The organism is Pseudomonas fluorescens HK44 (assembly GCF_000217955.3).
GTDB lineage: Bacteria > Pseudomonadota > Gammaproteobacteria > Pseudomonadales > Pseudomonadaceae > Aquipseudomonas > Aquipseudomonas fluorescens_AQ.
Genome location: NZ_AFOY02000029.1, coordinates 57672 through 114609, shown reverse-complemented (window position 1 = coordinate 114609; position 56938 = coordinate 57672). Strand labels below are relative to the sequence as shown.

Here is a 56938-nt window from a genome sequence, read left to right as displayed (position 1 = left end):
GTTGCACTGGCCCATAGAGGGCACGAACTGCCTGCCGGTGTCGGCGTCTTAGGCAAGTGACTCGCCCCAATCCCCGTTAACCAGGTACCTGCCGTGGGCAGGTGCAAAGAGGTCTCCCAATGAGCAACCAATTCAACGGTAAGAAACTGCTGGTCGTCGGTGGCACCAGTGGCATGGGTCTGGAAACTGCACGCCAGTTTCTCTCTGAAGGCGGCAGCGTAGTCATCATCGGTAACCGTCCTGAAAAAACCGAAGAGGCTCGTAAAGACCTCTCCGCTCAGGGAAACGTGACTGCTCTTACTGCAGATCTGACCAGCGACGAAGGCCTGGCCAAACTGATCAAGACCATCAGCCAGCAGCACTCGGATATCGACATGCTAGTGAACGCTGCCGGTGTGTTCTTCCCGAAACCTTTCCTGGAACACCAGGATGCGGACTACGACCAGTACATGAAGCTGAACAAGGCGTTCTTCTTTATCACCCAAAAGGTTACCGCCAACCTGGTTGAGCAAAACCGTCCAGGCGCCATCGTGAACATCGGCTCGATGTGGGCCAAGCAAGCGATCGCCGCCACCCCGTCATCTGCCTACTCCATGGCTAAGGCCGGCCTGCATTCCCTGACTCAGCACCTAGCGATGGAACTAGCTTCGAAGAACATCCGCGTGAATGCCGTTTCCCCGGCAGTTGTGCAAACCCCGATCTACGAAGGCTTCATCCCGAAAGCGGAAGTGCATAGCGCGCTGCAGGGCTTCAACAGTTTCCACCCGATAGGCCGTGTTGGCACTCCGCAGGACGTGGCTGGTATAGTTGTCTTCCTCCTCTCCGAGCAAGCCAGCTGGGTTACCGGCGCAATCTGGGACGTCGATGGTGGTGTTATGGCTGGTCGCAACTAAGACCTGGGCCCAGTTGCCAAGGATCGGGACAGGAAATGCGGAACCACTCACTTCGTAAATCTGGAGATCCAACATGGTCTATCTACAGATCACGCTGATGATCGAGCGCACTAATCGTGCTGCTGCCTGCATTTACCAACAGTACAAGGAGACGTTCCTGGAGAAGATCCAAGGCGCAAAGTCCAAGACACAGCTGGTACGCGACGAAGAAGTGTAGGTGCTGCATTGCTTCGACACGCTGGAGAACGCCAACGCCTACCTGCAAAGCGAGTTGTTCGCCGCTGACGTAGTCGGCGGCCTCAAGCCCCTGCTGGCTGCCGAACCCGACGTACATACCTACACCGCCATCTGAGGAGCTCGTGATTACAACTGCTTTGCTCAACGGCATTTATCTGAACGCTCTGGTGGAGGCAGGCAACGCCAGTCGAGCAAATCGGGAAACTACCAAGTTCACTCTGTCTTTGAACGGGACGTGGGACGGCGGCAGCAAAATGACTGCAAGCACTGGAGCTGCATTCATGGGTGGGCAGCGTGATGAGGCGCGAGCCGGCCGCTTCACACTCGTCAGCGATGAGCCTGTACCATTGGGTACGGACACTGGTGCCAGCCTTCTCGAGTACGAGCTGCAAGCACTCGCCTCCTGCTACACAGTCACCATTGCTATGGCTGCTGCACGGCGCGGGATCGAGCTGGAGAGCGTTCAGCTAGAGCTCTCGGCCATGCCGTTGCTCTGCGGGCTACGCACCGGCGTGGTCAGCGGTTGCAAGCCGATCTGTCGGGCAAACTGGCGTGTCTGTTCAGCGATGTAGGCCGAGCCATTGTCGCTCAGCCATTGCACCGGGGTGGCAGGCGCCTCTTCACCGAAGCGTTTTTCCACCGCCTCCAGCATCAGATCACGGATATCGTCGCCGCTGTACCCGGTCGGGCTGGCCACCCAACCGATGGCTTCGCGGTCGCAGCAGTCCAGGGCAAAGGTCACGCTCAGCTTGGCGTTATCATCACAGCGAAACTCAAACCCGTCCGAGCACCACCGGGTATCGCTGGTGGCCACGGCAATTCGGCCTTCGTGACGGCGTGCCACACCCGGTTGTTTAATCCGTCGCTCCAGCAGCAACTGATGATCGCGCATGACGCGATAAACCCGCTTGACGTTGATCGGCGCCTGACTCTGCTTTTCACGCCGACGACGCAGCAACCCCCACACACGGCGGTACCCGTAGCTGGGCAGTTCACTCACTTCAGCCTGAATTTCTTCGACCAGTGCGGCATCGTCCAGTGCAGGGCGACGCCGCTCGACCTGAGCATTTGGGTTGAGTCGAACCGTCAATTGCGAGCGCGCTACACCGAGACTTTCACTGATCAGCTTCACTGGTCGTCCCCCGGCAACAAGGGTGAGTGCGCAATCCATTTTCGCGACCGAGCAATCTCCACAGCTTCCTGAAGGATCTCGACCTGCATGGTTTTCTTGCCAAGCATGCGCTGTAGCTCGCGGATCTGCTTGAGCGCATCGGCCAGCTCGGAAGCGGGCACCACGCTCTCCCCAGCACTGACAGCCGAGAGACTGCCGCTCTGATAGAGCTTGCGCCACTGAAACAACTGGTTGGCATTCACGCCATTCTGTCGAGCCACCACCGAGACGCTTTGCCCCGGTTGCAGGCTCTCGCGAACCATGGCCAGTTTTTGCTCCGGGCTCCAGCGGCGACGCCGCTCCTGACCCAAAAGCTCCCCACCCTTATCGTTTCTATTAGTCATATACACAGTCGTTTGCCTATCCCTTATGTTAAGGGGGAAACGGTGTCCTGTCTTTCAGGGGGCTCGTCCATGCCCCGTCATCAGCCGGTCTTCGATCTCCGGCGGGCGCACATGAATACTGACCATCTCGGGGATCTGCCCGCGGCGATCGACGCCGCCAGAACGCGGTCGGTGCGTCGTCTTGCTTTGGCGCAGGCAGATGATCTGCTCCTTGTGCAGCTCACCGACCGGCAAGGCATAGATGGCGTTGTAGATCGTCTCGCGACAGACGTAGGCATCTCTTAGGTGGGGTATGTTCATGCTGCGCAGCTTGTCGGCAATCTGTTCGGGAGACAAACGCTCACTCAGTATATGAGCCACCAACTCGAAGCGCTCACTCCCCGGAAACAGCTTTCGCATCGGTCTACAAACCTGGCGGCGGGCCTGCGTCTGCTACTGGGCCACACGGGCCGATTAACCGCCACAGGCATCTCGATTGCGGCGCAGTTCCCGGCTGATGGTCGAAGGGGATCGGGGGATCAAGCAGGCAATCCGACGCAGACTGCCTTGGGCATGACCGATTTGAATGGTGGCGCGCTCTTCAACGCTGAGTTCGGAATAAGACATAGGGACAGCACCGTACCGGAAATGTCATGTGTTGCACTCAGTTTTTGCCGCCGCCCTGCCTCCCAGTGCACCGATCAACGGTGTGCAACTGGAAAACCTTCTTGGCACTCTCCACTTTGGCACCTTGATACCGGGTCAGCGAGGATCCTCCATTCATGCAGAGGTACTGCGTCCGACCCGCTGCCCGGGGGAGGAGTCCATATAAGCGCCCCCCTAGGGGCTACATATTAAAGCGATTGACCAGATTATTAAGATTTGCGGCCAAGCGCGCCAGCTCTTCACTGGCCTTGGCGGTCTGCCGAACGCTGGCGGTACTCTGTTCAGAAATGTCACTGATAGTAACCAGGTTCCGATCTACTTCTCGCGCCACCTGGGCTTGTTCTTCTGCTGCGCTGGCAATCACTAAATTCATACCATTTATTTCCGTGATCCGCTCGGCGATCAGGGTCAGTGTCTGATCAGCTTCACTAGCCATTTTCTGACTGCCTGCAGCAAACTCGCAGCTCTGCTGCACGTCACGAACCCCCTCTTGCGTCACACTCTGAATGGAAAAAATCATTCGTTCTATTTCTTGAGTAGAGGTCTGGGTGCGTTGTGCCAAATTGCGAACTTCGTCAGCGACTACCGCAAAACCACGGCCTGCCTCACCAGCATGGGCGGCCTCAATCGCAGCATTGAGTGCAAGCAATTTGGTTTGCTCGGCAATGGCACGGATCACGTCCAATACACGACCGATGTTCGATGCTTCCTCAGCCAGGCGGAAGACGGTTCCGGTGGTTTCATTAAGCTTGCCGCTGAGCCGATCGATAGTCTCGCAGGTTAGCATAACCTGTTTGCGCCCCCCGTCTGCCAGGTCCATCGCTTCGTGTGATGCATTGGATGTGCGGTTGGCATTGTCTGAGACTTCATCCACTGCAGCGGACATTTCGGTTACTGCCGTGGCCGCCATTTGCATCTCATCATTTTGCCGGTGGATACCCTGGGCTGTGCTCTCAGTTACCGTCTGAAGTTCTTCAGCAGCAGCTGCCAATTGAGTCGCCGAGCCCTGGATATCCTGCAAGGTATTGCGAAGATTAGCCTGCATCGCCTGCACAGACAGCTGCACGTCGGTAACCTCATTGCGACCGCTCACCTGAATTGACTGGCTAAGATCGCCAAGTGCTACACGAGCCGCTGCATCCTTAAGTGTCGTTAAAGGATGGATGATGCTACGTATAAGCCGCGTGGCGAAGACACCACCGCAAATCAGTATTCCCAAGAGCAGCAGCGCTAACATGGTGCGTGAAGAGTCATACAGGACAACAGCGGCGTCATAGGTACGCTTTGATTCCTCCACTTGGATTTGGGTCAGATGGCTGAGCCCTTCCGAAAGCGGATCAATCAACGGGTACATTTCATTTTCGACAAAGGTGTCGAGTGCCACCTTGTCGCCACGTTCCAAAATTCCTTTCAAGCGTTCAATGGGGTCTTGAGCTTCCTCAATAAGCTTGGCTAGTGCGTCCACTGAACGTTGCTCTTCATCGATCTTTTTAGTCTTTTGGTAGGAGTGCCATAGCATATCGATCTGCCGACCGGCGTCTTTCACCTCTTGCTCGGCTTGGGCGTAGGTCATGCGGCCACTGCGAGCCTTGTGGCTGCTATCGACGATTTTCACTGCATACAGGTCGGCGATGGTTTTCAGGTCACGTAGCGAAACGACTCGATCTAGATAAACTGTATTAAGGCTTGCCACGCCTCTCTCAAGAGCACTGAATCCCATCAACTCGATAGTTATGAAGCCGGTAAACATAGCGCCGACCAGCATTAAAAGTCGGGTTCGGATAGTGAATTTTTGCATTAGTGTGATTCAATTCCGTACGGCTGTTAGGGCAGATGTGTGATCCGGCAAGCACTTATTGGTCCTGATTGCGGGCTCGGGCGGACTCAGCCGAGCATCGCCCGCAGACACGCCTCTGCTCAGGTTTCGTCCTGCTCTCCAGAGCCGCCGGAAACGCCAATTCCGCCGATGCACAGGCCCGCAGGGCTGCTTGCCAGACGAGGTTAGTTTCGAGGGGCGAGATGATCAGAGCAGCCTCAGCGATTGAGCTTACTCGCCGGTTCGCCGCCGATGCCGAAGTGGTTCTTCGGCATCTCGGTGATGATCACCCGGACTCGTTCGATCGGCGCGTCCAGCGAGCGCGACATGGCCTCACTGACTTCGCGGATCAGGGTTTCCTTCTGCTCGTTGCTGCGACCGTCGAGAATGTACAACTGGGCGATGGGCATGGCCTCGTCCTCCAACAATAGGGGCGGCCGACCGTGCAGGCCGACCGCGGGGGTTCAGATGAAGCGCGCGGACACCGAGCCGAGGCCCTGGTAGCGCACGCTGATGTTGTCGCCCGGCGCCACCGGCACGGCGGCGGTGATCCCGCCGGTCATGATAAAGGTGCCGGCCGGGATGTGTTCGCCGCGCTCGGCCAGCAGGTTGGCCAGCATCGCCACGCTGGACAGCGGATGGCCGAGCACCGCCGCGCCGGCGCCGAGTTCGACCACTTCGCCGTTCTTCTCCATGACCACGCCGAGGGTGCGCAAATCGACCTCCTCCAGGCTGGCCATGCGCCCACCAGTGATGAAGCGGGTCGAGGAGGCGTTGTCGGCGACCACGCTGATCAGGTCGAACTTGAAATTCTCATAACGCGAGTCGATCACCTCTACGGTTGGGATCACGTAGTCGATCGCCGCGATCACGTCACCCAGGTGGCAACCCGGACCGTGCAGCGGCGCCTTGGTCACCACCGAGATTTCCGCCTCGATCTTTGGATGGATCAGCTGGGAGCAATCCACCACGCCTCCGTCCGGCACGCTGAAGTAGTCGGCGAGGAAGCCGTAGATCGGCGTTTCCACGCCCATCTGCGCCATCTTCGCCCAGGAGGTCAGGCCCATCTTCAGGCCGACGATCTTGTTGCCGCGGGCCTCCTTGCGCCGGCGGATTTCCCACTGCACGTCGTAGGCGTCGGCGAAGGTCATCTCGGGAAAATCGTTGGTCACCTTGCCGATGTCGTGGACATTCAGCTCGGCGTTTTCGATGTGCTCGGCCAGGGCCAGCACCTGTTCGCGGGTCAGGGTACGGTTCATGCGCTCACCTTCTGCTGCTGACGGGCCCGGGCCATGTCCAGGGCGAGGTCTTCGATCATGTCTTCCTGGCCACCGACGGTGCCGCGCCGGCCCAGTTCGACCAGGATGTCGCGGGCCGACACGCCATATTTCTTCTCGGCGCGCTGGGCGAACAGCAGGAACGAGCTGTACACCCCGGCGTAGCCCAGGGTCAGGGCGTCGCGGTCGACGCGGATCGGCTGATCCATCATCGGCACCACCAGGTCCTCGGCCACGTCCATGATCTTGTACAGGTCGATGCCGGTCTCCACGCCCATGCGTTTGCACACTGCGACGAACACTTCCAGCGGGGTGTTGCCGGCACCGGCGCCGAGGCCGGCGACCGAGCCGTCGATGCGCGCGGCACCGGCTTCGATGGCGGCCAGCGAGTTGGCGATAGCCATGCCCATGTTGTGGTGGCCGTGGAAGCCGACTTCGGTGGCCGGGTTCAGCTCGGCGCGCAGGAGGCCGATTTTCTCGCTGACTTCATCAGGCAGCATGTAGCCGGCCGAGTCGGTGCAGTAGATGCAGTTGGCACCATAGCTTTCCATCAGCTTGGCCTGCTCCAGGACTTTCTCGGCGCTGATCATGTGCGCCATCATCAGGAAGCCGACGGTGTCGACCCCCAGCTTGCGCGCCATGCCGATGTGCTGCTCGGAGACATCCGCCTCGGTACAGTGGGTGGCCACGCGAATAGTCGAGACGCCGCAGTCCAGGGCCATCTTCAGGTGGTCGACGGTGCCGATGCCGGGCAGCAGCAGCGCCGAGACTTTGGCCTGCTTGAGCTGCGGGATCACCGCGCGCAGGTACTCCTCGTCACTGTGGGCCGGGAAGCCGTAGTTGATCGAACGACCGCCGAGGCCGTCGCCGTGGGTGATCTCGATCAGCGGCATACCGGCTTGATCGAGGCCGGTGGCGACCGCGACCATCTGCTCCAGGCTGATCTGGTGGCGCTTGGCGTGCATGCCGTCGCGCAGGCTCATGTCGTGCAGGATGACGCTCTTGCCGTGCAAATTCATGGTGCTACTCCTCAAGCCAGCGCGATGTCGCGACGCGGCAGTTGAATGGTGCCGGCGGCGATTTCCTCGGCGAACATCTCGCCGGTACGCAGCGCGGCGGCGGTCATGATGTCGAGGTTGCCGGCGTACTTGGGCAGGTAGTCGCCCAGGCCTTCGACTTCCATGAAGATCGACACGCGGTTGCCGTCGAACACCGGGCCGTTCTTCAGGCGGTAGCCGGGCACGTATTTCTGCACCTCGGCGATCATCGCGTGAACCGAAGCGGTGATCGCAGCCTGGTCCGGCTCGCTGTCGGTCAGGCAGTGGATGGTGTCGCGCATCATCAGCGGCGGCTCGGCCGGGTTGATGACGATGATCGCCTTGCCTTCCCTGGCGCCGCCGACCTGCTCGATGGCGCCGGCGGTGGTGCGGGTGAACTCGTCGATGTTCTTGCGCGTGCCCGGGCCGACCGAGCGCGAGGAGACGGTGGCGACGATCTCGGCGTAGGCCACCGGCTGCACGCGGGACACCGCGGCGACCATGGGGATGGTGGCCTGGCCGCCGCAGGTGACCATGTTGACGTTCATTTCCAGGCGGCCGACATGCTGCTTGAGGTTGACCGGCGGCACGCAGTAGGGGCCGATGGCCGCCGGGGTCAGGTCGACCATCAGCACGCCAAGCGCGTTGAGCTTGCGGCTATTCTCGGCATGCACATAGGCCGAGGTGGCGTCGAAGGCGATGCGGATGTCGTCGTCCAGCACGTGCGGGAGCAGGCCGTCGACGCCTTCGGCTGTGGTCTTCATGCCGAAATCGCGGGCGCGTTTGAGGCCGTCGGAGTTGGGGTCGATGCCGACCATCCACACCGGCTCAATCCACTCGGAACGGAGCATCTTCATCACCAGATCGGTACCGATATTGCCGGGGCCTATGATGGCCGCCTTGAGTTTCTTGCTCATGGGTTTGTCCTCTGTTCGATCAGGTGAAGCGCACGGAGGCGCTGCCGATGCCGCCGATCTCGACGCGCATGAAGTCGCCGGCCTTGACCGGCTCCAGGGGTACCAGCGAGCCGGAGAGGATCACTTCGCCAGCCTTCAGCGGGATACCGAAGCGGCCCAAGGTGTTGGCCAGCCAGGCCACGCAGTTGACCGGCGAACCCAGGGCCGCGGCACCGGCGCCGGTGCTGAGCAACTGGCCGTTCTTCTCCACCAGCATGCCGCAGGTAACCAGGTCGACCTGGCGTGGCGACACTGCCGTGTCGCCGAGCACGAACAGGCCGCAGGATGCATTGTCCGCTACTGTGTCTTCGATCTTGATTTTCCAGTCGCGGATGCGCGAATCGACGATCTCGAAACAGGGCATCACGCACTCGGTGGCGGCCAGCACGTCGGCGTTGGTCACGCCGGGGCCGATCAGGTCCTTCTTGAGGATGAAGGCGATTTCGCCCTCGGCCTTGGGCTGCATCAGCCGCTGGCTGATCGGCACGGCCTCGCCGCTGTTGAACACCATGGCATCGGTCAGGTAGCCGAAGTCTGGCTGATACACGCCGAGCATGTTCTGCACCGCCTTGCTGGTGACGCCGATCTTCTTGCCGATGATCTTCTCGCCGGCGGCCAGCCGGCGTTCGAGCATGCGCAGGGAAATGTGGTAGGCGTCGTCGATGCCGATGGCGAAACCGCGCTCGGTCAGCGGGCTGACCGCTTCACGGTTGAGCATCGCCTGATACAGCTCGTCGCCGAGCTCGTTGATCAATATCTGGTCCATGCTTGTCTCTCTCAGGAAAGGGGGGCGGCCTCGGCGAGGAAATCCTCGACCAGGCGGGCGAAACGCTCGGCGTGTTCGATCTGGGTCCAGTGGCCACACTGGTCGAAGACGTGTAGCTGGGCGTTGGGAATCCACTGCGCTAGGGTCAGCGAAGCCTGCAGCGGGATGATCTGGTCTTCGCGGCCATGCACCACCAGGGTCGGGTGGGGCAACGCGCGGATCGCCCGCTCGTCGCTGCACAGCTCCTCGATCCATCGCTGGCGCGGGGCCGGGAACATGGCGGCGAAGGATTCCTGGAAGCCCGGGCGTATGCTGGCCTGGTAACGCAGTTCGGCCAGGTCTTCGCTGACCAGGCCGCGATCGAAGGCGAACAGGTCGAGCAGCGCGCGCATATTAGCTAGCGATGGCCTGTAGCCCCAGGCTGCGTCCAGCCCCGACGTGAGCTCGAAGGGCACGCCGACGCTGCCCATCAGCACCAGCCGGCGCACCCGCTCGGGGTGACGCACGGCCAGGGCCAAGGCGATGGCGCCGCCGAAGGAATTGCCGACCAGGTCGGCCTGGGCGATGCCCTGGGCATCCAGCACGCCGAGGGCATGCAGCACCCAGGTGTCGAGGCTGTAGTGAGCATCTGCCGGGCGCTCGCTGTAACCGAAGCCGAGCATGTCCGGGGCGAGCACCCGGTGATTCTGGGCCAGCTGCGGCATGACCAGGCGCCAGTTGGCCCAGGCGGTGACGCCAGGGCCGGAGCCGTGGATCAGCAGCAGCGGAAAGCCGCTGCCCTGCTCCAGCAAGTTGGTGCGCCAGCCTGCGGCGAGGATCTCGCGACCCAGCTCGGGGCTAGGTTCCGGAGCCTGCTCCGCTGCTTGCGGGGGTGCCTTCAGGGATGCAGTCATGGCCGCCTCAGAGTTTCACGCAGATGTTTTTCAGCTCGGTGTAGAACTCCAGCGAGTGCACACCCCCTTCGCGGCCGATGCCCGACTGCTTGCTGCCGCCGAAGGCGGTGCGTAGATCGCGGAGGAACCAGCTGTTGACCCAGACGATGCCGGCCTCGATCTGCCCGGCGACGCGGTGGGCGCGCGAGCTGCTCTCGGTCCAGATCGCCGACGCCAGGCCATAGGGCAGGCTGTTGGCCAGTTCGATGGCCTCCTCTTCCGTATCGAACGGGCGGATATGGCAGCAGGGGCCGAAGATTTCCTCGGTGACCACCGCCGAATTGTCGGAGAGGCCAGTCCAGATAGTCGGCTGCACCCAGGCGCCGCCGGCCAGGTGCGCCGGCATCTCCGGCACGCCGCCGCCGGTGACAACGGTGGCGCCGTCATCGACTGCCTGCTGGTAATAGCTGAGGACTTTTTCGCGGTGCTTGAGGCTGACCAGCGGGCCGAAGTTGCTGCTGGCGTCGTCCGGCGGCCCGATCACCAGGCTTTCGGCACCGGCCTTGAGTCGGGCGACGAACGCGTCGAAGATCGGCCGCTCGATATACAGTCGCTCGGTACCGAGGCAGACCTGGCCGCAGTTGGCGAAGGCCGAGCGCAGGGTGCCCTCGATGGCCTTGTCCATATCGCAGTCGGCGAACACGATGCCGGCGTTCTTCCCGCCCAGTTCCAGCGACACCTGGCGCACGCCCTTGGCCGCAGCGCGCATGATGGTTTCGCCGGTGCCGGTCTCACCGGTGAAGGTGTAGGCGTCGACGTCCGAGTGCTCGGTGAGGAAGGCCCCGGCCGAATCGCCGCCGAAGCCATGCACCACGTTGTACACGCCCGCCGGTACGCCGGCGGCCTGCATCACCTCGCCGAGCAGGGTGGCGGTCAGCGGAGTTTCCTCGGATGGCTTGACCACCACGCAGTTGCCGCAGGCCAGGGCCGGTCCGACTTTCCAGGTCATCAGCAGCAGCGGCAGGTTCCACGGGCTGATGACCCCGATCACCCCCTTGGGCCGGCGCACGCCGTAGTTGAGCGCACCGGCGCCATCCGGGGTGGCCATCTCGAAGGCTTCGTTGGCGACATTCTTCAGCAGGTCGGCGAACACCTTGAAATTGGCCGCCCCACGCGGGATGTCGATATGGCTGGCCAGGGATTTTGGCTTTCCGGTGTCGAGGCATTCGGCCTCGAGAAACTCGTCGAAACGGGCCGTGATGCCATCGGCCACGCGATGCAGAATGTCAGCGCGCTCGGCCACCGTCATCTTCCCCCAGGGCCCCTTGAGCGCGGCACGGGCAGCTTTGACCGCAGCGTCGACCTCGGCGCGGCCGGCCTCGTGGACGCGGCCGATCACCTGGCCATTGACCGGGTTGATGTCCTCGAAGGTGCGGCCGCTGGCCGAGCCGACAAAGGCACCGTTAATGAAATGCTTGATCTCTTTCATCTGCGTAATCTCTGCAATAAGTCGAGCTGGGCCTTTAGGTCATAACGGTCATGAATCGTTCGTTGAGCACCCGGTCGTGATAGAAGATCGCCTTGCCCACATCCTTGGCCAACCAAGTCACCGGCTTGTGATCCGGATAGTTGTAGTTCCCGCCGCAGAACACCTCGCAGCGGTTGCCGGACGGGTCGAAGAAATAAATGGTCTTGCCGTGGGTCAGGCCGTGCCTGGTCGGGCCGATATCGATCGAGGTGTCGGTCATGCTGATCAGGTCGGCAGCGCGCAACACGTCCTCCCAGGTATCGAGGAGGAATGAGGCATGATGGAACTTACCCTTCTCCGCATGCTGGATAAAAGCCACATCGTGGGCCTTGGTCGACAAGCTTAGAAACTGTGCTAGGCGTATACCCTCGGCATCGACCACTTGCTCGGCCAGGTAAAAGCCGAGTACCTCGGTAAACAACTCATAAGTGGCTTGTAGTTCATCACCATACAGCAGGCAATGATCGAAACGCACCGCCGACATACCTTTCAGATCGCGTGGCCAGGCTTCGGGATTGACCTCATTCACACCCCATTTGCCAGTGTATTCCTTGTCAGCATACAACTCGAAGTGATGCCCTGAGGGGGCTTGGAAGCGCACACGCCGACCGCAACTATTGAGCTCCCCCGCCGGTACCTGTTCGACGGAACAGCCATGTGCCTGCAGATCCTGCTCAAGTTGCTGGAGAGACACCTCATCTACCACCTTGAAACCCATGAAATCCATACCTGGCTCATCAGCTTCGCGTAGCACTACAGAAAATTTGTCAACCTCACTCCAGGCCTTCAGATAGACACGGCCCTGGTCGTCACGATCCATCTCGATCAGGCCCAACAATTCGATGTAGTGTTCCAACGCCTTACCCATGTCCAGTACACGCAGTTGCACGTGCCCTGGGCGCATTACACCTTTCTTCATGACATCACCTATTCTCTTTATTATTGTGGATCGACCGTGTTTTCACTGCCAGGCTTTGAATAACGCTCGATACATAGATCGCTCCGGGCAAACAGTCGGCAGGCCAAGGCGTAGCCTTGTTCGCGGGCTTCTACCGGCAGGTGCTTGCAGCTCACACGCCCGCACTCGTAGTCACCGGCAAGAACCCTCACCTTGCACAAGCCACAACCGCCACCACGACAGCCCACTGGTAAGCATTGCTTACCCTGCGTCTCCATTGCACTTAACACTGATTGCAGCGGCTGACAGGCAAATCGCTCTCCGCCAGGCTGCACAGTGATTTCAAAGGCCTCTGACATATCTTCCTCCGTTCAACCAAGGCAGAGCCGGAGTAGCTTCACTTTGGGCCGCGACGGTGCCGATGTAGGACATCAAAAGACAAATCTTGATCGGTTCGGCCGCCTTGACCGCCCTCGCCAGTGAAATGCTGAGGGCCAATGCCAGAGCACTGACGGTGAAGGTGGAACGGAACGAGCAAGGCATCTTGTTACTGTTGTGCATTGTCACGTCCAGCGGCGCTCAGCGGCGCAGCATGCAAGGAAACTATATTAGGTTTAGGATGCGGTTGTGGTATCGGCCCACTGACGCTAGGGCCGGTAGGCCGCCCATGCTTAGAAGCTTCCACGTGTAGTTAAAGATCAAGCGGTTCTCATCGACGTCAGCCTGGTGGTTGGAACCCGTAGTGACATTCCACTCCTGACGCTCAGCCCCTTAAGCGAGCCCCTCTCCACCACATAGCCGACGTCCAGGACGCAATCGAATTGTTTGCCCTCGAATCCGCGACCGTTATCAACGTTGTCACCCTTGACGTAGCACACCCCGGCTACCATTTTCCCAACCCAGGCGCGCACGTGCCTCGGCCAGGTCGGCGTCGAGGTCGTGGCTCCACAGCCAGTCGAAGCGGGTCGCCAGGTTTTCCCCCAGCAGATGCTCGTTCGCACCTACGACGGGGTCGCGAAACTCGTATAACTCGCCGGTCTCCCGGGAGGTTCGCTGCACGCGACAGGCACGAGGGCGGCGCAGGTCGTCGTAGGCTTCAAGCAGCTCGGCGAGGTTGTCTGCATCGACTTGGGTATCGCCCAACAGGCGGGCGAGGAAGTAGGCGTCCTCAAGTCCTTGGGCGGCACCGGCGCCTTGGTGCGGCAGCATGGCGTGAGCTGCGTCGCCGATCAGGACGACCCGCCCGTGCACGTAGCCCGGCAGCTCCGCCAGGTCGTGCAGTGCCCAGAGAGTTGGTGCCGGGATGCACTCCAGCAGGGTGCGCGCGGCATCACCCCAACCCGCGAAGGCATCGAGCATCTCTCGCTGGCTCACATCGCGCACCCAAGGGGCATCCGCGGGCCAGTTCGGCTTCGGCTCACTACGGTCGGAAATGAAGGCCACAACGTTGATGAGGCGGCCATTCCTCACCGGAAAAGTGAGGATATGGCCGTCAAGCCCTAGGTACATCTGCGGTACGTCCACCAAGTGCTCGTCGATGCCCTGGGCTCGATAGGCTTCGCGCAGGTGTAGGCTGTCGACCATCCCCCGATAGGCACAGGTGCCGCTGAAGCGCGGTACCTGTGGGGCCAGCCCCTGACCTTCCAGCACATGACTACGCAGCGCTGACTTGATTCCGTCGGCACCGATTAGAAGGTCACAGCGGTGCTCTGTGCCGTCGGCGAATAGCACTTGCACTTCGCCCCCCTTTTGCTCGACCTGTGTGGCGCGCTTCCTGAATTGGGCGATACCTTTTGGGAGGTGATTTACTAGGGGAGCCCGCAGAATTCGGAAAAAATCGTACGCTAAGGTTTTCCGGGCATCCGTAAGGGCCGAAACTTCCCGTCTTCCAGTCTGCGGCTCTGCCGCCAGACGTAATCGCCGGTTAGGTTGATGTGCTCCCAGCCCAGCGGCGACAGGAATTGCAGCAGCTCGCCGTCCACCGGCTTGCCGGCCTCGACCAACCCCTGGGTGGCGCGTTCCAGGTACACCGTGTTCCACAGCACGATAGCCGCCGTCACCAGGTTGAGGCCGCTGGCCCGGTAGCGCTGCTGCTCGAAGCTCCGATCCCTGATTTCCCCAAGGCGGTTGAAGAACACCGCCCTGGCCAGCGAGTTGCGCGCCTCACCTTTGTTCAGGCCGGCATGCACGCGGCGGCGCAGTTCAACACTTTGCAGCCAGTCCAGGATGAACAGCGTGCGCTCGATCCGGCCCAGCTCGCGCAGGGCCACGGCCAGTCCGTTCTGGCGCGGGTAGCTGCCGAGCTTGCGCAGCATCAGCGAGGCGGTGACGGTGCCCTGCTTGATCGAGCTGGCCAGGCGCAGGATGTCGTCCCAGTGGGCACGCACGTGCTTGATGTTCAGGGTGCCGCCGATCAGCGGGCGCAACGTCGGGTAGGCTTGCACGCCCTGCGGCACGTACAGCTTGGTTTCGCCGAGGTCGCGGATGCGCGGCGCGAAGCGGAAGCCTAGCAGGTGCATCAGGGCAAAGACGTGATCGGTGAAGCCGGCCGTGTCGGTGTAGTGCTCCTCGATCCGCAGGTCGGACTCGTGGTACAGCAGGCCGTCGAGCACATAGGTGGAATCGCGGACGCCGACATTCACCACGCGGGTGCTGAACGGCGCGTACTGGTCGGAGATATGGGTATAGAACAGCCGTCCCGGCTCGCTACCGTACTTCGGGTTGACGTGCCCGGTGCTCTCGCCCCGGCCACCCGCGCGGAAGCGCTGGCCATCGGAGGATGAGGTCGTGCCGTCGCCCCAGTGGGCGGCAAAGGCGTGGCGATACTGGTGGTTGACCAGCTCGGCCAAGGCCGCCGAATAGGTTTCGTCGCGGATGTGCCAGGCTTGCAGCCAGGACAGCTTGGCGTAGGTCAGGCCGGGGCTCGACTCGGCCATCTTGGTCAGCCCGAGGTTGATCGCATCACCGAGGATTGCGGACAGCAGCAACGTCCTGTCTTTGGCCTCGGCCCCGTCCTTCAAGTGGGTGAAGTGGCGGCTGAAGCCCGTCCAGTCGTCCACGTCCATCAGCAGTTCGGTGATCTTGATGCGCGGCAGTAACTGGCTGGTTTGGTCGATCAGCGCCTGCGCCCGATCCGGCACCGCCGCATCCAGCGGGGTGATTTTCAGCCCTGACTCGGTGAGGATGGCATCGGGCAGCTCGTTGTCCTTGGCCAGGCGGGTGACGGTGGCCAACTGCTCGTCCAGCAGCTGCAAACGCTCTTCCAGGTACTGGTCGCTGTTCGGGTTGATCGCCAGGGGCAGGGCCTGCTCGCGCTTGAGTGCGGCGAACTTCTCGGCCGGCAGCAGGTAGTCGTCGAAGTCGCGGAACTGCCGCGAGCCCTTGACCCAGATGTCGCCGGAGCGCAGGGCGTTCTTCAGCTCGGACAGGGCGCAGATTTCGTAGAATTTCCGGTCGAGGCCTTCCGGGGTGATCACCAGCGGCTTCCAGCGCGGCTTGATGAAGGCCGTGGGTGCATCGGCCGGCACCTTGCGCAGGTTGTCGGCGTTCATCTCACGCAGGGTCTGCACGGCTGCCAGCACGCCTTGCGCGGCCGGCGCGGCGCGCAGTTCCAGCACCTCCAGCAAGGCCGGCGTGTAACGGCGCAGGGTGGCGAAGTTCTCGCCGACCAGGTGCAGGTGGTCGAAGCCTTCCGGCCGGGCCAGCAGCTCGGCCTCGCTGACGCTCTCGGTGAACTCGTCCCAGGGAATCACCGCCTCGATGGCGGCATAGGGGTCGCTGCCGCTTTCCTTCGCTTCCAGCAGCGCCTGGCCGATCCTGGAGTACAGGCGCACCTTGTCGTTGATCGCCTTGCCCTGCTTCTGGAACTGCTGCTGATGCTTGTGCTTCGCGCCGCTGAACAGCTTGACCAGGATGCGGTCATGCAGATCGACCAGCTCATCGATCACGGTCGCGGTGCTCTCCAGCACCACGGCGGCCAGGGTCGCGTAGCGGCGCTGCGGCTCGAACTTACCGAGGTCTTTGGGCGTCATCTGCCCACCCTCGCGGGCCAGCTTGAGCAGGCGGTTCTGGTGGATGTGCCGGCCCAGGCCTTCGGGCAAGTCCACCAACTGAAATGTCTTCAGCCGCTCGATGTGTTCCAGCATGTGCCGAGAGTTGGGTTTCAGCGGTGCCTGGCGCAGCCAGGTCAACCAGGTGATGCTGCTGCCGGCCTTGAGCTTCAACAGCTCGTCCAGCTTGGCCCGATGCGAGTCCGTGAGTGGTTCGACCAGGGCGCGGTAGACCCGCCGATTGGCTCGCGCAATGGCTTCCGAGCAGGCCCGGTCAATCACGCTCAGCGCCGGCAGGATGCGTCGTTTCTGCCGTAGGCTCTCCAGGGCCTGACCGGCCAGCAGCAAGCCTTTGTCGGTCTGCTGGGCCAGCTCGGTTAGCTCGCGCACCAGGGCGCGGAAGTCGGACAGGCCGAACGGGGCCAGTTGCAGGTAGGTGCGCAGTTCCTGGGCATGCTCGCGACGGGTCACGTCGCGCTCGCCGTACTTTGCCCAGCTCGCCGGCTCGGCCTGGACTTGCTTCGCCACCCACAGGATGACCGGCTCGGGCAGCTCGCTGTCGGTTCCCAGCGCGTAACCGGGGTAGCGCAGCAGGCAGAGCTGCACGGCGAAGCCGAGGCGGTTGGCGTCGCCGCGTCGCTGGCGGATCAGCGACAGGTCGGAGTCGTTGAAGGTGTAGTAGCGGATCAGGTCATCCTGGCTTTCCGGCAGCGCAAGCAGGGTGTCCCGCTCCGTGGCCGAGAGGATCAAGCGACGCGGCATGTGTCAGTCGTCCGTGCGGAGGTACTGGTAGAGGGTTTCCCGGCTGATGTTGAACTCGCGGGCAAGCTGCGCCTTGGGCTCGCCGGCCGTCGCTCGCTGCCGCAGGGTAGCAGCCTGCTCATCGGACAGGGCTTTCTTGCGGCCCCGGTACGCGCCACGCTGCTTGGCCAAGGCGATGCCCTCACGCTGCCGCTCGCGGATCAGGGCGCGCTCGAACTCAGCGAAGGCCCCCATCACCGACAGCATCAGGTTGGCCATCGGCGAGTCCTCGCCAGTGAACACCAGGCCCTCCTTCAGGAACTCGATGCGCACGCCGCGCTGAGTCAGCTTCTGTACCAAGCGACGCAGGTCATCGAGGTTGCGGGCCAGCCGATCCATGCTGTGCACCACCACTGTATCGCCTTCGCGGACGAAGCTCAGCAGCGCTTCGAGCTGGGGGCGCTGGGTGTCCTTGCCCGATGCCTTGTCGGTGAACACCTTGCTCACCTGGGTTTGTTCCAGCTGGCGTTCCGGGTTCTGGTCAAAGCTGCTGACCCGGACGTAGCCGATGCGGTGCCCCTGCACGATGTCTCCTTGGTTGAAGGCGGCTTAAGTGCACTTTCTGTTCCGTTGTGCCTCAAAGCCCATTTCTGTCAGGCTGAAATCTATAACCTTCGCGGGCATGTGTCAAAAAATGGGAAAGCAGACTCTATTCTGACGAAGCGGCGCGGCCCTGCCTGACATCAAGTTAGGGTATAGCCTAGATTGACATGCGCGATGCAACCCTTAACTTGCTTGCACCTATCGTTTCCATGCTAGCTTTATCGTAACGCTCAAGAAATTGGGCTTAATGCCGAAAACAATAAAATAAAACAGCCAACCCTTGAGGTTCTTATGCGCCAGAATTTACCAGTGACGGGTCGAAACTTAGAACTCCCAAAAGATGCCAATATTCTTTCGACTACCTCCCCTCAAAGCCATATCACGTACGTTAATCCTGACTTCATTAAAATCAGTGGTTTCACTGAGGAAGAACTATTAGGCCAGCCTCACAACATCGTAAGACACCCAGATATGCCGCCTGCTGCATTTGAGCATATGTGGAGTACATTAAAATCTGGCCGCTCATGGATGGGGCTAGTAAAAAATCGCTGTAAAAATGGCGACCACTATTGGGTAAGTGCTTATGTAACGCCAATAGCTAAGAATGGTTCGATTGTTGAATACCAGTCTGTAAGGACCAAGCCTGAACCTGAGCAGGTTTTGGCTGCGGAAAAATTATATGCTCAATTGAGAAGCGGGAAGGCCGCGAGGCCGAAATTGGCTGCTAGCTTTTCCGTGAAAATACTCTTGCTCATATGGGGTAGTATTATATCAAGCGCAATGGCTGCCGGCATGCTTACTGATACATCAATAAGCAGCTTATTGTTAGCCACTTTAATGTCAGGAAGCTTAAGCTCTGTTAGTGTTTTGGCTATTCTCTCTCCTCTTGGAAGACTGGTTGAAAGAGCCAGGAATATTTCCAATAACCCATTAAGTCAATCCCTCTACACTGGGCGCACCGATGAGTTTGGCCAAATAGAGTTTGCTTTACGAATGATGCAAGCTGAAACAGGCGCCATAGTAGGTCGCATAGGTGATGCATCAAATCGGCTTAGCGAACACACCCGAGGCCTACTAAAGGATATTGAGTCAAGCAATGTACTTACAGTTGAGCAGCAGGCAGAGACAGATCAAATAGCAACGGCAGTAAACCAAATGGTGGCAAGCATTCAAGAGGTTGCGAGCAATGCACAGCATGCTGCAGATGCGGCCGGAAGAGCAGACACTGAGACGGCATCTGGCCAGCGTCTGGTAGCCCACACAAGCCAGTCAATCACTGCCCTTGAAGGTGAAATTAGGCAAGCCACTCAGGTTATTCATGAGCTTGAAGGTCAAAGTAACGAGATATCAAAAGTTCTTGACGTTATACGAGGGATCGCCGAGCAAACGAATTTGTTGGCACTCAACGCAGCAATTGAGGCCGCGCGTGCTGGTGAGCAGGGGCGTGGTTTTGCTGTTGTCGCCGATGAGGTTCGCAGTCTTGCTGCTCGCACACAGCAATCGACAACGGATATTCAAAGCATGATCAGCGCTCTACAAGAGCGAGCGCAATCCGCTGTTACAGTCATGGAGCAAAGTAGTCGGCAAGCGCACACGAGTGTAGCTCACGCAGAGGAAGCAGCTACAGCTCTTGATGGAATTGGCCAACGCGTTAATTCTGCGGGCTCCCCTATCTCATCTGCGCAAGGCAGAACGTGAAGACGGCCGCCCTGGACCTCGCCCGCGAGCGCCAGGCGCACGAGGCCGGCGCGCGGACCCGCGCCACGGCCCACGAGCGGACGCCGCAGCAGGAGCGCCAGAAGGCCGCCAGAGAGGCCGAGCGCGGCCGTGAGGCTTGGACGCTAGGGCAGGGCATGAAAAAGCCCGTAGCGGGCTGCTACGGGCGTCTGACGCGGTGGAAAGGGGGAGGGGATGTTGTCTACATGGCTCTGCTGTAGTGAGTGGGTTGCGCTCCGGCAGCGGTCCTGATCAATCGTCACCCTTTCTCGGTCCTTCAACGTTCCTGACAACGAGCCTCCTTTTCGCCAATCCATCGACAATCACCGCGAGTCCCTGCTCGAACGCTGCGTCCGGACCGGCTTCGTCGAAGGCGTCTATCGCGGCCCGCAACAGCGGCGAGAGCGGAGCCTGTTCAACGGTGCCGCCGCGCTCGCCGGCATCGCTGTCGCCGGCCTGCTCCTCAAGCACGGCCCCAACAGTGAAGTAGCTGATTGTCATCAGCGCATTGACGGCGTCCCCGGCCGAAAAACCCGCCTCGCAGAGGAAGCGAAGCTGCGCGTCGGCCGTTTCCATCTGCGGTGCGCCCGGTCGCGTGCCGGCATGGATGCGCGCGCCATCGCGGTAGGCGAGCAGCGCCTGCCTGAAGCTGCGGGCATTCCCGATCAGAAATGAGCGCCAGTCGTCGTCGGCTCTCGGCACCGAATGCGTATGATTCTCCGCCAGCATGGCTTCGGCCAGTGCGTCGAGCAGCGCCCGCTTGTTCCTGAAGTGCCAGTAAAGCGCCGGCTGCTGAACCCCCAACCGTTCCGCCAGTTTGCGTGTCGTCAGACCGTCTACGCCGACCTCGTTCAACAGGTCCAGGGCGGCACGGATCACTGTATTCGGCTGCAACTTTGTCATGCTTGACACTTTATCACTGATAAACATAATATGTCCACCAACTTATCAGTGATAAAGAATCCGCGCGTTCAATCGGACCAGCGGAGGCTGGTCCGGAGGCCAGACGTGAAACCCAACAGACCCCTGATCGTAATTCTGAGCACTGTCGCGCTCGACGCTGTCGGCATCGGCCTGATTATGCCGGTGCTGCCGGGCCTCCTGCGCGATCTGGTTCACTCGAACGACGTCACCGCCCACTATGGCATTCTGCTGGCGCTGTATGCGTTGATGCAATTTGCCTGCGCACCTGTGCTGGGCGCGCTGTCGGATCGTTTCGGGCGGCGGCCGGTCTTGCTCGTCTCGCTGGCCGGCGCTGCTGTCGACTACGCCATCATGGCGACGGCGCCTTTCCTTTGGGTTCTCTATATCGGGCGGATCGTGGCCGGCATCACCGGGGCGACTGGGGCGGTAGCCGGCGCTTATATTGCCGATATCACTGATGGCGATGAGCGCGCGCGGCACTTCGGCTTCATGAGCGCCTGTTTCGGGTTCGGGATGGTCGCGGGACCTGTGCTCGGTGGGCTGATGGGCGGTTTCTCCCCCCACGCTCCGTTCTTCGCCGCGGCAGCCTTGAACGGCCTCAATTTCCTGACGGGCTGTTTCCTTTTGCCGGAGTCGCACAAAGGCGAACGCCGGCCGTTACGCCGGGAGGCTCTCAACCCGCTCGCTTCGTTCCGGTGGGCCCGGGGCATGACCGTCGTCGCCGCCCTGATGGCGGTCTTCTTCATCATGCAACTTGTCGGACAGGTGCCGGCCGCGCTTTGGGTCATTTTCGGCGAGGATCGCTTTCACTGGGACGCGACCACGATCGGCATTTCGCTTGCCGCATTTGGCATTCTGCATTCACTCGCCCAGGCAATGATCACCGGCCCTGTAGCCGCCCGGCTCGGCGAAAGGCGGGCACTCATGCTCGGAATGATTGCCGACGGCACAGGCTACATCCTGCTTGCCTTCGCGACACGGGGATGGATGGCGTTCCCGATCATGGTCCTGCTTGCTTCGGGTGGCATCGGAATGCCGGCGCTGCAAGCAATGTTGTCCAGGCAGGTGGATGAGGAACGTCAGGGGCAGCTGCAAGGCTCACTGGCGGCGCTCACCAGCCTGACCTCGATCGTCGGACCCCTCCTCTTCACGGCGATCTATGCGGCTTCTATAACAACGTGGAACGGGTGGGCATGGATTGCAGGCGCTGCCCTCTACTTGCTCTGCCTGCCGGCGCTGCGTCGCGGGCTTTGGAGCGGCGCAGGGCAACGAGCCGATCGCTGATCGTGGAAACGATAGGCCTATGCCATGCGGGTCAAGGCGACTTCCGGCAAGCTATACGGGGGCGGGATCCGTCGACTCAAGTTGGTGCAGTAATCACCAAGCATAACCGTATTGTTTCTGTTGGATTTAATGGCTACCCACATGGTGTATCAGACAGTGCAGATACAGATGAACGTGAAATTAAATATTTAAAAACACTTCATGCTGAAGAAAATGCCATTTTATTTGCCAAGCGTGATTTAGAAGGTTGCGATATTTGGGTTACTCACTTCCCTTGTCCAAACTGCGCAGCAAAAATCATCCAAACAGGAATATCAAAAGTATATTGCCCTGAACAAACTGAAGACTTCTTATCTCGTTGGGGTGAAAAAATTCAAGTGAGCCAAGATATGTTCTCTCAGGCGGGAGTTGAAGTAACTTGGTTACCCTTGGACACATTGAAATAATAAAAAAGCCGGATTAATAATCTGGCTTTTTATATTCTCTTTATACGTATGCAAAAGCATCGGCAAACATCTGTTCTGACTTTGCTTTTTTCTCTTCAATTAATTTTTCTTTTGCTGTTTTAGCCATCATGAAGGGTCCACAAACATAAATATCAAAATAAGTAAGATCAGTAAAATCTTCCATGACAGCATCAAGAACAGTGCCTTTTCTCCCTATCCATTCTTCACTTTTATCTTCAATAACAGGAATATAATGAAAGTTTTTGTTGTTTAGTGATAAGTTTAGTAACTCTTCATCTTCATACAAAAGAGAACTGTCTTTTACTCCCCAGTAAAGATAAATATCTTGAGGTATATTCCTATTTAAGCAATTTGTTAGAATGCTATTTATATATGATAAACCTGTACCTCCCGCAATTAATAGCAATGGGTTATTACTTTCAGACCGTAACCAAGCGTTTCCATGGGGAGCATCTAACTCAATTGCGACTTCCTCAACAAGAGCATCGACAAAATATTCGATAATATCCAATGAGCAGTCTCTATTCGAACTACCAATATGCAATTCTATTTCGTAATTTTTTGTCGGGCAATTCGCAATTGAAAAAGGGCATTTTTTCCCATTAATCGTGACCATTACAAATTGTCCAGCGATGAACTTTATTGGTGAATTTACAGTAATAAATACCTTATATATATTATTTCTTATTGACGCTAATACTATTTTTGAAACTCTACCATCAACAATCATAACTTAATCCTTGATATTCTTTTGTATGACATTAGCCATAGAGAGCGCGCATCCTTTTTGCGCACGTGTATTTAAGCGCCGAACAATCTCAACAGTTACCCCTGGGTAAGGATCTGGTTCTCTAATTTCTTTTACAATACCGATATCATCAGTAACAATAAAAGCAGGGTAAGCAGTTGATGAGGCGTCCATATAACTTAACAACCCGATCTCACCATCTGCTACGGGTTTCAAGGTTTCAGGATCAAGAGCCCGAGCATATACCCACGGTGGAACATGTTTTCTTTGAAATTCATCTTCAAAAAAACAAGTATTAAGCTCAACTTGATTAAAGGTATCTCTAATTTGATTAATCTTGTCGAGTTGGAAAGTATCCATTAATAATTGATTAAAATCAGCACGATCTAAAGAGTCATTCTGATTAGATTTCCATCCTCCACCAGTAATAATATGTACTCTATCTCCTCCTTTAAATTCAATATTGTTTTCTTTCATATATTGGCACAAAAGATACACAAAAAATGGTGGCCCAATTAAGCAAATGTCTTTTTTACTATTCTTAATTCTAAATAGATGTTTTACTGTTTTTTCAAAATCTATTTTGTCATTATCAACTGTAAATTCAGTCGGATAAAGTAACTCGACCAAACTCATGACATATTTAAACCAAATATTATTTGTATTGAATCTATCTGGTCCTAAATTTATCAATTCCATTTGATGCTCAAACCAATCTCCAACGTATTTCATTCCGAAGTTGACAGAACCAAGCAAGCGTTCAATGCTAAGACGATCACGTGCAATATGACTTTTTACTCCACGAGTTCCACTACTTGTATACCAATTTTCAATGTCCTCGGCTGTGACAGTATGTAATTTCTTATATTTAAAAACAGATGTTGGAAACACGGGTATTTCATCAATAGTGTGTAAATTATCACTCACATGCTGATTGATACAATAATTTCTATATTCTTCATTTCTATTGTAGTGAAAATAAAAAGCCTCACGAACTAATTTATCCCGTATTTCTTTTTGCTCTTCAAATGACCACTCTTGTGGTTTCGTCATAAAGATAAGATCATCAATTTCTGAACTAGCAATGATTTGATTTCTTTTATATTCAGTATGGACAGTCATACCCTCTCCAGTAATACCTAATATCAACAGAAATTTAAAAAGGCAATCTAATATAGAAATTGCCTTTAATTTTATTATGGTAAATTCATTTCGATTTTTTGGTTCAACATATCAATAATATCTTTTACATCTTTAATATCGGACATTGATTCAAAGGATAATAAAATATTTTTAGACCCTGTTTTTTCCACTGCTAATTTTGTCGATTCATAATAGTCATCATGAGACCCAACTGCATTCTCTTCAATAATGCAGTTAATTTTTTCATCTCTGTCCATTTGAGGGTAAGTTTCAGTGATATAGTCTTTTAAGTATTCTCTCACTTCTTCTTGAGCCGTACTTCTATCAGCATTTAAGTTCGCAATTACAGTTAATTGATGATCAACATCCGAAATATCAATACCATATTGTTGTGCTGTTTTATTATATAGAATTGCATAGCGTTCTTTGGTTTCTAAATTATCCTCCCACTTAAATGTTAAAGGCAGTGCCTTTTTCGCTGCCCACATGACGACTTCTTTTGATGTAGCGGATACATATTGCTTAGGTCCATTCTCACTGTAACAGTGTGGATTAATTGAAACCTTTGGAAAATCATAAAAGTCGTTTTGGGGATGACAATAACCTGTAGTTAATGCGTCATTAATTATTTCATAGCATGCTTCAAATTGTTGTTGCCTTGATGAGATATGACGTCTAAAAAATTCCATTTCGAAATCACTTTCGCAGTCACTAAAACCAAGAATGAAGCGTCCCTCTGACATTTGATCTAATAAACTGGCTTCTTCTGCTACACGTACAGGGTGATGGGTGGTAATTACTTGATTTAATGAACCAATATGTAATTTATTTGTTAACCCTAATAAAAAACCAGCTGCGGTAATAGGTGCTCCAACAATACCATTTTTTGAAAAGTGATGTTCATTAACAAAGGCAGTATTAAAATGATATTTAGTTGAATCAATTAACGTGACAGTCTTTACCATATTATCCAACGTTTCTTCAGATGTTATTCCATCTTTCTGAAAGTTTAGAAAAAATAATCCAAATTTCATAACTTGTTCCTTATTATCTCTAGTATCAAATAAGTAATTTATTTAGGTTCTTTTAAGAAAGGAGCGACTTGTGTCATAAAGCGTCGCATGGAAGCAATTATTTCATCTTCAGTTCCATTAGCTTCAAATCCGCATGTAATGTTTGTAATACCCGTTGCATCAATATCACGTTGAATGATTTCAATACACTGCTCAGGAGTGCCTACAGGGTTAATACCATTGCTATAATCAACACGTCGATTGGTGTTTGTATGTCCTTGTAAAACAAAATCACGCCATTGACCTTTATGATAATCATAACCACGAGTTTGATTGCTATCATTAAAGATATTGGTCGCATTTACATATGAGTCATACCAATTTTTCAGAAACTCCCGACAAACATCTTGCGCCTTTTGTGCATCATCATCAACAGAACAAATATAAGTCATACAATGATCTATTTTAGATATATCATGACCATATTCTGTCGCAATTTCATTATAGAGTTCCATCTGTGCTTTTTTTTCATTAGTACCAATAATCCAACTAAGAACCATTGGTAGCCCTTGTATTGCTAGCCATTCTGTCGTACTTGCGGACTCAGCAGTCATACAGGTTGGTACATTTTTTGAGTACACTTTGGGATATACATCAACCTTAGGAAATTGAATGTAATCACTATCAGAGCTAATGGTTCCTGTCTGTAAGCTTTCCATTATCATCTGGTAGAAATTTTGAGTAATTGCTCGAGACTCTTCCATATCAACACCAAATACTCGAAAATCTTTATGGTATAGCCCTCGAACGGTTCCAAAATTAAAACGACCTTTCGACATTTGATCTAATAATAAAACGTCTTCTAACTGTCGAACTGGGTGTGCTGTCGGAATAACAACCCCCATAGTGCCAACATTTAATGTTTTAGTTCTTCCTAAGGAAACTCTGAAAAAGACTTCCAACTCTGGTGAAATACCCCCTCACACGAATCGACCGGTTGAGCCCCGATGAAACAGATGTCCTTCGCCGATGCCGAGTATGCCGGCAAACGTAAGCAAACCCGCCGTGAGCGCTTCCTGATCGAGATGGATCAAGTCGTGCCCTGGAAGGGGTTGATTGCCTTGATCGAACCGCATTATCCAAAGGGTGAAGGCGGTCGTCCGGCGTATCCGTTGCTGGCCATGTTGCGGGTTCATCTGATGCAGAACTGGTTCGGCTACAGCGATCCGGCGATGGAGGAATCGCTGTATGAAACGATGATCCTGCGTCAGTTTGCAGGGCTGCATCTGGATCGAATTCCTGACGAAACCACGATCCTCAACTTCCGCCGCTTGCTGGAGAAGCATGACCTGGCGGGCGGGATTTTGCAGGTTATCAACGGTTATCTGGGTGAGCGTGGATTGATGTTGCGCCACGGAACGATAGTGGATGCGACGATCATTCATGCCCCCAGCTCAACCAAGAATAAAGACAAGAAACGCGATCCCGAGATGCATCAGACCAAGAAAGGAAATCAGTACTATTTTGGAATGAAATCCCACATTGGCGTCGATGCGGATTCGGGCTTGGTTCATAGCGTGGTCGGTACTCCTGCCAACGTGGCGGACGTGACACAAGTGGATCAACTGCTTCATGGGGAAGAGGTTCACGTCTGTGGCGATGCCGGTTACACCGGGGTGCAGAAGCGCCCGGAACATCAGGATCGCAAGATGATCTGGTCGATTTCTGCACGGCCCAGTTCGTACAAAGAGCATGGCAAAGACACGGTGATCGGCAGTGCGCTACGCGGAATTGAGTATGCGAAAGCGCAAGTCAGAGCCAAGGTTGAGCACCCATTTCGAGTGATCAAGCGCCAGTTTGGCTATACGAAAGTGCGCTTTCGTGGTCTGACGAAAAACATCGCTCAACAGACGACGTTGTTCGCCTTGTCGAACTTGTGGATGGTGCGAAAACGATTGTTGAATGCAGGAGAGGTGCGCCTGTAATGCGGGCTAATCGCCCTGAAACAGCGCGATTAGAGGAAAAATCATGAATTAAAGAGTGGAAAGGTCTGCTTTTCGACCAAATCAGCGTTTTTTGAACCTCACGCAGAGAAGGCATCAAAAATCGGTGGGTACTTCAGAACTTCCTAACAGGTTAGCCGCAGCAACAAATAAATTTCCCGTAAGACCAAACTCTGTAAAATGATGTTCTAAGGTCCAATATGTATCAAACCCTACCTCTTCTGAGGCGATACCAAGCCGAACAAAGCGATCCATTACTTGCTTATGAGTTTCACCTGGTGGTTGATACGAAAAACAAATATTTCCAAACTTCATACTCTATTCCTTTTTGGTGATTCTGTTTATTTAAGCCAATTCTAATAATTCATTTTCAATTTCATTTTTTAATCTACGCTCCTTAACAGTAATACTTGTAACGTCCTCAAATCGAGGTTCAATAATGTCTATCTCTAAATCCAATAAACCATCATCTAATGCTAAGGCTGCCTTCGTCACTGATTGATAAAAATTTCTTAATACAACCAAATTTTCCCCAAGATCATGTGAACTTCCAATTAGCGAATAGAGCTTACAATTACTAGATTCAATGCTATCAATGAGCTCTATAACTTCACTTTGCTTTACCCAACTATCATCGTTTGCAGTAAAAGCAATAAATGGAATCGCTAATCCTTTAACACTATTAAGTGTCGAGTCTAACGTGTCCCAATTATGTTTAAAGCAATCTGTAACAAAGACCTCCGATCCTAAATTATGACCTTCAAAGTCAAGATCTTCTGGTAACTCTGAAATAGGTAATTGCAAATAGTCATACTCCAATGCTTTTTCTAATGTATCTCTAAGATTAACGACACCTACGGCCGTAATTAAAAATGATAATTTAATTTTATTTACTACCTCATAGGCGATTCTCGCTGACAAACTAGCAGCAATCAGCCCTATTCGTTCGACACCATGATCTGTAAGCCAATCTACGACTGTAAGCAGGCTATTTTTTCCAATCGACATCGTAAATTCATTTATACATCCACTGCTTAATCCAACATGATGCAAAGAATCGTAGCGAATGACATGAAAACCGTTAGTAGATAAATACTCAGCAAGACCTGCAAAATGATCCATTCTTCTAGCAAAACCCGAAGCAATAAGTATTGTATGTTTTTTCTCTGGTACGTTCTTTTTAGGGAGTGTTTCCCAAACTCGGATAGACTGACCATTATCAAGCTTGATGATGTGATCAATCGTAAAAAAAGCACTTTCATCTTTCATATAATTTCCTTTAACTATGGGACAAAAACTAAAAACTTATCTTCCTCTAAGTAACGTGTTTGTTCGATTTCAACCGCAACATCTTTTGTCGTATAATTAAATGGTCTCTCATGCGATACAAACCTAACTAGGTACTGGAGAGGAGATAATGAATCATGAGCCCCTCCAACTCTGAAAATATTATTCATGCCTGATTCAACAATTCTTTCAACTCCACTTCTTGCTAATTTATCTCGATATTTTAATGACGCTTCCCAAGGATAAATAGAAACAGTTTGTGTTCTATTTTTATTAACAAAAGGAATTATCTCTTTAATATCAGATACTTGATGAACATACACACTTCGTGATAGCGGTTGATTTCCAAAGCTATTTGTAGGTGATACGACTATTAACCAAGCTTGCTTATCTCCCTTTCTCACTTCATATCCAGCAAATAGACTTTCTTTTTCAGTAAGAGTAAACGCCGCTTTTTCATCAAAACTATTTGAACCTTTTGGTAAAATTTTCGCGTATCGATCTAGCTGTTTTTCAAGTTCATTTAAAAATAAAGGTAAATTATCTCCTATATAATAAACGTCTTGAGTAGAGAAGCAGGCTTGCTGGTCATAGAAACAAATATCATGAGCAACCCCCATTGCTGCGGCTTCTATATCTTTAGGAGCTTCAATAATACTTAAGCTTTTCTTTGGTCCAAATTTCAGAATATCGACATGCGGTGGTGAATATTTTACCGCCCATTTAATCGCCTCGTCTCCACCCCAAGCAATAACCACGTCGGCATGATTCATTATTCTTTGAGATAGAGTCATATCTTCATCATGCGGCCAATACATAACAGACATTGATTTGGTTATTGGATGGTCTGCATTAACATCAATAAAACTGGAAACTAAAGCGTTTGCAGTAAAAGGATCTGAAGACGAAGTTTTAATAATGCACTCATTTTTTGTTAAAATAGCACGCAAAATAGATGTCACTCCTGATAATGGAACATTACCAGCTAACAAGTGAACAGAAACACCTTTCGGTTGTGCTTTAACATAGCAATCACCACGTGGAAGCCATTCATCTAATACGTGTATAGAGCCCAAATCATAATTAACAATGTCATACAAAGCACTTTTAGAGCACAATAACATTGCAATCCAATTCGCTTCTAATCTTGCCATTTCATCAGAATAACCAAGATATGTTTTTAACTCACGGATATAGGTTCGTCGCCGATTATATTCTTCACTTTTCCATCGTTGACCAACGGTATATAAAAAATTCACAATCTGATTTAAATTTAGATTAATTCTATCTTTGATATTTAATGTTTTTGAAACTGAACTTTCAGTAATGACAGATAATTTTACTCTATTATCATTATTTAGTTTAACTTCTTTATATGCATAATTATCAAAATCTTGAATCATTCCATTAATTATCATTGGAATACATTTATTCATTATTTTCCCTATAATATACTTAGTATTTAAAATAAATTAATGATTTAACAACATTAATTTAAGACTGCTTTTTTAAACTGTTCATTAATAGGCATAGACAATACAACCGATTTAGTATCACCTAATACATGAATTTCTTTGTCTCCAATACGATGACAAGGAACTTTAATACGCTTTAAAAATCGCTCTATTGCTGTTGATGTTACTGTTACATATTCTGTAATACCTTGACTAACAGCGTGTTTATATATAGCTTCAAATAGTTTCATTGTAATTTCACTAGCAGAGTTATTTATCTTTGAGCTATTTTTACCTACAGCAAAACGACTTAATTCGACTATATTAGGATCTTTGGGAGCACTCTGTTGACCAAGCAATTCAGGAAAAACACTTTTCAGCATATAATCACCTGTTGTAGGTAATAAACGCCAGCATCCACTTACATTTTCAGTATCATCACAAGCATAAATATATTCTGCATTTGAGTTATCATACTCATCTGATTCAAGGTTATTTTCTACAACTAAGTCCCACTCAAGTCTTTGCTTAAACACTTGATAACGAAGACTTAGAATACCTTTATACCTGACTCTTATACACAAGTAGCGTCCTGAACGGAACCTTTCCCGTTTTCCAGGATCTGATCTTCCATGTGACCTCCTAACATGGTAACGTTCATGATAACTTCTGCTCTTCATCGTGCGGCCGACTGGGCTAAATCTGTGTTCTCTTCGGCGGCGCTGGGTGATCCTCGCCGTACTGCCCGCTTGGTTCGGGATCCCGCACGAGAACACCGTTAGCTTAGCGTACGATTTTTTCCGAATTCTGCGGTTCCCCCTACTAGGGCATCGAGGAAATCCGCCCGGTGTACCGAGGACTGGCCCACGCCCGGAGCGATGGTCGCTCCCAGATAGCTGGCATCCCTGCCGCGCCGCCACTCGAACCACACGTCCTCCCAGGGCTCCGAGGTACGGTCGGCGACCTGCAAGTAGGCCTCGCCCAAGCCTAGGCCGACAATGGCGCGCACCGCGTTGGGGCCAAAGGAAACTCCTGCACCGACCTCACCAAAAGCCGGCGCGCACTCGAACAGCTGTACTTGGAGATGGGAGTAGCGACAGAGCTCCAGAGCCAAGGCAACGCCGGAAATCCCGCCGCCGATGATACCGATGCGCAAGCCAGGTTTATTGTTTTTCATGCTGGTACTCATGATGGTTTTACAGTTGACTGTTAATAACCATAACGGAGTAAAGAATATTGATAAAGACACCGACCACTATACAATATATTATAAGCGTGAATATTGCTGCCTGCCAGGCGGGACGCCGGCATAACCCGAGCGAGGCTCCATGGAACTGCGTGATCTGGATTTAAACCTGCTGGTGGTGTTCAACGAGCTGCTGGTCTGCAGACGCGTCTCTATCGTTGCCGAGAACCTGGGCCTGACCCAGCCTGCTGTCAGCAATGCGCTGAAACGCCTGCGCACAGCGCTACAGGACCAACTTTTCGTGCGCACCTACCAGGGTATGGAACCCACACCCTACGCCGCGAACTTGGCCGAGCCCGTCGCCTTGGCCATGCACGCCCTGCGCGAAGCCCTGCAGCACCATGAGCGCTTCGATCCGCTGACCAGCGAGCGTACTTTCACCCTGGCCATGACCGACATCGGCGAGATCTACTTCATGCCGCGGCTGATGGATGCGATTACTCTTCAAGCCCCCAATTGCGCGATCAGCACCGTGCGCGACAGTTCGATGAGCCTGATGCAAGCCTTGCAGAACGGCACAGTGGACCTAGCCGTGGGCCTGCTGCCCAACCTGCAGACTGGCTTCTTCCAGCGCCGGCTGCTCCACAATCACTACGTGTGCCTGTGTCGCAAGGACCATCCGGCCACCCGCGAACCCCTGACTCTTGAGCGCTTCTGTTCCTATGGCCACGTGCGTGTCATCGCCGCTGGCACAGGCCACGGCGAGGTGGACACATACTTGACGAAGGCCGGCATCCGGCGCGACATCCGCCTGGAGGTGCCGCACTTCGTCGCCGTTGGCCACATACTCCAGCGCACCGAGCTGCTCGCCACTGTGCCGATACGTTTCGCCGACTGCTGCGTAGAGCCCTTCGGTCTGAGCGTCTTGCCGCACCCAGTCGCCTTGCCGGAAATCGCCATCAACATGTTCTGGCATGCGAAATACCACCAGGACCTCGCCAATATCTGGTTGCGGCAACTGATGTTCGACCTGTTTTCTGATTGAGAAGAAATCCGAGCTGATCAATACGGTCGACAGTGATCTTACGCAGCCCGCTTGCACCTGGCTACGGGGCTGTTAGCATGTCCAGCGCACTGAAGAAAACAGTGACCTTCCTGTCGAACTGTGGCGATCTTTGACATGGGATCGAGGTAAAGAGCTATCAGATAACGCTCGATTTACAATCGAATCCGGAGTAAAGGTTTTCTTTGCCGACCCCCATAGTCCATAGCAGCGCGGTACGAACGAAAATACGAATGGTCTTCTACGGCAATACTTCCCGAAAGGTACCGATCTGTCTCGATGGGGAGCCCAGGAGATCCAATCCGTAGCTCGTGTGCTGAACACGAGACCCCGGAAAACACTCGGTTGGAAAACACCTGCCGAAGCACTGAATGAGTATCTAAAATCTATCCAACAATCCAGTGTTGCGACGACCGGTTGAATTCGCCCTGGCTGCCACGGTCGCTGCGCCGGAACGCTCCGATGAGCTCGAGATCCTCCAACAGTAAGGCTTTGGCTTTTTGCCGTGGCCGCCCGTGCACCCGCTCAATACCCCGCAATGTCTTGCGTACCGTGGCGCTGGCAGTAGGGTCAGGAAAACCCTGATAGCGCCTGGGGACATTCCCTGCTTTGAGCCTCAGAGACGCACGGCTGGAGGCTGACAAGTACCGGCTCGATATCGCCCGTGGCGTCGATCCAGCCGCTGAGCGTGCGAAGGCCAAAGCCGCCAAAGCCTCACGAACGACAACGAGCCACACGTTTCGGTCTTCGGCGGAAAGGTACATACGCACGCATTCGTCGAGTTGGTCTAAGAAGCATCACCAGCAATGGCAGAATTCACTCACGAAGCATGTCTACCCTGTCATAGGCGGATTTCGGATAGCCGAGGTCGACACGGACGATATCCTGGATGTGCTGACGCCGATCTGGAGCAAGACCCCCGTCACGGCTGACCGCGTCCGGAATCGCATAGAGCTCGTGCTCGATGCAGCGAAGGCACTGAAGCTTCGGCAAGGTGAAAACCCCGCACGGTGGCGTGGTCATCTCGACAAGCTCTTGCCCAAGCAATCGCATACGGTAGTCCCCTTCCCGTCTCCGACACCTTTACGCACTGCCGAGCTGTTGGCTAGGCTCGATTCCCTGGATGGGGCAGCAGCTCGTGCTGTTGAATTCGCAATTCTGACTGCGACCCGTAACCAAGAGGTGAGCGGGGCCCAGTGGCCGGAAATAGATTGGGAAGAGAAAATCTGGTACATCCCAGCAGAACGCATGAAAGCGGGCAAGGCTCACCGGGTACCCCTTACCGAGCAAATGCTCGAGGTGCTACGGCAGCAGGTCGGAAAGCATGACAAGTGGATATTTCTCAACTCCTGGCGAACAGGCCCCATTCCCGGCAATGCCATGGCCAGGGTGCTCGCTCAGCTCCAGGTCGATGGCGTCGTACCGCATGGGTTCAGATCTACTTTTCGGACGTGGGCTGCGGAAGAAACCGATCACCAGCGAGAGGTTTGCGAAATGGCTCTCGCGCATACCCTCAACAGTAAGGTTGAAGCAGCATATACTTCGGACTTCCCTGCCTTGGTTTGAGTGGCGCCTGTTGAGTGTTCACGCCAGGTGCAACATCGCTGCTCGAGGGAGCGCTGTTACCACCAGCCTGGACGCTGCCGGCCTCGGCTGTCTTCTCTTCGATACAACCTTCAGTCATCTGATGAGAAACACTCGCCGCACCCTCCAGGGCCTCGTTCGTAGCATCTGCATCATCAGCGGAAGGGATGGACGCGGAGCCACCCTCGCCACCGAAGAGGTTCGGGCCAAAATCCATTACGGTGTCGTCCTGAGGTGTTTGCATGTTGGGTACTCCTTTTCTGTTCGGGCTTTAACCTATGAAATCACCCTTCCAGAAAATCCCAACCCTCACGTCTCCTCAGCATCACGGGCCTGCATTTTTGCCTTCACCCGATTCTCCAGCCTCTTTGCTACATCCACAACAAAGGCACAGCTCCTGCCCGGCGGCCTTCTCCAGGTCAACAGTGATAGTGCTACTCCCGCGCAGTGAGGACAGCTCGGCAGCGATCAAAGCCCGTTGTGCCACGGTGAGCTGCCGTCGATAGAGGTTCAGAGAGAGGACATAACCCAGGGCATCATCAATTGAATACTGTTCCACGGCACTGACCAGGGACGCTGTAGCCATTGCCATCCTGTGCGATAACTCGCCGTAGAGCGTGTAATTGCTGCTGAACGCTGCAACACCGTTGCGCTCCAGAAATGCCCGGATCTTGAAATAAGGATCTCCCATCTTCAAACCAAGCTCCTTGGCCTCATTGGTGCAAGCAACGATGCAGCCATCCGAGTTCGAAAGAACCACCACTGGTTTACCCCTCAGCTCGGGCCGGAAAATGCGCTCGCAGCTGCAGTAAAACTTGTTCGCGTCGACCAGGCTGAACACAGGTCGCCGGGGTTCAAAGTTCATGAGGCGACAGACTCCAAGTCACGACGCCAAACACTTCGTACTGTATTCGTCGGGAGTGACGGCCTTGTATGTCGGGGTTGCTGATTCGAGTGTCCACCCTGCAGCTGACTTGGCCAGCCGCTTTACCACGGGTTGGTTGTCGACGTACGCCATCACAATGTGTCCGGAACACGCCGTCACTGTCCGGTCGATGATCAAACGGGTTCCGGTGAAAATTCCGGCATCGCGCATGCTCTCGCCTTCGACTTTCACGATCCAGATATGTGGTGCGCGAATGTTCAACAGTTCGTCGAGCGAAATGGGCGGTTCGTAATAATCAGCCGCTGGGCTGGGAAATCCACCGGCAGCGGTGCAGGACAACAGTTGAAGCGGGACGCCAGATCCCAAGAGAGGCTGGATTGCTACGACTTTCATAAATCACCGGAATACTGTTTGCATGTACAGTAATCCAGCCTTTACGCGACAGCCAGCGGGAAGTGATGGAAGGAACGACAACCTGCAGGCGTGCCCCCTTCGGGGGGCGGCTCTCGTGAACCAAGCCTTGGCCAAAAGCGCGCCAGGTCTTGGCCCTTCGGGCTTCGATCCTCACGTCTCCGGCCTGCGCGCTCCGCTTGCCGGTCCTTCCGCATCACCAGGTAGGCTCATCATCATCGGAAGGTAGCGGATCGCCCCAATGGCCTATCCGCCGCCCGGCCTTGCCTACAAGGGGCTTTCGCGGCATATCCTTGTCGCTTCGCGCCTGCGGTATTCCACGACCCCTTGCACGCGGCCAGGCTCTGGATAGTCCGGGCTTACCGCGACCTTCCGAAGCTGACGAGCAGACCCACCACCGGCAGCGCGCTCCAGTCCCAAGAGTTTTGATGCAGCCTGCGGCTGCTGCTTTGAAAAGCGTTTATTTCCCGCGCCCAACACTCGGCCTCTGAGCAGCCCGGCAGAGCGGCGTCGGCAAGACATTTTGAAAAAAACCGCACAACGGCGGGTTTGAGTCAGCGCAACGTTTACCCGTTGGCTAGGTCGACGTGCTGTTTTGCTGTCATGTCCAGGCCTACCGCACGCATCACGCCGATCATGGTTTTCAATGTCGGATTGCCGTTTTTCAGATTGTAGAGGTGTGCGCGGGTGACGCCTGCCTCTTCTGCAATTGAGGTCATGCCTTTGGCGCGAGCTACCACGCTCAGCGCTTGCGCGATAAAGGAGGCATCCCCCGATTCGAAAGCATCAGCCATAAAGATGGCGATAGATTCCGCGTCAGTGAGTAATTCCGCTGGATCGTATTCGTAAATTGGTTCTTTCATTCGTCTGCACTCCACTGGCTTGCCAGAGTTTTAGCGGTTTCTATATCCCGCGCCTGACTGCTTTTATCCCCACCGCAGAGCAATAGGACCAGCTGATCGCCGCGCTGCTGGAAATACACCCGGTAACCGGGGCCATGATGAATTCGCAACTCACTGACGCCTTGACCTACTGGCTGCACGTCACCGACCAACCCGTGGGCTACCCGCAGCACCCGCGCCGCGATAATCAGTTTGGCCTTCTTGTCACGCAGTTTGCGTTCCCAAGTCATGTAAGTGGCGGTTTGGATAATCGTTTTCATGGGTATAAGTGTATTATATATATGACACATAGTCGAGCGGAATGGCCTATTCTCGCATGCGAAAAAGTAAATAAATAGTCATATTGGATGATACTTATAGTTTACTATGTTTGTGTTTGTTGAGATAATTTCTCCGTCGAAGCAATCCTGCTTCGGCAGCTTGGAACCAGCGGCGGCAACCGCCCAGGCAAATCGCGAAGGAGCTTTCAATGAACACTCATACCCAGTTTCAAACCACCGCCCCGATCTTTCACAACTGGCTGACCACTGATGACTTCCTGGCTTTTGCCAAAGGTATTTCTAAGCCGATGACTTCCAATATCGACGACATGAAAGCCAAGTTCGACGCGATCTTCTCTGACGCTTGCAAGCGTGGTTCGACGTACGAAACTGTCGTGCATAACTTCTTTTGCGCGGGTGTCGAGGCCGAGTTCGGCACAGACGAAACAGCCCCCGAGTTCGCGGAAGTTTTCGTGTATGCCCGCGAATATGGCTACATGAATGCAAGCGAAAATGCCGCACGCGAACAGGAGGACGCCGAGAACGGCTATTGCCAACACGGCCTTGATGAACAGACGTGCCCGTGCGGTTGCTTCGAAGGCGACGCATACTAAAACCACCCCGCCGCCCCTGTACGCCGGGGCATCTAAAAGGAGTTTCCATCATGGCCCGTGGCGTAAACAAAGTGATTCTAATAGGGACTTGCGGTCAGGATCCCGAGGTTCGTTACCTTCCCAACGGTAACGCCGTGACCAATTTGAGCTTGGCCACCAGTGAGCAATGGACAGATAAGCAAACCGGGCAGAAGGTCGAAAAAACCGAGCGGCACCGGGTATCCCTGTTCGGCAAGGTGGCCGAGATTGCCGGCGAGTATCTGCGCAAAGGTTCACAGGTCTACATCGAAGGCAAGCTGCAAACCCGCGAATGGGAGAAGGACGGTATCAAGCGTTACACGACAGAAATTGTCGTAGACATGCAAGGCACCATGCAGCTGCTGGGGGGTAGACCGCAGAACCAGGACGGCACCAACCAGGCGCAGCAACAGCGGCGACCACAACAACCGGCCCCGCAACCGCAGCCCGCATATGACCCCATGGATGACGACATTCCCTTCATGGACCCCTATCGTTTTTCTTGCCTGCTGCAGTAGACGTGACGGTCTGTGCAACTAGAGCCCGGCCCAGCGCCGGGCTTTTTTACAGACAAAATAGTACAATTAGATTATACCTTTAGTTGACTTGGTAACGATCTTTTGCGATAATTTCTATGTCGAAGCAATACCGCTAAGACAGCCTGGAACCAGCGGCGGCAACCGCCCAGGCACATCGCGAAGGAGATTCAAAAATGCGTCTATCCAGCAGCTTCCGCAACCCTTGCATGGTTCGCAGCAACACCCCTTTGACTAACGACGAAATCGCGCGTGTCGCGCCGTCCATCTTTGCCGTCGAAGCGCACGACAGCCGCTCCGATCGCTACCGCTACATCCCAACCGTCGACGTGCTTACCGCGCTGCGCGCAGAAGGGTTCGAACCCTTCATGGCTTGCCAAACCCGCGTGCGTAACTCCGACAAGATCCAGCACACCAAACACATGATCCGCCTGCGCCATGCGTCCAACATCATGGACAAGGAAGCCAACGAAATCATCCTGCTCAACAGCCACGATGGCACCAGCAGTTATCAAATGATGGGCGGGTGCTTCCGCTTTGTGTGCGCCAACGGCCTTGTCCTGGGCGAAGCCGCGATGGATCAGAAAGTCCGTCACAGCGGTCGACAAGACGTAATCGGCGAAGTCATCGAGGGGGCATATGAGGTGCTGGACCAATTCGCACTGATCGAGGATCAGCGCGAAACCATGAAGCAAATCCAGATTCGCCCCGAGCTGCAACACGCTTTCGCCGAAGCTGCATTAGCGTACCGCTACGACCCAGCCGAAGGCCCGGCGCCTGTGACAGCTTCACAGCTGCTCATGCCTCGCCGCCGTGAAGATCGCACCGATGATCTCTGGACCACATTCAACCGCGTACAGGAAAACTCCATCAAGGGAGGGCTTACAGGTCGCAACAAGCAAGGTCGCCGCACCAGTACCCGCGCCGTCACCGGCATTGACCAGGACGTGAAGCTAAATCGCGCCCTTTGGGTTCTGGCTCAGCACATTCGCGAAGCCGCCTAACAAGTTCAGGCCGGGCGCTACACGCCCGGCCTACCTCGCAAGGAGATAGCCGCCATGCCGAAAGTTTTCTTTGTACCAGGTCAAACCACAATCATTGATTACGCCCGCGAGATTGGCCCCAACATGTGGGCCGCTCGCTGCAGCTGGCTAATGTTGCCGGAGATTCGCGTGCGTCACCCCGGCGCAGTGCTGGACGATCAAACCGCTTTCCTGCAGGCGCAGGAATCGGCCAACGGCACCAAGCCTGCGCGCATCACTGAGGCGCGCTTTGATTTTGCGGTCAGTCATGGCCAGGTGTTGGACTACTTCGCCGATGACACCGGCGATTCATTCATACTGCAGGCCCCCGAGGTCGGCGATTTGGTGCGCGTGTATGCCCGTTGTTTCGGTCATTGCTGGTCGTTCCTGTGTCTGTCGATCATCACCCATAGCGAGATCCGTTCCCGGATCTGCACAGCGGTGGCCACGAATCATTGACCACTGAAAAACGGAGTTACTACATGCAGTCGATTTACACCGCCGAGGACTGGAAAAGAATATCGCCGGTATTCGCCTCGCGTCGCTTGGCGGTCTCTACGGTAGAGATCGCCAAGGCCATCTTGGTAGATGGCCAGCGACCGCAAGACGTGGCCAACGCTAGGGACATGTCTAAACAGACCGTTCACGCAGCAGTAAAGCGAGTTCGGGCAATCCTAGACGAGCACGGGGCCAGTGAGCTGGTGCCCGTTATGGTCTGGTTACCGCCCGAGCTGGCCGCGCAAGTCATGGAGATGGCCAAGCCCTACATGGATGCCAAACCGGCAACGAAAAAGGGAGGCAAGGATGCGTAAGACCGATTTTAAATCATGGCTCAAAAACAACGGCATGGCCCTGCCGGTGCTGTTTGAAGATGACCCGGTGGCGTACACGTTCGCGCCTCAAACTGTGACCCTCACGCCTGAGTTGCTGCACCAGCTCGACCGCGTGCGCCTGTTGCAAGACGCCGCCGATGATCACAACTGCCCGGATCGGCAAGCGTTGGAAAGCGAGATTGAACAGGCTCACCGCTTTGTAAGCTGGACGCTGCAAGGCATCGTTTATCCCGAATCAAAATGAATGGAACTCACCAATGAAAACCGCCACATCACGACGCCATAAAATCCTATTCGTTGGGTTGGCCATCTTTTTGGTAGCCGGATGGATTCAACAAAAATACGCCAAGGACCGCGCCCAAGCTGACTATGAAAGTCACTGCGCGGAGATTGCGAAAAACCCGGCCCGGATGCCATGCGTTACCCCAACGTCGCCTAATATTCCATTGCCAGCCCAGGGTTAGAATGCTCGTTGCGTAACATCAACTGATTCCAAAAATGAGGTGCCGCATGCAACACCAAATTGCTGACCTTCGACAGATCGCCCAGGTATGGCGTAAAAATAACCAAGAACAGTCTGGTGGGATCGTGTGTATTTGGGAGCAGTCTGCCTACTGCTGGAAAAATGAACTGCGCGACCCTGACCATGAAAGACCAGGTGTGTACGCGGTTTTAGAAGATGGCCAAGTGTTCATTGCCGAAGGTGGTGATTATTCAAACGGTGCCAAACAGTGGGCGGCGATTGCCCCCGCTGCAAACAAGAATCCAGCCTAGATCTACCCCCTAATTTCCCTGTGCGTGCCCCCTTCGGGGGGCGGCTGTCGTGAACCAAGCCCTGGCCAAAAGCGCGCCAGGTCTTGGCCCTTCGGGCTTCCATCCTCACGCCTCCGGCCTTCGGCCTGCGCGCTCCGCTTGCTTTGTAACGGCACAGGGTTTTACCTTGGCCGACCTCCCGGTCGGATTTAAAACCTTCCGGCCTGGCGGCCGGACGCTGCAGCAACTCACGTTCAAGATCTTTGCACGGCTCAGGAAATCGTCCTGCAGTTGCCCACCGCCCGGGCAAACAGCACGTCCAGCCCGTGGACAACTGCTCCGCTCGCTCTGGCCTTTGTTGGGCCTCGCTCGCTGGACGATTTTTCGTGCGTGAGCTCCTGCAGCGAAAAAGCAGCCTTCGGCGACCAAGAGCTGCGCCCTTGGATCCGCAGCTCATACGTCGCCTGACCGGCAGCGGCCAGCCGCAATCAACTGACGTTCATCCTGAAACGTCAGACATTTGCGACCGGCTCAACTGGGTGATGGATCTGCTGGGACTTCCACCAGTTCTTTTGAATCCACGAACGGCACATTGCAGTCGACGCATTGCACGCGACCGCTCAAACCTGGCTTACCCCACAAATTCAAATGGCAGCTCGGGCATGTGTATTTGCGCTTGTTCTTCGGATCCTCGGGGTTTGTGGCAGGAGTCAGCAACCCCGCCGAAGTTAGCGCCAGTATGTCTATCGTCGGATCAGCCACAGGCTGTTCGACGGGTTTTCCATCAGGCCCGTAAAGCTGGGTCGCTGACATGGCCACCCGTTGGGTAACCACGTCAATCCAAGAAAGCATGCCGCCCTGTTCAATCAGTTCCTGGCATGCAACAGCGAATGGCCCACCATCAATGATGTAGTGCGTCATCTGCTGGCCGCATTGCTTACCACCTGGCTCACCTGTATCGGACGGCATCAGTCCGATGGACTTCATTTTGTTGGCCCACTCGCGGTTGTGGTAGCCGCTTCGTGATCGCGTGCCGAAGTGGTCTTGCCACTGATGAACCTGTTCATGTGCAAGCGTGGAAAGCGTCTGATCGATCCGACGATGCGCGAAGTACGCACAGTTGAGCGCAATCTCATCGCTTTTTCCCGCGCCGTTCCGGCGCAGGAAACGCGACGGCGAGAAATACCCAAACGTATTGGCTTTTCGCTGCAGGGTGAAAATGCAGCCGGGCAGCTGCCCGCCAAACAACTTTTCATTGAACCAGTCATAGGCCCCTTCAATTTCTTCGTAAAGCTGCTGACTTGGTGTAGCGGACATAAGGACTCCTTTCTCGCATGCGAGAAAAACCCCAAAGCCTGATTACCAGCGGCGGGGCGGGTGTAATTCGTAGGAAAGCATATCCTGTATCGTACGATACAGGATACACCCCAAAAAAAGGGGGCGTGCCCCCTCGATCAACCGAACAGCCTGAGCTGCTGGCCTACAACCATGAGAAGTGCGCCGATAACCACACCGGCGCCGATGAGCATTGCGCAAAATCCTACGGCGCGGCGCTGCGCTTGCGCCGTGATCAGATTGGCCGAACTCCGGTTAATCTCGTTACCAATCCTTGCGACCGCTTCGCGTCCGGCAAGGATCAGGGCATTGCGCTCCTTTTCCATCATGGATTCGAAGTTCATCTGCGACTGGAGCAGAGCCTTACCCGAGCCATCGCGCACCGCCTCGGAGATCTTCGCCGCCAACTCGCCGTCTACCTGTTCCAGGCGACGGACGAGCGCGTCGAAATCTTCCATCATCTGCCCGACCATCGCTTCACGCGCTGTCGTAGCGTCCTTGGCCATCGCTTACTTCCCCTTTCCAAACAGCGTGGCGTACACCTGATCGAGGTTCTGCCAGGCCGACTTTGCCAGGCGCTGCACAGAGATCATCCGTTTGGCCTGTTCCTTTGCGGCATCGTCTTGCGCGGCTCGCAGTTGCTCGCGGTAATCCGTGGTGTCCTGCACCACAGCGGCGATGCTGGTTTTCAAAGCCCGGAGGCGTTCGAACACTTCGTTCGAGTAAATCACCGCATCACGCTTGAGCATGAATTTCTTCTCCAGCTCGTGGAAACCCATCAACGCTGCGAAGGTGTGCGGCAAGTCGTCCGCGTCGTCGATCTCGACCTTGTTGAAGACCACCAGAATCCGGCTGCGCGGAACGCCCAGCGTGGCCAGCGTCTTGATCGTGTTGATGGTGTCCGCTTGCTGTTTTTTCTCGGATACCGTGGGCACCAGGAAGAAATCGAATTCTTCGTGCGAGCCTGCAAACTGGCCCATGTACTTGAAAAAATCCTCGACGTTGGATGCTCCAACGTCGACCACGGCGTTGTCTTCCGTCATGAGAATTTCCGACAACTCACCGAACCGGCGACCCTTGAGCAGCTCGATCTCGGCGGCATCATCCGATGCGCCGGCATTGATCGTTTCTACCGCGAAACGTACGCCGCCCATGCGTGGCGACAGCAGCGAATCGGACAAGGTTGTCTTGCCGGTGTTACCGCTGAAATTGACTACTGCGATTTTCATTTTGGCGTCCTTTTTCGACGGCCTGCATTCTCATACATGGCCAGATCTGAGGCGTTCTGATCATCCCCAGGATTCATAATCTTGCTCAGCTCAAGCGGCCCCAACGGGGCCGCTTGACTGACCTTCGTTTCTCCATCTGTATCGTACGATACACCTCCTTCTATTTCTGGCTCCCCTCGCTCAACCACTGGCTGCATGCTTGGCGCTGGGTTCGTAGTTTGGTTCGATTGCGTGGGCTTCTGTCGTTGCGTTTTTCGATACCGATACAGGTAACTTTTCAGCGTCTCCATGCTCAGCTCGATCCCCTGTTGTTTCAACACATCCAGGATCACTTGGCGACGTACACCCGCGCTCAGTTGTTGCTCAATCAATGGCATCACCTGGCGTATTTTCGCTGCCTTTGACTCAGGCCCTACCGCCATCAGTGCATTCGTTAGATCTTTGTCGCCCATTTTGCACCCTATCTGCACCCCTATTGCACTCTAGGTGCATCTTAATCGCCCCCTACCTGTAGTCAAGTTGCACCCCTCTTGCACTCTCTTAGCACCCTTCCTGCACCCTTTCTGCATACCATCTGTGCTACCCCCCTACGGCCTGCGGCCTGACTAGTGGATACGCCCTTAACAAGAGCTTCAACTTTTCCCCTTAACAGGGTCAAAGTCTCAATACACAACACGCACCCCCCTAGCGGTAGGTTAAAGCCGCGCTGGGAGCGGCTTACAGAGCAAATTCATGAATTTCATGCGCTATACATATGTATTACAAAATTATCATTTAGACCAATAAAATCAAGCATTTTATGTATTGCATTTGCTATACGCTATTTCGGAAGTTATCGTTATCCTGAATTAGTCCCATATTTGGCTCAGAGAGGACCACCGTGGCGAAGACACTTCCAATACGTTTAAACGACGACCAAGAGGCTCGCCTTGAGCAAGCGGCAGCGTTGGCAGGCTACAAACACCTGTCCACCTACGTGCGTGACAAGGCTCTGGCCAACGAAAAATCGGGGAGCCGACAGACCGATTTGGACAGCTGGGCAGATCAGCAACGCATGCTTGGTTTGCTCGAAAACGTCAGCCAGGCTCAGGCGCAAAATCGCACCCTTTTGACCATTGCTGTCTACTTGCTGCGCCAAGGTTTACAGCAAGGAAAGGTCAACCAATTGCGTGCCGAACTCAGCCATCTGGTCGATACCGATCAGTTGATCAGTACGCTGTTGCCAGAGCTGGCCAGCGATATCGAACGTCTATCAGGAGAGGACAATGCATAAAAGAGAAGTCGATTCTGCAGTGATGACAGCGGGTTTCGGTTTGCCGATCGCTGGATGGGCAGCAGGCGTTTATTTGGCACAGATGCCGTTGACGCCATTCCCTGCAGCGTTCAAGGAAACGCTTCACAACGGCTGGCAGAACCCGATTGTACTGGGGGCCACAATTGCCACGTCAGCGGTCGCCGCTTCGCTGGTTTATTACCTGTACGAGTATTGTGACGATGGGTTCCGGGGCGAGCAGTACCAGGAATTTTTGCGGGGCTCGGAGATAAAAAACTGGCATACCGTCAAGGCAAAGGTGCGCCGCCGTAACGAGAAGACGAATCGCGAGCGGAAAAAGCGAGGGTTGGCCAAGTCTGAGCCGGTCATGATTGGCAAGCTGCCTATGCCTCTGCACCTTGAAGATCGAAACACGATGATCTGCGCGTCTATCGGTGCCGGTAAGTCGGTGACCATGGAAGGCATGATCGCCTCGGCATTGAAGCGTGGTGATCGCATGGCCGTTGTCGACCCAAACGGCACGTTCTATTCGAAATTCAGTTTCAAAGGCGATTACATTCTCAACCCATTCGACGCCCGCTCCGCTGGCTGGACCATCTTCAACGAGATCCGTGGCATCCATGACTTCAACCGGATGGCCAAGTCGATAATCCCGCCCCAGGTCGACCCGAGTGACGAGCAATGGTGCGCGTACGCTCGCGACGTATTGTCCGACACCATGCGCAAGCTGAAAGAAACCAACAACCCGAACCAAGACACGCTGGTGAATTTGCTGGTGCGGGAGGATGGCGACACCATCCGCGCTTTCCTGGCCAACACGGACTCCGAGGGCTACTTCCGCGACAACGCAGAGAAGGCAATCGCCAGCATCCAGTTCATGATGAACAAATACATTCGTCCGCTGCGCTACATGAGCAAGGGCGATTTTTCCATCTACCAATGGGTGAACGATCCTAATGCCGGCAATCTGTTCATCACTTGGCGGGAGGACATGCGGGACACCATGAAACCACTGGTGGCCACGTGGATTGACACCATCTGTGCAACGATCCTCAGCTCAGAGCCGATGACAGGCAAACGGCTATGGCTGTTCCTCGACGAGCTGCAGTCCCTCGGCAAACTGGAAAGCTTCGTTCCTGCGGCGACCAAAGGGCGGAAACATGGTCTGCGTATGGTCGGCAGCCTGCAGGATTGGTCGCAACTCAACGCCAGTTATGGCCGTGACGATGCGGAAACGCTGCTTTCGTGCTTCCGAAATTACGTCATTCTTGCTGCAGCGAACGCCAAGAACGCAGGCATGGCCAGCGAAATCCTCGGCTCTCACGATGTTAAGCGTTGGCGGAAATCCTACACCGCGGGCAAGTTGACCAGGACCGAGGAAGTCACGCGGGATGAGCCGGTGGTTCAGGCTTCTGAAATCTCCAACCTTCCAGATCTGGTCGCCTACGTGAAATTCGGTGAAGACTTCCCGATCACCAAGGTAAAGACGCCGTACATTGATTACAAAGAGCGCGCCCAGGCAATCATGATAACCGGTCAAGCCGCGTAACGAGGTAGCCATGTTCAATGTTACCTCTATCAAGGGGAGCAACCAGTACGCTGCAGCTGGCTACTACACAGCTGCAGACGACTACTACGCAAAAGAGTCCCCCGGCGAGTGGCAGGGAATCGGCGCCGAGCTTTTAGGCCTGGATGGGCCAATCGACCAGAAGGAGCTGGCCAAGCTTTTTGACGGCAAGCTTCCGAACGGCGAGCTGATGCCCAAGCCCGTCAACAAGGAAACAGGTCAAATAGTTAATCGTCGGATGGGTTTGGATCTGACGTTCTCAGCTCCGAAATCTGTGTCTATGCAAGCCCTGATCGCCGGTGACAAGGACGTGGTAGCTGCGCACGACCGCGCAGTAACCAAAGCGATGGAGCATGTCGAGAAACTGGCGCAGACCCGCCGAAAGGAACATGGCAAGTCCATGCTCGAACGAACGGGCAACCTGATCATCGGTAAGTTTCGCCATGAACTCAGCCGCGCCAAAGATCCTCAGTTGCACACCCACGCCGTAGTTGTAACGGCCTGCATTTGAAAACTCCCCGGCCTGCAATCAAGGCGTTTTCCGACCAGGATTAACTGCGATTGTCCGGTCCTGCAAACCAGCATTAACTGCGAATGAACCTGCATTGATCCGCGTTGACCTGCATTCCATCGTCGCCAACCAGCATTAACTGCAAATGACGGGGCTCAGATCGGCAAGCCCGCTGCCAGCATCTTGTCGCGTAATTCGACGGCCCGAGTCGGGTCGAGCGTGTTGCTGAACAACGCCTTGATCTCGGTGGGCCTGGCATCGAACTGTTCCACCAGGTCCTTGATGCGGTAACCGTGACGCGTGAGGGTCGGCTCCAGGTCATCCAGTTGGCGCGACAGCACCGAGAGCACGAGATCTGCCGACACGGGTTTCTCGCCGGTCAGGTAGCCCGCTTCCAAGGCTAAACTGAGATGCAGTTGGATTTGCAGTGGCGTGCGCAGCTTAGTGGCGAGCAGGTCAACGGCGTCTTCGGTCAGGATCGACTCGGGTTCGACCTTTCCCTCGGTGCAGGTTTCCAGCAGCCAATGAATGTATTCCCTCTGACTGCCGGTGATGCCGTCGAGCGAGAAGATGTCGGTGCGGTAGCCGATTTCCTCCATCGTTGGTCGGCGCAGGTCGTTACGTAGCTTGGGGTGCCCGGCCAACACAATCGACAGCCGCCCGTTGCCATCCTCGACCAGCTCCATCAAGCGTTTCAAGCCGGTCAGGGTATGACCGTTGAGGTCATGGGCCTCATCGACGAACAGAGCGACTGGACGCTTGTTCTTCCTTACCAACTCGCGCAGGTCACGCTCACGCTTTTCGCCTAGGGTGGGGATGCGTACCTGCTTCTCGGTGGAGAGGTCATAGAATAGCGCTGCGATGAAAGTAGCCAGCTTGATGCTGTGCTTTTCAATGGCGAGAGACTTGGAGACAGTGATCTTCTTTTCCTCTTCCATCGCTTGTTGCAGTCGGCGCAGCATCACGGTCTTGCCGCTGCCGATGACGCCACACAGTGCAATCAGCCGTCCTTCGAAGATCGCTCCCTTGATATCCTTGATCAACTGCTGATGGTGGGCGGTTTCAAAGTAGCCGGCCTGGTTCAGTGGCAACGACAGTCCGTAGTGCTGCATCACTTCAGCCCGCATGTTCTTCTCCTGCTTTCTTGTGGCGGAAGTAGTCCCGCACGCGCTCCAACACAATACGGCGTGTCAGGGTTTCGCTCAGCACCTGGTGGATGAAGGCCTGATCGTCGGGTGAAAGCTTAGCCAACGGCTGCGCCAAATCATCGGCAATGGCGAGCTTGGCGGCGATGGTGCTGGGAAACCGATATTCGTGCGCCTCGGCATTGAAGGGTTGGCGCAGCAGTGCCATAGGCGTGGCGGGAGGTGTCAGCCGTACATCGTTACCGGCCAATGCGGCGATGGGCAGGCCAAGCTGGTCGGCCAGCGAGCGGATGCGATCAGAACGCTCGTCCGCCTTACCGCGTTTGAAAGCGCGGTAACGATGCAATGGAATTGGTCCGGAGACAGGGTAGTAAGGTCCGAAGCGCTGCCCCTCGAACTCGGCATAGAGTTCATCATCGAACAAGCCCCAGAGCAACATCACAGTTTCGCCCGCCATGTCGGGCTCCACCTCGTAGGCTGTGCCCTCGATGGTGACGCGCGCATCGACGCCGACCTTGCGCCGTTCTGGCTCACGGGCGAAGCGGCAAAATTGCTCCCAGGTGCACATCTCGCGCAGACCTTCGGTCGACAAGTTAGCCAGCCAGTCCTCGATCCGCGAATGCGGTTCGGATCGGTGATCCTGGGTGTTGTAGGTGCGCACCAAATAGCGCAGCAACCACTCATTGGCCTGAGCTTCGGTTTCCGGTTTATGGAAGTGATACAGCGTCTCGTGGGCTTCCTTCACGGTGCGGAAGGGCCGCTCCACCTTGCCTTTCGAGCGAGCCGTGGTACGGGTGCCATCCTTGCCGGCCGGGATGTGTGTCTGCCATTCGATACCCAGTGCCTGCATGACGTTCTGGAAGACGCGGCGCTTGGCCACCGGGCCGTTGTCCAGGTAGAGCATCTTGGGGCGGCCCTGAAACGGAAAGGTCGGGTCCGCCTTCGGTGACATGGCTTTGAACAGGAAGCGCAGCGCCGACTCGGCGTCTTCGCCATACACGCAGTGGTATTCCTGATAGGCCACGCCACTGCGGTCGTCCACCACGCTGAACAGCATCAGCGTTGGCTCACCCCTGGCCGGGTCGATCCAGTCCGGTTTGTCGAGGTGTTTGAGGTCGGAGGGCGACAGGTCGAACTGCCAGCAGTCGTTGCTATGCTCCGCCTGAAAGCGCGTGGCTGGCGGTTGCCGCAACAACCGTGACTGATCCAGATGCCAGCGGCTGAGGTATTCGTTCACCGTGCTGCGGGTCAGCACCCCTTGGGGAGCCTTGACCAAGCCTTGCTCGGTCTCCACCCCGTAGTCTTCCAGCAGCTCGATGGCGCGGCGGGTGGACAGGTGCCGCCCTTGCTTGTTGGTGGTGCGCAGTTTCAGCGCGGCGATCAGTTCGCAGTAGCGTTCCAACTCGGCATGCTGCAACACGCGCGGCTTGCCGTGGTCGGCGCGATGGGCCGCGTGGGGTTTATGGATAAAGTTCAACGCCCTATACACGGTGCTTGGGGACACGCCGTACAACTCGGCTATCGCGGCCACCTGGGTAGTTCGTTCCGGGCTTTTCTTCGGCAGGCGGTCGAGCCGCTGCCGCAATTGAATCAGCGAATCGGTCGGAATGATTTTACGCCGCCCGCTGGGCATCACGCTCGGCCTCGGTCAGGTAGTTGTAGAGCGTCGAGCGGCCGATGCCCATCATCCGACAGATTTCCGCCACCGTGTGTTGCCGCTCGTGATAGAGGCGTAGGGCCATCTTCTGTTTGGCCGGATCAAGCCGCTTCTTACGGCCGCCCTTGCGGCCGCGAGCCCGCGCGGCGGACAAACCGGCTTGGGTACGTTCGCGGATCAGGTTGCGCTCGAATTCGGCCAAGGCGCCGAAAAGGTTAAACACCAGGCGGCCACCAATCGAGGCGGTGTCGATATTCTCCTGCAAGCTGCGTAAGCCGACGCCGGCGGCGTCCAGTTGCTCGACCAGCCGGATCAAATCCTTCAGCGAGCGGCCGAGACGATCCAGGCGCCAAATCACCACGGTGTCGCCACGGCGAAGCGTGGCCAGCAAGGCTGTCAGCCCGACCCGCTCGGCCTTGGCGCCGCTGGCGGTATCCTCGAACAGGCGCTCGCAACCGACTTTCGCCAGCGCATCGCGTTGCAGATCGAGGAGTTGGTCGTCGGTCGAGACGCGGGCGTATCCAATCAACATGACGATGTCCAACTATTCAGCGATAACTCAGTGTAGTCGGATGCTGAAAGATGGAGACTGTAGTTGGATATCAGCAACGCGGGGTTGGGTGAGAATTGTGTCGTTTTCAGAAGCGAAATGCACCGTAAGCGATCCATCGCCTACACATTCAAAGCCGCCAGTTGAAGCCTGATGCTGTGTTGCGCACAAGCGCAACCAGCTTGGCTGTGGTGGCCTCGCTGGTGACTTGGAGGTGAAAGTCCTCTACACACCCGGCAAGGGGTAGCCAGAGGCAAGGGCTACTGTGGATGTCTTCAACCAGTCCGCCAATAGGTCTGGTGGTAGCGGTTGGGAGAATAGGTAGCCTTGCCCCACCTTGCAACCTTGAGCATCAAGCAAAAAGCGTTGCGCCTCGGTCTCCACGCCCTCAGCGATCACTGTCAGGTTCAGGCTGTCTCCGATGCGGATCACCGCATGTGTGAGAGCCTGCGCGGCGACGTCGTGCTCCATGCCATTCACGAAACTTTTGTCCAGTTTCAGCGCGCTGAGCGGAATACGCCTCAGGTAACCGAGACTCGAATAGCCGGTGCCAAAGTCGTCCATGGCTAGGCCGATGCCCAGAGCATGCACCTCGTGTAAGTTGCGCATCGTGCTGAGGTTGGTGTCCATCATCACGCTTTCAGTGATTTCCAAGATCAGGTCACCCGGCAGCAGGGCGTGTTGCTCGAGCGTCTCGATGAGGTATCGCGCCAGATCGAGGTTGTGAAAGTTGGTCGACGACACGTTTACCGAGACGGTTGGTATATTCAGTCCCTGACGCCGCCATTCTGCGAGCTGGCGACAGCTTTCGTTGAGCGCCCAATGGCTGATCTCGTCGATTAGGCCGCACTCTTCAGCCAGAGGGATAAAGCGCGTCGGCGAGATGTGGCCGAGCACCGGGTCGTGCCAGCGAGCCAACGCTTCGATGCCATGGATCTGCCCGCTCTTCAGGTCAACCTGAGGCTGATAGTGCAGGTACAGGCATTGCGCGCGTACCGCCTCGCGTAGCGCCGCCTCGAGGGCCAAGCGTTCCTGGGCGAGCACGTTCATTTCACTGCTAAAGAAACTGAAACGCTCGCGTCCATTGGTCTTGGCGTGGTACATGGCGAGGTCGGCGTGATGTAGCAGGGTCTCCAAATCTTGACCGTTATCCGGGTACAGGCTGATGCCGATGCAGGCTGACGGCGTCAAGGTGATTCCGGCGATCTGGCAGGGTATGGACAGCAGTTCCTGCAGGCACTTCACGGTGTCGGCTGCCTGGACGTGAGTACAGGAGTTGAGTACGACGATGAATTCGTCTCCGGACAGGCGCCCGAGGAGATCGGTATCACTAATTTGCTCGCGCAAGCGTTCGGTGACCACGCACAACAACTCGTCTCCGGCCGTGCGACCGAGTGAATCGTTAACCTGCTTGAAACGGTCGAGATCGATGTAGAGCACTGCGAGCGACTGGTTGTGGTGCTTGGCGCTAGCGATCGCCTGATCGGCTTGTGCCAGCAGCAGGTTGCGGTTGGGCAGGCTGGTGAGGCTGTCGTAAAAGGCCAACTGGCGAATCTGCAGGCGCGCGCTCTCGCGCCCCAGGGCCAGGGCGCACAGGTGCGTGCACATCTGCACCAGGCGCAGGTGGAAGTTGTTCGGACTGCGGTTCTCGCGGTAGTAGAAAGCGAATGTGCCGATTACCTGGTCGTTGCTGGCTTTAATCGGGGTTGACCAGCAGGAGCGTAAGCCTAGGGGCAGGGCTAGGTTCTTGTAGTCAGCCCACAGCGGGTCGCTGCCAATATCACTAACCATTACCGACGTGCCGCGAAAGGCGGCAGTGCCGCAGGATCCAACATTCGGGCCAATTGCGATGCCATCGAGTGCCTGAGAGTAACTTTGCGGTAAGCTCGGACTAGCGAGAGGCCTGAGGCGACCTTGCTCATCGACGCGCAATATCGAGGCAATTACGTCGGGTGCGATGCGCTCGACCTCTTGGCAGATCAGTGTCATCACTTCCGTCAGGGGCGCATCTCGGGCCATGGCTTCCAAGGCTTTCTGCTGTAGAACCTCATGTATCTTGTTGTCGGTGATGTCGGTGATAACACTGAGGGTATGGCTCAGCGCGCCCTGTGCATCGAAGATCGGACTGACGCCCAAGGCGCACAGCAGCGGTTGCTGGAACTTGCTGTAGATCAACTCTTCGCCGCGGTAGGGGTGGCCGCTGCTTAAGTGCTGGCGGATGTAAGTCAGCAGGTTGCGCTCGGGATATACCATATTGAGCATCAGCGCGACAGGCTGGCCGAGCACTTCCTCGGGCTGGTAGCCGAGCAGATGGGTGACTGCTTCGTTGATATAGACCACTACACCTTTGGCGTTGGTTATCACCAAGGAGTTGTGAGTGCGCTCGGCGATCTGGGTGAACAGCCGCGTACGCTCGTTATCGCAGCGTTCCGCCTTGACCCGAGTGCTGACATCCGAGGCGAACTGGATGATCTTGAGTAGTTGACCATCGGCTGCGAACACCGGGTTGTAACTCGCTTCCAGCCACACCAGACAACCCTCAGCGCTGACGTACAGATACTGCCCGCTGATGGACTGGCCCTCTTGCAGCCTGCACCAAAAGTTATTGAAGGCCGACGAGTTAGCGTAGTCGGCCTGGCAGAGCGCGCGGTGGTGAAGGCCACGGATCTGCTGCTCCTGGTAGCCGAAAATTTTCAGGTAGTTGCGGTTGGCGCGCAACACAGTGCCATCGGGGGTGAACTCGATGATAGCCATGGAGCGGTCGAGGGCACTGAGCAGCTCCATCTGTTCAGAGGTTGTATTCGATCGATCGTCTGAGGGCAGGGGCATGATTGAACTTCCTGTTCTCTCGCCACAGCGATGGCAATGAGATTTTTGAATCTTATAAGCTGAGACTGGCGAGCTACTCTATCAATTCTGGGAGCAGCCTGAATCGAATTTTCTGCAAAAAGTCGTACAAGCTCTGATACTGAGCGTCATCAATCAGTTCAGCATCATTGAGGGCTTGGAGATAGCCATCGGCAAGACACATATACCTATGCGCCTGTTCTGAGGTGGGGCTGTCATAGACGGCTTGAACCATTTGCCGCCAGCTGACTCGCGTACGGCCATTTACACGCTCAGGCAGTAGAGGAACAACAAGCATATACAGGCTCTCCATGCGTAAGGATTGGTGAAATATGTATCTTCTGCGGATTCCACGCCATCCAGATACTCAGTCCACTAACATCCGGACAGCTGTTCCACGATCATCCGGACAGGCAGTCGTCGCGAAGAACGCAGGTTTGCATTGTTAGTCTGAAGTCCCCGCCGACGTCAATTTCGGCGATCGCCTGCACATCGACTTACCCTTCAATTCGATGTGGTCAGTGTAGTGCACCAGCCGAACCAGGATTGCGTAGGCCAGGGTCGGCCCGCCGATCAGGTCGTGCCATTTGTCCACCGGCATCTGGCCGGTCACCAGCGTTGAGCGCTGGCCATAGCGGTCGTCCAACAGCTCAAGCATGTCGCGCCGTTGTTCGGCGGTAAGGTGCGTTTTCGAGGGCTAATGAAGAACGCCGCGCAACTGGTGACGCTATTCGCCCCGTTGAACCTGTGGATGGCGCGCCGGCATTTGCTGGCTACCACAAGTATAGGTGCGCCTGGAATGCGGGAAATGGTCGCCGCGAGGTGCCCGCTGCGGCTAAAAACATAGGGAAAAGCGGATGATCTGAGCGTTCTGGATCGATTTTCCGCATTCAAAAATTGGCAGAGCTGAAGTCAGCCAAAAGGGGGTCATGCCGAGATAAGGGAAAATTCACTCATTTGGTCTGCAACTACTTGTTGGGATTGAAAATTCCTGAGACAACGCGACAGGCGTGCGAGGAAAAGTCGAGTCCTGCGCCCATCCATCAGTGAAACGTAGAGTACGTTTACTATAAAATTTTTATAGATCATCCACTTGCGACGAAAATATCCTGATTTTTGCCTTATCTCGGCATGCCCCCTAAAACACTTGCCAAAGTCTGCGAGATTTCTGAAAGTGGATCACATCATCGAGCAGACGCTGGAAGTTTTGTCAGGTTGGCAAAGGCTATGTCGTGATCTTGAAATCAACCCACAGCAGGCTGGTGAGGTGCGGGGGGCGCTTGATCTGATCAGAAAGCTACACCTTGCTGCGTAGCAGATAATTTCCCCTCCACGCTGCGAAAGTGTAGTTCTCGCAGCGGGTCATCTCCGAAGGCTGCGGGCGAAAAGCCCCGCCAGCACTCTTGCTGACGTTCCCAGTGGCACGCCTCGCAAGCTCAGGATTCCGAGTGACATAGGTGGCGGCAGGGGAGTGACGGAGAGCTGCTGCAGTCCGGCACCAAATAAGGAATCGCCGAGCAAGGCTGTTGGTCCGAAGCCTATGTGGTCAGTGCGGCGCATCAGTTCAAGCATCAAGGTCAGCGAGGCGCAGCACACCATGTTCGCTGGAGCGTCGATGCCGTTGGCTGCGAGCCACCGCACTAGGTGATTGCCCAAGCTCCCGTCAGAGAGGTTCAGCACCCAACTCGCATTCTTCAATTCTGCCCATGTCTGCGCATTCGCTAGCGGGTGACCGTGGCGGCCGGTGGGCGCTGCATGAACCTCGATCAACAGCTCAAAATTCACCTCATAGGGTAGATCCCGCGGGTTAGCCAGCGCGACCGCGAAATCGAGCCTGCCTTCTAGGAGGCCCGGTATGGCGTGCGTTAACAGTCCTTCCTCGAGACTTAGCGCTGCGTCGGGATAAATACTGCGGAATTCAGTCAGGACCGGCGGGAGGATCGTTGCCGCTACCAGCGGCGTCAAGGCGATGGCTACTCGAGCGCCAGCACCGCCGCGCAACAGCCGAATCTCCTCGCGCGCCTTGTCAAGCGTCGAATGAGCAAGGCGCGCGCGAACCAACAGCGCGTTGCCCGCTGGAGTGAACTCGATGCCCTTGTAGCTACGCATGAGTAGTTCCGCGCTGACGTCATCCTCGAGCTCGCGCAGGGCTTTCGTTAGCGCACTCTGGCTGAGGTTCATTGCCCGCGCGGCAGCGCGGATTGAGCCGGATTCGGCGACCTGAATCAGAGCTTTGAGCTGATGGTCCTTCATGGCAATTAGTGATTCCTTTTAGTTGTCATCTCGGAAAAAGTAATGCCTTCCAATAAGCACTGCAAGTTTTATGATCAGCGCATGAATACATTCGATTTGTTTCCCCCTAACGAAGCCGCGATGAAGTCATGGCGGCATACGATCCATCAGCATCCTGAACTCGGCTTCAGCGAGTTCGCGACAAGCCGGCTGGTGTCTGACTGCCTGGCGCAGTGGGGCTACGAGGTGCATTCCGGAATCGCGACTACCGGTGTAGTAGGCACCTTGCGCTGGGGCGAGGGCGGGCCGAGGCTTGGTCTCCGCGCTGATATGGACGCGCTGCCGATTCAGGAACTGACCGGCCTGCCCTGGGCGAGCCGCACGCAGGGTCAAATGCATGCATGTGGTCACGACGGACACACCGCGATGCTACTAGGAGCCGCGGAAGTGTTCGGGCGCATGCACCGAGAGGGACGCCTGACGGGCAGAGGTACGTTGAATCTGATTTTTCAGCCGGCCGAAGAGCTGGGCGGTGGTGGCGGGGCGCGGCGTATGCTCGACGAGGGGCTGCTAGAACGCTTTCCTTGCGATGCGGTCTTCGCAATGCACAATTACCCAGGAGTCCCGACAGGCCATTTCTGCTTTCGCTCGGGGTCCTTCATGGCCTCGTCCGATAGGGTGCTGATCCGCTTCAACGGTAAGGGTGGGCACGGTGCACTGCCGCACTTGGCCGTTGATCCGATGCTGCCCGCCGCAACGACAGTACTCGCTTTGCAGACCATCGTTGGTCGCAACGTCGATCCGATCGACGCTGCGGTCATCAGCGTGGGGCGTATCGTCGCGGGTAATACCTACAACGTGATCCCGGAAATGGCCGAGATCGAACTGAGCGTGCGTGCCCTGCGGCCCGAAGTACGTGATCTTCTCGAAGCGCGCATCCGGGGGCTGGTCGAAGGGCAGGCTGCAGCCTTCGGCGTTGCTAGCGAAGTGCATTACGAGCGCGGTTATCCGGTCCTGGTGAACAGCGTGCATGAAACTCGCCTCGCGGTCGAGGTCGCGCGCGAACTGGTAGGCGAGGCGCGGGTAGTGGATGACTCCCCGCCTTTGAGCGGTAGCGAAGATTTTGCCTTCATCTTGCAGCAGGTCCCGGGTTGTTACCTGCTCATTGGCAACGGCGACAACGGTTTCGGCGCTGGCGAGCACCTCGGCCCTTGCAGTGTGCACAACCCTCATTACGACTTCAATGATGCCTGTTTGGCACCTGGCGCGGCCTTCTGGGTGGCGCTTGGTGAGCGGTTCTTCAGCGAATAAATCGTTTTCATCACTCACATTTATAACAACAAACAATGTCTATTGTGGAGATGGCAGCATGAGCAAACAAAACGCAGCGCCCCCCAAGCGCCAGATTGTTGCGGCCGTTATCGGTAACGCGCTGGAATGGTACGACTTCATCGTCTTTGGCTTTCTCGCAGTGGTTATTTCGCGGCTGTTCTTTCCCGCCGAAAGCGAATACAGCTCGTTACTCATGACAACGGCGACATTCGGTGTCGGCTTTTTCATGCGTCCAGTCGGCGGCGTTCTACTCGGTATCTACGCCGACCGCAGGGGGCGCAAGGCCGCACTGCAGCTGATCATCGGCATGATGACAGTGGCCATCGCGCTGATCGCATTTGCCCCGCCGTACGCTGCGATCGGTGTCGCCGCGCCACTTCTCATCGTGTTCGCGCGGTTGCTGCAGGGGTTCGCTACCGGTGGAGAGTTCGCAAGTGCCACTTCCTTCCTGATCGAGAGTGCACCGCCCAATCGCCGCGGACTCTATGGTTCTTGGCAGATGTTCGGCCAGGGCTTAGCGGTGTTCTGTGGTGCCGCGATTACCGCACTGGTTACGCGTGGATTATCGCCGGAGGCGCTTGACGCCTGGGGCTGGCGCATTCCCTTCATTATCGGTCTCATCATCGGCCCGGTCGGTTTGTGGATACGCCGTCATCTGTCGGAAACCAATGCCTTCCTAGAAGCTCGTCAAGCGCCGAAGGAAAAACAGTCGCTCGTTCGTATGCTGCGTAATCATATGCGCGAGGTGATTACCGTTATGGCGCTCACCGTGTGCGGCACCGTTAGCTTCTACGTGATTCTTGTCTACATGCCGACCTTTGCAAATCAGCAATTAAATTTGCCGCTGACCGAAGCCTTTACCGCTCAGGTTATTGCCGTCGCGCTACTGACGCTCCTGATGCCGGTATTCGGGGCTCTGTCCGACCGCGTTGGTCGGAGGATGTTGATCATTGCCGCGACGGCCGGACTCCTCGTCGTCTTGTATCCATTGTTCAGTTGGGTACATGCAGCACCGTCGTTCGGTCGACTCATGACTATGCAGGTGGTGTTGTGCACGCTGCTCGCCGTGTTTTTCGGACCGTTCTCCGCTGCGGTGGCGGAGCAATTCCCCGCCGGCGTGCGCTCCACTGGTCTCGCGCTCGCATACAACCTTGCGGTGATGGTTTTCGGTGGTTTTGCCCAGTTCATCGTGACCTGGCTGATTCACACGACTGGCCTTCCCATTGCACCGGTGTTCTACGTGATGTTTGCCGTGGTCCTTGGCTTGGTAGCGGCCTTTTTCCTGACCGATCGTACGCACAAGGTACATCTTGAGGTCGT

At 55.4% G+C, this 56938-nt stretch carries 52 protein-coding genes and 11 pseudogenes (1 of these 63 running past the window's edge); 22 read left to right on the top strand and 41 right to left on the bottom strand.

Annotated elements, in window-relative coordinates; all coding sequences use genetic code 11:
- Window positions 1–119: 119 nt before the first annotated feature.
- Together HK44_RS28975 and HK44_RS28970 are read left to right on the top strand one after the other, a co-directional pair.
- A complete protein-coding gene (locus tag HK44_RS28975; protein ID WP_011117419.1) occupies window positions 120–893 on the top strand; it encodes an SDR family NAD(P)-dependent oxidoreductase in 774 nt (257 codons plus the stop codon).
- Window positions 894–966: 73 nt separating this feature from the next.
- Window positions 967–1245: pseudogene (locus HK44_RS28970) on the top strand (hypothetical protein).
- Window positions 1246–1602: 357 nt separating this feature from the next.
- On the opposite strand, the pseudogene HK44_RS30065 reads toward HK44_RS28970, so the two are convergent.
- The 16 genes and pseudogenes from HK44_RS30065 to HK44_RS28885 all read right to left on the bottom strand — a co-directional run.
- A pseudogene (locus tag HK44_RS30065) lies at window positions 1603–2645 on the bottom strand (IS3 family transposase); the annotation flags it as partial.
- Between the two features lie 69 nt (window positions 2646–2714).
- Window positions 2715–3251, bottom strand: a pseudogene (locus HK44_RS28950) (IS30 family transposase); the annotation flags it as partial.
- A gap of 220 nt (window positions 3252–3471) precedes the next feature.
- Window positions 3472–4200, bottom strand: a complete 729-nt coding sequence (locus HK44_RS30820; protein WP_431357356.1) for a methyl-accepting chemotaxis protein — start codon at window positions 4198–4200, stop codon at window positions 3472–3474.
- Window positions 4201–4329: 129 nt separating this feature from the next.
- Window positions 4330–5088: pseudogene (locus tag HK44_RS30815) on the bottom strand (MCP four helix bundle domain-containing protein); the annotation flags it as partial.
- Window positions 5089–5324: 236 nt separating this feature from the next.
- Window positions 5325–5516, bottom strand: a complete 192-nt coding sequence (locus HK44_RS28940; protein ID WP_011117424.1) for a 2-hydroxymuconate tautomerase — start codon at window positions 5514–5516, stop codon at window positions 5325–5327.
- A 54-nt stretch (window positions 5517–5570) separates the two neighbouring features.
- Window positions 5571–6365: a 2-oxo-3-hexenedioate decarboxylase gene (gene dmpH, locus HK44_RS28935; RefSeq protein ID WP_011117425.1), complete on the bottom strand. Its 795-nt coding sequence runs from the start codon at window positions 6363–6365 to the stop codon at window positions 5571–5573.
- The gene (dmpG, locus tag HK44_RS28930; protein ID WP_011117426.1) at window positions 6362–7402 is read right to left on the bottom strand and encodes a 4-hydroxy-2-oxovalerate aldolase; all 1041 of its coding nucleotides are present in this window, start codon (window positions 7400–7402) and stop codon (window positions 6362–6364) included. Before dmpG ends, dmpH begins: the two co-directional genes overlap by 4 nt.
- Window positions 7403–7413: 11 nt before the next feature.
- Window positions 7414–8337, bottom strand: a complete 924-nt coding sequence (locus tag HK44_RS28925) for an acetaldehyde dehydrogenase (acetylating) (RefSeq protein WP_011117427.1) — start codon at window positions 8335–8337, stop codon at window positions 7414–7416.
- 19 nt (window positions 8338–8356) lie between these two features.
- The gene (gene dmpE / locus HK44_RS28920; protein WP_011117428.1) at window positions 8357–9142 is read right to left on the bottom strand and encodes a 2-oxopent-4-enoate hydratase; all 786 of its coding nucleotides are present in this window, start codon (window positions 9140–9142) and stop codon (window positions 8357–8359) included.
- Between the two features lie 11 nt (window positions 9143–9153).
- On the bottom strand, window positions 9154–10035 hold the full coding sequence (locus tag HK44_RS28915) for an alpha/beta fold hydrolase (RefSeq protein ID WP_011117429.1): 882 nt from the start codon (window positions 10033–10035) through the stop codon (window positions 9154–9156).
- A 7-nt stretch (window positions 10036–10042) separates the two neighbouring features.
- Complete coding sequence (locus HK44_RS28910; protein ID WP_011117430.1) at window positions 10043–11503, bottom strand: 2-hydroxymuconic semialdehyde dehydrogenase; 1461 nt, start codon at window positions 11501–11503, stop codon at window positions 10043–10045.
- A gap of 34 nt (window positions 11504–11537) precedes the next feature.
- A complete protein-coding gene (locus tag HK44_RS28905; protein WP_011117431.1) occupies window positions 11538–12461 on the bottom strand; it encodes a catechol 2,3-dioxygenase in 924 nt (307 codons plus the stop codon).
- A 20-nt stretch (window positions 12462–12481) separates the two neighbouring features.
- Entirely contained in the window at window positions 12482–12799 is a 318-nt protein-coding gene (locus tag HK44_RS28900; protein ID WP_011117432.1) for a 2Fe-2S iron-sulfur cluster-binding protein, read from the bottom strand.
- A gap of 499 nt (window positions 12800–13298) precedes the next feature.
- Window positions 13299–14252 (bottom strand): annotated as a pseudogene (gene salA, locus HK44_RS28895) (salicylate 1-monooxygenase); the annotation flags it as partial.
- 32 nt (window positions 14253–14284) lie between these two features.
- Window positions 14285–17251, bottom strand: a complete 2967-nt coding sequence (locus tag HK44_RS28890; RefSeq protein ID WP_001138014.1) for a Tn3-like element TnAs1 family transposase — start codon at window positions 17249–17251, stop codon at window positions 14285–14287.
- A 3-nt stretch (window positions 17252–17254) separates the two neighbouring features.
- Window positions 17255–17815 carry a recombinase family protein gene (locus tag HK44_RS28885; RefSeq protein WP_001161490.1) on the bottom strand — a complete coding sequence of 187 codons (561 nt, stop codon included), beginning with the start codon at window positions 17813–17815 and terminating at the stop codon, window positions 17255–17257.
- Between the two features lie 309 nt (window positions 17816–18124).
- Here HK44_RS28885 and HK44_RS28880 point away from each other — a divergent pair, with 309 nt between their 5' ends.
- Window positions 18125–19531, top strand: coding sequence for a methyl-accepting chemotaxis protein (locus HK44_RS28880; RefSeq protein WP_019694531.1), 1407 nt, complete (start codon window positions 18125–18127; stop codon window positions 19529–19531).
- Complete coding sequence (locus tag HK44_RS28875) at window positions 19528–19770, top strand: transposase (protein ID WP_000844627.1); 243 nt, start codon at window positions 19528–19530, stop codon at window positions 19768–19770. Before HK44_RS28880 ends, HK44_RS28875 begins: the two co-directional genes overlap by 4 nt.
- 31 nt (window positions 19771–19801) lie before the next feature.
- Here the strand turns inward: HK44_RS28875 and tetR(A) are convergent, their stop codons facing one another.
- Window positions 19802–20452: a tetracycline resistance transcriptional repressor TetR(A) gene (gene tetR(A) / locus HK44_RS28870; protein ID WP_000164043.1), complete on the bottom strand. Its 651-nt coding sequence runs from the start codon at window positions 20450–20452 to the stop codon at window positions 19802–19804.
- A 105-nt stretch (window positions 20453–20557) separates the two neighbouring features.
- On the opposite strand from tetR(A), the gene tet(A) reads away from it, so the two are divergent.
- Entirely contained in the window at window positions 20558–21757 is a 1200-nt protein-coding gene (gene tet(A), locus HK44_RS28865) for a tetracycline efflux MFS transporter Tet(A) (protein ID WP_000804064.1), read from the top strand.
- A 2-nt stretch (window positions 21758–21759) separates the two neighbouring features.
- Window positions 21760–22203, top strand: coding sequence for a dCMP deaminase family protein (locus HK44_RS28860; RefSeq protein ID WP_019694532.1), 444 nt, complete (start codon window positions 21760–21762; stop codon window positions 22201–22203).
- Between the two features lie 40 nt (window positions 22204–22243).
- Here the strand turns inward: HK44_RS28860 and fre are convergent, their stop codons facing one another.
- From fre to HK44_RS28840, 4 genes and pseudogenes are all read right to left on the bottom strand, one after another.
- Window positions 22244–22954: an NAD(P)H-flavin reductase gene (fre, locus tag HK44_RS28855; RefSeq protein ID WP_012535170.1), complete on the bottom strand. Its 711-nt coding sequence runs from the start codon at window positions 22952–22954 to the stop codon at window positions 22244–22246.
- Between the two features lie 3 nt (window positions 22955–22957).
- Complete coding sequence (locus tag HK44_RS28850; protein WP_005423445.1) at window positions 22958–24094, bottom strand: long-chain-fatty-acid--luciferin-component ligase; 1137 nt, start codon at window positions 24092–24094, stop codon at window positions 22958–22960.
- A gap of 74 nt (window positions 24095–24168) precedes the next feature.
- Window positions 24169–25149 carry an alkanal monooxygenase gene (locus HK44_RS28845; protein WP_005423450.1) on the bottom strand — a complete coding sequence of 327 codons (981 nt, stop codon included), beginning with the start codon at window positions 25147–25149 and terminating at the stop codon, window positions 24169–24171.
- A 38-nt stretch (window positions 25150–25187) separates the two neighbouring features.
- Window positions 25188–26066 (bottom strand): annotated as a pseudogene (locus HK44_RS28840) (LLM class flavin-dependent oxidoreductase); the annotation flags it as partial.
- Between the two features lie 69 nt (window positions 26067–26135).
- Here HK44_RS28840 and HK44_RS28835 point away from each other — a divergent pair.
- Window positions 26136–27113, top strand: coding sequence for an IS5 family transposase (locus tag HK44_RS28835; protein WP_024264756.1), 978 nt, complete (start codon window positions 26136–26138; stop codon window positions 27111–27113).
- 132 nt (window positions 27114–27245) lie between these two features.
- Here the strand turns inward: HK44_RS28835 and HK44_RS28830 are convergent.
- From HK44_RS28830 to HK44_RS28810, 5 genes and pseudogenes are all read right to left on the bottom strand, one after another.
- Window positions 27246–27446 (bottom strand): annotated as a pseudogene (locus tag HK44_RS28830) (LLM class flavin-dependent oxidoreductase); the annotation flags it as partial.
- A gap of 30 nt (window positions 27447–27476) precedes the next feature.
- Window positions 27477–28400 (bottom strand): acyl transferase, encoded by a 924-nt coding sequence (locus tag HK44_RS28825; RefSeq protein ID WP_080690702.1) that lies wholly within the window; start codon window positions 28398–28400, stop codon window positions 27477–27479.
- A 14-nt stretch (window positions 28401–28414) separates the two neighbouring features.
- Window positions 28415–29854 carry an aldehyde dehydrogenase family protein gene (locus tag HK44_RS28820; RefSeq protein ID WP_080690701.1) on the bottom strand — a complete coding sequence of 480 codons (1440 nt, stop codon included), beginning with the start codon at window positions 29852–29854 and terminating at the stop codon, window positions 28415–28417.
- Between the two features lie 53 nt (window positions 29855–29907).
- Complete coding sequence (locus HK44_RS28815; RefSeq protein ID WP_080690700.1) at window positions 29908–30456, bottom strand: acyl-homoserine-lactone synthase; 549 nt, start codon at window positions 30454–30456, stop codon at window positions 29908–29910.
- Between the two features lie 203 nt (window positions 30457–30659).
- A pseudogene (locus tag HK44_RS28810) lies at window positions 30660–31049 on the bottom strand (salicylate 1-monooxygenase); the annotation flags it as partial.
- A 151-nt stretch (window positions 31050–31200) separates the two neighbouring features.
- On the opposite strand from HK44_RS28810, the gene nahR reads away from it, so the two are divergent.
- From nahR to HK44_RS28795, 3 genes and pseudogenes are all read left to right on the top strand, one after another.
- On the top strand, window positions 31201–32103 hold the full coding sequence (nahR, locus tag HK44_RS28805) for an HTH-type transcriptional activator NahR (RefSeq protein ID WP_011117383.1): 903 nt from the start codon (window positions 31201–31203) through the stop codon (window positions 32101–32103).
- Window positions 32104–32150: 47 nt separating this feature from the next.
- Window positions 32151–32542 (top strand): annotated as a pseudogene (locus HK44_RS28800) (IS30 family transposase); the annotation flags it as partial.
- A gap of 188 nt (window positions 32543–32730) precedes the next feature.
- Window positions 32731–33687 (top strand): tyrosine-type recombinase/integrase, encoded by a 957-nt coding sequence (locus HK44_RS28795; RefSeq protein WP_011154427.1) that lies wholly within the window; start codon window positions 32731–32733, stop codon window positions 33685–33687.
- Between the two features lie 343 nt (window positions 33688–34030).
- Here HK44_RS28795 and HK44_RS30810 read toward each other — a convergent pair whose 3' ends face one another.
- From HK44_RS30810 to HK44_RS28775, 4 genes are all read right to left on the bottom strand, one after another.
- Window positions 34031–34570: an ultraviolet light resistance protein B gene (locus HK44_RS30810; protein WP_011117434.1), complete on the bottom strand. Its 540-nt coding sequence runs from the start codon at window positions 34568–34570 to the stop codon at window positions 34031–34033.
- 18 nt (window positions 34571–34588) lie between these two features.
- The gene (locus tag HK44_RS28785; RefSeq protein ID WP_011117435.1) at window positions 34589–34984 is read right to left on the bottom strand and encodes a LexA family protein; all 396 of its coding nucleotides are present in this window, start codon (window positions 34982–34984) and stop codon (window positions 34589–34591) included.
- A gap of 584 nt (window positions 34985–35568) precedes the next feature.
- Complete coding sequence (locus HK44_RS28780) at window positions 35569–35865, bottom strand: addiction module antidote protein (RefSeq protein WP_011117436.1); 297 nt, start codon at window positions 35863–35865, stop codon at window positions 35569–35571.
- A complete protein-coding gene (locus HK44_RS28775; RefSeq protein WP_011117437.1) occupies window positions 35862–36164 on the bottom strand; it encodes a type II toxin-antitoxin system RelE/ParE family toxin in 303 nt (100 codons plus the stop codon). Before HK44_RS28775 ends, HK44_RS28780 begins: the two co-directional genes overlap by 4 nt.
- Before the next feature lie 209 nt (window positions 36165–36373).
- Between HK44_RS28775 and HK44_RS28770 the strand changes: the two genes are divergently transcribed.
- The 7 genes from HK44_RS28770 (at window position 36374) to HK44_RS28740 (ending at window position 39961) form a co-directional block, all read left to right on the top strand.
- Window positions 36374–36778, top strand: coding sequence for a hypothetical protein (locus HK44_RS28770; RefSeq protein WP_011117438.1), 405 nt, complete (start codon window positions 36374–36376; stop codon window positions 36776–36778).
- Window positions 36779–36828: 50 nt separating this feature from the next.
- A complete protein-coding gene (locus tag HK44_RS28765; protein ID WP_011117439.1) occupies window positions 36829–37314 on the top strand; it encodes a single-stranded DNA-binding protein in 486 nt (161 codons plus the stop codon).
- A 194-nt stretch (window positions 37315–37508) separates the two neighbouring features.
- A complete protein-coding gene (locus HK44_RS28760) occupies window positions 37509–38336 on the top strand; it encodes a DUF932 domain-containing protein (protein WP_011117440.1) in 828 nt (275 codons plus the stop codon).
- 54 nt (window positions 38337–38390) lie between these two features.
- Window positions 38391–38813, top strand: a complete 423-nt coding sequence (locus HK44_RS28755) for a hypothetical protein (RefSeq protein WP_011117441.1) — start codon at window positions 38391–38393, stop codon at window positions 38811–38813.
- A gap of 23 nt (window positions 38814–38836) precedes the next feature.
- Window positions 38837–39166: a TrfB-related DNA-binding protein gene (locus tag HK44_RS28750; RefSeq protein ID WP_011117442.1), complete on the top strand. Its 330-nt coding sequence runs from the start codon at window positions 38837–38839 to the stop codon at window positions 39164–39166.
- The gene (locus tag HK44_RS28745) at window positions 39159–39431 is read left to right on the top strand and encodes a hypothetical protein (protein WP_019694539.1); all 273 of its coding nucleotides are present in this window, start codon (window positions 39159–39161) and stop codon (window positions 39429–39431) included. Before HK44_RS28750 ends, HK44_RS28745 begins: the two co-directional genes overlap by 8 nt.
- A gap of 266 nt (window positions 39432–39697) precedes the next feature.
- Window positions 39698–39961, top strand: a complete 264-nt coding sequence (locus HK44_RS28740; protein WP_019694540.1) for a hypothetical protein — start codon at window positions 39698–39700, stop codon at window positions 39959–39961.
- Between the two features lie 510 nt (window positions 39962–40471).
- Here the strand turns inward: HK44_RS28740 and HK44_RS28735 are convergent.
- From HK44_RS28735 to HK44_RS28720, 4 genes are all read right to left on the bottom strand, one after another.
- Window positions 40472–41257, bottom strand: a complete 786-nt coding sequence (locus HK44_RS28735) for a SprT-like domain-containing protein (protein WP_011117444.1) — start codon at window positions 41255–41257, stop codon at window positions 40472–40474.
- 137 nt (window positions 41258–41394) lie between these two features.
- Window positions 41395–41781: a hypothetical protein gene (locus HK44_RS28730; RefSeq protein ID WP_019694541.1), complete on the bottom strand. Its 387-nt coding sequence runs from the start codon at window positions 41779–41781 to the stop codon at window positions 41395–41397.
- A 3-nt stretch (window positions 41782–41784) separates the two neighbouring features.
- Window positions 41785–42504 carry a StbB family protein gene (gene stbB / locus HK44_RS28725; RefSeq protein ID WP_011117446.1) on the bottom strand — a complete coding sequence of 240 codons (720 nt, stop codon included), beginning with the start codon at window positions 42502–42504 and terminating at the stop codon, window positions 41785–41787.
- Complete coding sequence (locus HK44_RS28720; RefSeq protein WP_011117447.1) at window positions 42501–42956, bottom strand: hypothetical protein; 456 nt, start codon at window positions 42954–42956, stop codon at window positions 42501–42503. The genes stbB and HK44_RS28720 overlap by 4 nt, the downstream gene beginning before the upstream one ends.
- A gap of 428 nt (window positions 42957–43384) precedes the next feature.
- Between HK44_RS28720 and HK44_RS28715 the strand changes: the two genes are divergently transcribed.
- The 3 genes and pseudogenes from HK44_RS28715 to mobF form a co-directional block, all read left to right on the top strand.
- Window positions 43385–43777 carry a hypothetical protein gene (locus HK44_RS28715; RefSeq protein WP_011117448.1) on the top strand — a complete coding sequence of 131 codons (393 nt, stop codon included), beginning with the start codon at window positions 43385–43387 and terminating at the stop codon, window positions 43775–43777.
- Window positions 43770–45326, top strand: coding sequence for a type IV secretion system DNA-binding domain-containing protein (locus HK44_RS28710; RefSeq protein ID WP_011117449.1), 1557 nt, complete (start codon window positions 43770–43772; stop codon window positions 45324–45326). The genes HK44_RS28715 and HK44_RS28710 overlap by 8 nt, the downstream gene beginning before the upstream one ends.
- Before the next feature lie 10 nt (window positions 45327–45336).
- Window positions 45337–45840, top strand: a pseudogene (mobF, locus tag HK44_RS28705) (MobF family relaxase); the annotation flags it as partial.
- A 170-nt stretch (window positions 45841–46010) separates the two neighbouring features.
- Here mobF and HK44_RS28700 read toward each other — a convergent pair.
- From HK44_RS28700 to HK44_RS28670, 7 genes and pseudogenes are all read right to left on the bottom strand, one after another.
- Window positions 46011–46982 carry an ExeA family protein gene (locus tag HK44_RS28700; RefSeq protein WP_019694544.1) on the bottom strand — a complete coding sequence of 324 codons (972 nt, stop codon included), beginning with the start codon at window positions 46980–46982 and terminating at the stop codon, window positions 46011–46013.
- Window positions 46972–48609 carry an IS481 family transposase gene (locus tag HK44_RS28695; protein ID WP_242031608.1) on the bottom strand — a complete coding sequence of 546 codons (1638 nt, stop codon included), beginning with the start codon at window positions 48607–48609 and terminating at the stop codon, window positions 46972–46974. Before HK44_RS28695 ends, HK44_RS28700 begins: the two co-directional genes overlap by 11 nt.
- Window positions 48610–48613: 4 nt before the next feature.
- Window positions 48614–49189, bottom strand: coding sequence for a recombinase family protein (locus HK44_RS28690; RefSeq protein ID WP_019694546.1), 576 nt, complete (start codon window positions 49187–49189; stop codon window positions 48614–48616).
- 243 nt (window positions 49190–49432) lie between these two features.
- Window positions 49433–52036 (bottom strand): sensor domain-containing protein, encoded by a 2604-nt coding sequence (locus HK44_RS28685; RefSeq protein ID WP_019694547.1) that lies wholly within the window; start codon window positions 52034–52036, stop codon window positions 49433–49435.
- 73 nt (window positions 52037–52109) lie between these two features.
- On the bottom strand, window positions 52110–52352 hold the full coding sequence (locus HK44_RS28680) for a hypothetical protein (protein WP_019694548.1): 243 nt from the start codon (window positions 52350–52352) through the stop codon (window positions 52110–52112).
- 147 nt (window positions 52353–52499) lie between these two features.
- Window positions 52500–52733: pseudogene (locus HK44_RS28675) on the bottom strand (ATP-binding protein); the annotation flags it as partial.
- Between the two features lie 683 nt (window positions 52734–53416).
- Entirely contained in the window at window positions 53417–54307 is an 891-nt protein-coding gene (locus HK44_RS28670; protein WP_019694550.1) for a LysR substrate-binding domain-containing protein, read from the bottom strand.
- An 81-nt stretch (window positions 54308–54388) separates the two neighbouring features.
- Here HK44_RS28670 and HK44_RS28665 point away from each other — a divergent pair, with 81 nt between their 5' ends.
- Window positions 54389–55597, top strand: coding sequence for a M20 aminoacylase family protein (locus HK44_RS28665; RefSeq protein WP_031319771.1), 1209 nt, complete (start codon window positions 54389–54391; stop codon window positions 55595–55597).
- A gap of 58 nt (window positions 55598–55655) precedes the next feature.
- A protein-coding gene (locus HK44_RS28660) for a citrate-proton symporter (protein ID WP_019694552.1) crosses the window boundary here: on the top strand, window positions 55656–56938 show its 5' portion. It continues 85 nt past the right edge of the window; 1283 of the gene's 1368 nt are visible here — the first part of the coding sequence; it begins with the start codon at window positions 55656–55658; its stop codon lies off the right edge, out of view.

Excerpts from the sequence above, each read along its gene's own strand:
- HK44_RS28975 (WP_011117419.1), top strand. The coding sequence starts at position 120 with ATGAGCAACCAATTCAACGGTAAGAAACTGCTGGTCGTCGGTGGCACC.
- HK44_RS30820 (WP_431357356.1), bottom strand. The coding sequence starts at position 4,200 with ATGGCGGCCACGGCAGTAACCGAAATGTCCGCTGCAGTGGATGAAGTC.
- HK44_RS28940 (WP_011117424.1), bottom strand. The coding sequence starts at position 5,516 with ATGCCCATCGCCCAGTTGTACATTCTCGACGGTCGCAGCAACGAGCAG.
- dmpH (WP_011117425.1), bottom strand. The coding sequence starts at position 6,365 with ATGAACCGTACCCTGACCCGCGAACAGGTGCTGGCCCTGGCCGAGCAC.
- dmpG (WP_011117426.1), bottom strand. The coding sequence starts at position 7,402 with ATGAATTTGCACGGCAAGAGCGTCATCCTGCACGACATGAGCCTGCGC.
- HK44_RS28925 (WP_011117427.1), bottom strand. The coding sequence starts at position 8,337 with ATGAGCAAGAAACTCAAGGCGGCCATCATAGGCCCCGGCAATATCGGT.
- dmpE (WP_011117428.1), bottom strand. The coding sequence starts at position 9,142 with ATGGACCAGATATTGATCAACGAGCTCGGCGACGAGCTGTATCAGGCG.
- HK44_RS28915 (WP_011117429.1), bottom strand. The coding sequence starts at position 10,035 with ATGACTGCATCCCTGAAGGCACCCCCGCAAGCAGCGGAGCAGGCTCCG.
- HK44_RS28910 (WP_011117430.1), bottom strand. The coding sequence starts at position 11,503 with ATGAAAGAGATCAAGCATTTCATTAACGGTGCCTTTGTCGGCTCGGCC.
- HK44_RS28905 (WP_011117431.1), bottom strand. The coding sequence starts at position 12,461 with ATGAAGAAAGGTGTAATGCGCCCAGGGCACGTGCAACTGCGTGTACTG.
- HK44_RS28900 (WP_011117432.1), bottom strand. The coding sequence starts at position 12,799 with ATGTCAGAGGCCTTTGAAATCACTGTGCAGCCTGGCGGAGAGCGATTT.
- HK44_RS28890 (WP_001138014.1), bottom strand. The coding sequence starts at position 17,251 with ATGCCGCGTCGCTTGATCCTCTCGGCCACGGAGCGGGACACCCTGCTT.
- HK44_RS28880 (WP_019694531.1), top strand. The coding sequence starts at position 18,125 with ATGCGCCAGAATTTACCAGTGACGGGTCGAAACTTAGAACTCCCAAAA.
- fre (WP_012535170.1), bottom strand. The coding sequence starts at position 22,954 with ATGATTGTTGATGGTAGAGTTTCAAAAATAGTATTAGCGTCAATAAGA.
- HK44_RS28850 (WP_005423445.1), bottom strand. The coding sequence starts at position 24,094 with ATGACTGTCCATACTGAATATAAAAGAAATCAAATCATTGCTAGTTCA.
- HK44_RS28845 (WP_005423450.1), bottom strand. The coding sequence starts at position 25,149 with ATGAAATTTGGATTATTTTTTCTAAACTTTCAGAAAGATGGAATAACA.
- HK44_RS28835 (WP_024264756.1), top strand. The coding sequence starts at position 26,136 with ATGAAACAGATGTCCTTCGCCGATGCCGAGTATGCCGGCAAACGTAAG.
- HK44_RS28825 (WP_080690702.1), bottom strand. The coding sequence starts at position 28,400 with ATGAAAGATGAAAGTGCTTTTTTTACGATTGATCACATCATCAAGCTT.
- HK44_RS28820 (WP_080690701.1), bottom strand. The coding sequence starts at position 29,854 with ATGAATAAATGTATTCCAATGATAATTAATGGAATGATTCAAGATTTT.
- nahR (WP_011117383.1), top strand. The coding sequence starts at position 31,201 with ATGGAACTGCGTGATCTGGATTTAAACCTGCTGGTGGTGTTCAACGAG.
- HK44_RS30810 (WP_011117434.1), bottom strand. The coding sequence starts at position 34,570 with ATGAACTTTGAACCCCGGCGACCTGTGTTCAGCCTGGTCGACGCGAAC.
- HK44_RS28785 (WP_011117435.1), bottom strand. The coding sequence starts at position 34,984 with ATGAAAGTCGTAGCAATCCAGCCTCTCTTGGGATCTGGCGTCCCGCTT.
- HK44_RS28780 (WP_011117436.1), bottom strand. The coding sequence starts at position 35,865 with ATGAAAGAACCAATTTACGAATACGATCCAGCGGAATTACTCACTGAC.
- HK44_RS28775 (WP_011117437.1), bottom strand. The coding sequence starts at position 36,164 with ATGAAAACGATTATCCAAACCGCCACTTACATGACTTGGGAACGCAAA.
- HK44_RS28770 (WP_011117438.1), top strand. The coding sequence starts at position 36,374 with ATGAACACTCATACCCAGTTTCAAACCACCGCCCCGATCTTTCACAAC.
- HK44_RS28765 (WP_011117439.1), top strand. The coding sequence starts at position 36,829 with ATGGCCCGTGGCGTAAACAAAGTGATTCTAATAGGGACTTGCGGTCAG.
- HK44_RS28760 (WP_011117440.1), top strand. The coding sequence starts at position 37,509 with ATGCGTCTATCCAGCAGCTTCCGCAACCCTTGCATGGTTCGCAGCAAC.
- HK44_RS28755 (WP_011117441.1), top strand. The coding sequence starts at position 38,391 with ATGCCGAAAGTTTTCTTTGTACCAGGTCAAACCACAATCATTGATTAC.
- HK44_RS28750 (WP_011117442.1), top strand. The coding sequence starts at position 38,837 with ATGCAGTCGATTTACACCGCCGAGGACTGGAAAAGAATATCGCCGGTA.
- HK44_RS28745 (WP_019694539.1), top strand. The coding sequence starts at position 39,159 with ATGCGTAAGACCGATTTTAAATCATGGCTCAAAAACAACGGCATGGCC.
- HK44_RS28740 (WP_019694540.1), top strand. The coding sequence starts at position 39,698 with ATGCAACACCAAATTGCTGACCTTCGACAGATCGCCCAGGTATGGCGT.
- HK44_RS28735 (WP_011117444.1), bottom strand. The coding sequence starts at position 41,257 with ATGTCCGCTACACCAAGTCAGCAGCTTTACGAAGAAATTGAAGGGGCC.
- HK44_RS28730 (WP_019694541.1), bottom strand. The coding sequence starts at position 41,781 with ATGGCCAAGGACGCTACGACAGCGCGTGAAGCGATGGTCGGGCAGATG.
- stbB (WP_011117446.1), bottom strand. The coding sequence starts at position 42,504 with ATGAAAATCGCAGTAGTCAATTTCAGCGGTAACACCGGCAAGACAACC.
- HK44_RS28720 (WP_011117447.1), bottom strand. The coding sequence starts at position 42,956 with ATGGGCGACAAAGATCTAACGAATGCACTGATGGCGGTAGGGCCTGAG.
- HK44_RS28710 (WP_011117449.1), top strand. The coding sequence starts at position 43,770 with ATGCATAAAAGAGAAGTCGATTCTGCAGTGATGACAGCGGGTTTCGGT.
- HK44_RS28700 (WP_019694544.1), bottom strand. The coding sequence starts at position 46,982 with ATGCGGGCTGAAGTGATGCAGCACTACGGACTGTCGTTGCCACTGAAC.
- HK44_RS28690 (WP_019694546.1), bottom strand. The coding sequence starts at position 49,189 with ATGTTGATTGGATACGCCCGCGTCTCGACCGACGACCAACTCCTCGAT.
- HK44_RS28685 (WP_019694547.1), bottom strand. The coding sequence starts at position 52,036 with ATGCCCCTGCCCTCAGACGATCGATCGAATACAACCTCTGAACAGATG.
- HK44_RS28680 (WP_019694548.1), bottom strand. The coding sequence starts at position 52,352 with ATGCTTGTTGTTCCTCTACTGCCTGAGCGTGTAAATGGCCGTACGCGA.
- HK44_RS28670 (WP_019694550.1), bottom strand. The coding sequence starts at position 54,307 with ATGAAGGACCATCAGCTCAAAGCTCTGATTCAGGTCGCCGAATCCGGC.
- HK44_RS28665 (WP_031319771.1), top strand. The coding sequence starts at position 54,389 with ATGAATACATTCGATTTGTTTCCCCCTAACGAAGCCGCGATGAAGTCA.